General features: G+C 68.5%; 56 protein-coding genes (2 of these 56 only partly in view). 29 read left to right on the top strand and 27 right to left on the bottom strand.

Features of this window, described 5'->3' with window-relative positions; all coding sequences use genetic code 11:
- Both LDL21_RS23075 and LDL21_RS23070 read left to right on the top strand, forming a co-directional pair.
- Positions 1-673, top strand: the 3' portion of a protein-coding gene (locus LDL21_RS23075; RefSeq protein ID WP_225281690.1) for a hypothetical protein. The gene continues 215 nt to the left of window position 1, outside the view; only the last 673 of its 888 coding nucleotides appear in the window; its start codon lies off the left edge, out of view; it ends in the stop codon at positions 671-673.
- Between the two features lie 114 nt (positions 674-787).
- The gene (locus tag LDL21_RS23070; protein ID WP_225281689.1) at positions 788-2,323 is read left to right on the top strand and encodes a Rieske 2Fe-2S domain-containing protein; all 1,536 of its coding nucleotides are present in this window, start codon (positions 788-790) and stop codon (positions 2,321-2,323) included.
- Positions 2,324-2,385: 62 nt separating this feature from the next.
- Here LDL21_RS23070 and LDL21_RS23065 read toward each other — a convergent pair whose 3' ends face one another.
- The 5 genes from LDL21_RS23065 to serS all read right to left on the bottom strand — a co-directional run bounded on the left by LDL21_RS23065 (position 2,386) and on the right by serS (position 9,159).
- Complete coding sequence (locus tag LDL21_RS23065) at positions 2,386-3,432, bottom strand: Gfo/Idh/MocA family protein (protein WP_225281688.1); 1,047 nt, start codon at positions 3,430-3,432, stop codon at positions 2,386-2,388.
- 114 nt (positions 3,433-3,546) lie between these two features.
- Positions 3,547-4,497, bottom strand: a complete 951-nt coding sequence (locus tag LDL21_RS23060) for a DMT family transporter (protein ID WP_225281687.1) — start codon at positions 4,495-4,497, stop codon at positions 3,547-3,549.
- A gap of 82 nt (positions 4,498-4,579) precedes the next feature.
- Positions 4,580-5,848 (bottom strand): MFS transporter, encoded by a 1,269-nt coding sequence (locus LDL21_RS23055; RefSeq protein ID WP_225281686.1) that lies wholly within the window; start codon positions 5,846-5,848, stop codon positions 4,580-4,582.
- A 158-nt stretch (positions 5,849-6,006) separates the two neighbouring features.
- On the bottom strand, positions 6,007-7,824 hold the full coding sequence (locus LDL21_RS23050) for a putative bifunctional diguanylate cyclase/phosphodiesterase (protein ID WP_225281685.1): 1,818 nt from the start codon (positions 7,822-7,824) through the stop codon (positions 6,007-6,009).
- A 78-nt stretch (positions 7,825-7,902) separates the two neighbouring features.
- Complete coding sequence (gene serS / locus LDL21_RS23045; RefSeq protein ID WP_181700185.1) at positions 7,903-9,159, bottom strand: serine--tRNA ligase; 1,257 nt, start codon at positions 9,157-9,159, stop codon at positions 7,903-7,905.
- A gap of 80 nt (positions 9,160-9,239) precedes the next feature.
- Here serS and LDL21_RS23040 point away from each other — a divergent pair, with 80 nt between their 5' ends.
- The 6 genes from LDL21_RS23040 to LDL21_RS23015 all read left to right on the top strand — a co-directional run bounded on the left by LDL21_RS23040 (position 9,240) and on the right by LDL21_RS23015 (position 14,809).
- Positions 9,240-10,937: an aldehyde dehydrogenase family protein gene (locus tag LDL21_RS23040; RefSeq protein ID WP_225281684.1), complete on the top strand. Its 1,698-nt coding sequence runs from the start codon at positions 9,240-9,242 to the stop codon at positions 10,935-10,937.
- Between the two features lie 41 nt (positions 10,938-10,978).
- Complete coding sequence (locus LDL21_RS23035; RefSeq protein ID WP_225281683.1) at positions 10,979-12,043, top strand: septum formation family protein; 1,065 nt, start codon at positions 10,979-10,981, stop codon at positions 12,041-12,043.
- The gene (locus LDL21_RS23030) at positions 12,040-12,390 is read left to right on the top strand and encodes a metallopeptidase family protein (protein WP_067495311.1); all 351 of its coding nucleotides are present in this window, start codon (positions 12,040-12,042) and stop codon (positions 12,388-12,390) included. Before LDL21_RS23035 ends, LDL21_RS23030 begins: the two co-directional genes overlap by 4 nt.
- A 110-nt stretch (positions 12,391-12,500) precedes the next feature.
- Complete coding sequence (locus LDL21_RS23025) at positions 12,501-12,812, top strand: PE family protein (protein WP_225281682.1); 312 nt, start codon at positions 12,501-12,503, stop codon at positions 12,810-12,812.
- Between the two features lie 42 nt (positions 12,813-12,854).
- Positions 12,855-13,982 carry a PPE domain-containing protein gene (locus LDL21_RS23020; protein WP_225281681.1) on the top strand — a complete coding sequence of 376 codons (1,128 nt, stop codon included), beginning with the start codon at positions 12,855-12,857 and terminating at the stop codon, positions 13,980-13,982.
- The gene (locus LDL21_RS23015) at positions 13,979-14,809 is read left to right on the top strand and encodes an ESX secretion-associated protein EspG (RefSeq protein ID WP_181700175.1); all 831 of its coding nucleotides are present in this window, start codon (positions 13,979-13,981) and stop codon (positions 14,807-14,809) included. The genes LDL21_RS23020 and LDL21_RS23015 overlap by 4 nt, the downstream gene beginning before the upstream one ends.
- A gap of 112 nt (positions 14,810-14,921) precedes the next feature.
- Here the strand turns inward: LDL21_RS23015 and LDL21_RS23010 are convergent, their stop codons facing one another.
- Genes LDL21_RS23010 through LDL21_RS23000 form a run of 3 tightly spaced genes read right to left on the bottom strand, consistent with a single transcriptional unit; the run spans position 14,922 to position 16,958 of the window.
- Positions 14,922-15,590, bottom strand: a complete 669-nt coding sequence (locus tag LDL21_RS23010; protein WP_225281680.1) for a histidine phosphatase family protein — start codon at positions 15,588-15,590, stop codon at positions 14,922-14,924.
- Positions 15,587-16,501 (bottom strand): prephenate dehydratase, encoded by a 915-nt coding sequence (gene pheA, locus LDL21_RS23005; protein WP_225281679.1) that lies wholly within the window; start codon positions 16,499-16,501, stop codon positions 15,587-15,589. The genes LDL21_RS23010 and pheA overlap by 4 nt, the downstream gene beginning before the upstream one ends.
- A 40-nt stretch (positions 16,502-16,541) precedes the next feature.
- Complete coding sequence (locus LDL21_RS23000; protein WP_225281678.1) at positions 16,542-16,958, bottom strand: hypothetical protein; 417 nt, start codon at positions 16,956-16,958, stop codon at positions 16,542-16,544.
- A 108-nt stretch (positions 16,959-17,066) separates the two neighbouring features.
- Here LDL21_RS23000 and LDL21_RS22995 point away from each other — a divergent pair, with 108 nt between their 5' ends.
- From LDL21_RS22995 to LDL21_RS22975, 5 genes are all read left to right on the top strand, one after another.
- On the top strand, positions 17,067-17,828 hold the full coding sequence (locus LDL21_RS22995) for a DUF2470 domain-containing protein (RefSeq protein ID WP_181700167.1): 762 nt from the start codon (positions 17,067-17,069) through the stop codon (positions 17,826-17,828).
- Between the two features lie 61 nt (positions 17,829-17,889).
- Entirely contained in the window at positions 17,890-18,666 is a 777-nt protein-coding gene (locus LDL21_RS22990; protein WP_225281677.1) for a CPBP family intramembrane glutamic endopeptidase, read from the top strand.
- 111 nt (positions 18,667-18,777) lie between these two features.
- Positions 18,778-20,232 (top strand): LCP family protein, encoded by a 1,455-nt coding sequence (locus LDL21_RS22985; protein WP_225281676.1) that lies wholly within the window; start codon positions 18,778-18,780, stop codon positions 20,230-20,232.
- A gap of 9 nt (positions 20,233-20,241) precedes the next feature.
- Positions 20,242-20,769, top strand: coding sequence for a ferritin (locus LDL21_RS22980; protein ID WP_225281675.1), 528 nt, complete (start codon positions 20,242-20,244; stop codon positions 20,767-20,769).
- 86 nt (positions 20,770-20,855) lie between these two features.
- Positions 20,856-21,404 (top strand): ferritin, encoded by a 549-nt coding sequence (locus LDL21_RS22975; protein ID WP_181698155.1) that lies wholly within the window; start codon positions 20,856-20,858, stop codon positions 21,402-21,404.
- Between the two features lie 258 nt (positions 21,405-21,662).
- Here the strand turns inward: LDL21_RS22975 and LDL21_RS22970 are convergent, their stop codons facing one another.
- The 4 genes from LDL21_RS22970 to LDL21_RS22955 form a co-directional block, all read right to left on the bottom strand.
- Positions 21,663-22,583: a DUF5926 family protein gene (locus LDL21_RS22970; RefSeq protein WP_067644351.1), complete on the bottom strand. Its 921-nt coding sequence runs from the start codon at positions 22,581-22,583 to the stop codon at positions 21,663-21,665.
- A 99-nt stretch (positions 22,584-22,682) separates the two neighbouring features.
- Positions 22,683-23,450, bottom strand: a complete 768-nt coding sequence (locus LDL21_RS22965) for a glycerophosphodiester phosphodiesterase (protein ID WP_225281674.1) — start codon at positions 23,448-23,450, stop codon at positions 22,683-22,685.
- Positions 23,447-24,394, bottom strand: coding sequence for a DUF4328 domain-containing protein (locus LDL21_RS22960; protein WP_225281673.1), 948 nt, complete (start codon positions 24,392-24,394; stop codon positions 23,447-23,449). The genes LDL21_RS22965 and LDL21_RS22960 overlap by 4 nt, the downstream gene beginning before the upstream one ends.
- A 109-nt stretch (positions 24,395-24,503) precedes the next feature.
- Positions 24,504-24,863, bottom strand: coding sequence for a rhodanese-like domain-containing protein (locus LDL21_RS22955; protein WP_181698157.1), 360 nt, complete (start codon positions 24,861-24,863; stop codon positions 24,504-24,506).
- A 366-nt stretch (positions 24,864-25,229) separates the two neighbouring features.
- On the opposite strand from LDL21_RS22955, the gene LDL21_RS22950 reads away from it, so the two are divergent.
- The 4 genes from LDL21_RS22950 (at position 25,230) to LDL21_RS22935 (ending at position 28,323) form a co-directional block, all read left to right on the top strand.
- A complete protein-coding gene (locus LDL21_RS22950; protein WP_181698158.1) occupies positions 25,230-25,841 on the top strand; it encodes a hypothetical protein in 612 nt (203 codons plus the stop codon).
- A gap of 120 nt (positions 25,842-25,961) precedes the next feature.
- Complete coding sequence (locus tag LDL21_RS22945; protein WP_067495485.1) at positions 25,962-26,585, top strand: superoxide dismutase; 624 nt, start codon at positions 25,962-25,964, stop codon at positions 26,583-26,585.
- Between the two features lie 143 nt (positions 26,586-26,728).
- Positions 26,729-27,256 carry a peptidase gene (locus LDL21_RS22940; protein ID WP_067495270.1) on the top strand — a complete coding sequence of 176 codons (528 nt, stop codon included), beginning with the start codon at positions 26,729-26,731 and terminating at the stop codon, positions 27,254-27,256.
- Positions 27,257-27,615: 359 nt separating this feature from the next.
- Complete coding sequence (locus LDL21_RS22935) at positions 27,616-28,323, top strand: TMEM165/GDT1 family protein (RefSeq protein ID WP_225281672.1); 708 nt, start codon at positions 27,616-27,618, stop codon at positions 28,321-28,323.
- Here LDL21_RS22935 and LDL21_RS22930 read toward each other — a convergent pair.
- Together LDL21_RS22930 and LDL21_RS22925 are read right to left on the bottom strand one after the other, a co-directional pair.
- Positions 28,299-28,946, bottom strand: a complete 648-nt coding sequence (locus LDL21_RS22930) for a TetR/AcrR family transcriptional regulator (RefSeq protein ID WP_181698160.1) — start codon at positions 28,944-28,946, stop codon at positions 28,299-28,301. The genes LDL21_RS22935 and LDL21_RS22930 overlap by 25 nt on opposite strands.
- Positions 28,943-29,818 (bottom strand): SDR family NAD(P)-dependent oxidoreductase, encoded by an 876-nt coding sequence (locus LDL21_RS22925; protein WP_181698161.1) that lies wholly within the window; start codon positions 29,816-29,818, stop codon positions 28,943-28,945. Before LDL21_RS22925 ends, LDL21_RS22930 begins: the two co-directional genes overlap by 4 nt.
- A gap of 263 nt (positions 29,819-30,081) precedes the next feature.
- On the opposite strand from LDL21_RS22925, the gene LDL21_RS22920 reads away from it, so the two are divergent.
- On the top strand, positions 30,082-30,849 hold the full coding sequence (locus LDL21_RS22920; protein WP_181698162.1) for an SDR family NAD(P)-dependent oxidoreductase: 768 nt from the start codon (positions 30,082-30,084) through the stop codon (positions 30,847-30,849).
- A 53-nt stretch (positions 30,850-30,902) separates the two neighbouring features.
- Here LDL21_RS22920 and LDL21_RS22915 read toward each other — a convergent pair whose 3' ends face one another.
- The 4 genes from LDL21_RS22915 to LDL21_RS22900 form a co-directional block, all read right to left on the bottom strand.
- On the bottom strand, positions 30,903-31,352 hold the full coding sequence (locus LDL21_RS22915; protein ID WP_181698163.1) for a GNAT family N-acetyltransferase: 450 nt from the start codon (positions 31,350-31,352) through the stop codon (positions 30,903-30,905).
- Positions 31,353-31,402: 50 nt separating this feature from the next.
- The gene (locus tag LDL21_RS22910; RefSeq protein ID WP_255675326.1) at positions 31,403-33,124 is read right to left on the bottom strand and encodes an FAD-dependent oxidoreductase; all 1,722 of its coding nucleotides are present in this window, start codon (positions 33,122-33,124) and stop codon (positions 31,403-31,405) included.
- A gap of 219 nt (positions 33,125-33,343) precedes the next feature.
- Complete coding sequence (gene htpG / locus LDL21_RS22905; RefSeq protein WP_225281671.1) at positions 33,344-35,302, bottom strand: molecular chaperone HtpG; 1,959 nt, start codon at positions 35,300-35,302, stop codon at positions 33,344-33,346.
- Positions 35,303-35,315: 13 nt separating this feature from the next.
- Complete coding sequence (locus LDL21_RS22900; protein WP_443678053.1) at positions 35,316-36,989, bottom strand: TM0106 family RecB-like putative nuclease; 1,674 nt, start codon at positions 36,987-36,989, stop codon at positions 35,316-35,318.
- Between the two features lie 175 nt (positions 36,990-37,164).
- Here LDL21_RS22900 and LDL21_RS22895 point away from each other — a divergent pair, with 175 nt between their 5' ends.
- From LDL21_RS22895 to rraA, 7 genes are read left to right on the top strand one after another with little or no spacing between them, the layout of a single operon-like run.
- The gene (locus LDL21_RS22895) at positions 37,165-37,836 is read left to right on the top strand and encodes a DUF6474 family protein (protein WP_225281670.1); all 672 of its coding nucleotides are present in this window, start codon (positions 37,165-37,167) and stop codon (positions 37,834-37,836) included.
- 4 nt (positions 37,837-37,840) lie between these two features.
- Positions 37,841-38,386, top strand: a complete 546-nt coding sequence (locus tag LDL21_RS22890) for a hypothetical protein (protein ID WP_225281669.1) — start codon at positions 37,841-37,843, stop codon at positions 38,384-38,386.
- Between the two features lie 40 nt (positions 38,387-38,426).
- A complete protein-coding gene (locus LDL21_RS22885) occupies positions 38,427-39,077 on the top strand; it encodes a YcnI family copper-binding membrane protein (protein WP_067644123.1) in 651 nt (216 codons plus the stop codon).
- A complete protein-coding gene (locus tag LDL21_RS22880; protein ID WP_225281668.1) occupies positions 39,077-39,712 on the top strand; it encodes a copper resistance CopC family protein in 636 nt (211 codons plus the stop codon). Before LDL21_RS22885 ends, LDL21_RS22880 begins: the two co-directional genes overlap by 1 nt.
- A 6-nt stretch (positions 39,713-39,718) precedes the next feature.
- Positions 39,719-40,639 carry a CopD family protein gene (locus LDL21_RS22875; protein WP_225281667.1) on the top strand — a complete coding sequence of 307 codons (921 nt, stop codon included), beginning with the start codon at positions 39,719-39,721 and terminating at the stop codon, positions 40,637-40,639.
- A gap of 30 nt (positions 40,640-40,669) precedes the next feature.
- Positions 40,670-41,125: an SRPBCC family protein gene (locus LDL21_RS22870; protein WP_225281666.1), complete on the top strand. Its 456-nt coding sequence runs from the start codon at positions 40,670-40,672 to the stop codon at positions 41,123-41,125.
- 13 nt (positions 41,126-41,138) lie between these two features.
- Entirely contained in the window at positions 41,139-41,627 is a 489-nt protein-coding gene (gene rraA, locus LDL21_RS22865; protein ID WP_067495230.1) for a ribonuclease E activity regulator RraA, read from the top strand.
- A gap of 20 nt (positions 41,628-41,647) precedes the next feature.
- Here rraA and LDL21_RS22860 read toward each other — a convergent pair whose 3' ends face one another.
- Entirely contained in the window at positions 41,648-41,869 is a 222-nt protein-coding gene (locus LDL21_RS22860; RefSeq protein ID WP_181698170.1) for an RNA-binding S4 domain-containing protein, read from the bottom strand.
- A 112-nt stretch (positions 41,870-41,981) separates the two neighbouring features.
- On the opposite strand from LDL21_RS22860, the gene lysX reads away from it, so the two are divergent.
- From lysX to LDL21_RS22840, 4 genes are all read left to right on the top strand, one after another.
- Entirely contained in the window at positions 41,982-45,266 is a 3,285-nt protein-coding gene (gene lysX / locus LDL21_RS22855) for a bifunctional lysylphosphatidylglycerol synthetase/lysine--tRNA ligase LysX (protein ID WP_225281665.1), read from the top strand.
- Positions 45,267-45,428: 162 nt separating this feature from the next.
- A complete protein-coding gene (locus LDL21_RS22850) occupies positions 45,429-45,737 on the top strand; it encodes a hypothetical protein (protein ID WP_067495222.1) in 309 nt (102 codons plus the stop codon).
- Between the two features lie 35 nt (positions 45,738-45,772).
- Complete coding sequence (locus LDL21_RS22845; RefSeq protein ID WP_225281664.1) at positions 45,773-46,459, top strand: hypothetical protein; 687 nt, start codon at positions 45,773-45,775, stop codon at positions 46,457-46,459.
- Between the two features lie 37 nt (positions 46,460-46,496).
- On the top strand, positions 46,497-47,114 hold the full coding sequence (locus tag LDL21_RS22840) for a histidine phosphatase family protein (protein ID WP_225281663.1): 618 nt from the start codon (positions 46,497-46,499) through the stop codon (positions 47,112-47,114).
- Between the two features lie 48 nt (positions 47,115-47,162).
- Here LDL21_RS22840 and LDL21_RS22835 read toward each other — a convergent pair whose 3' ends face one another.
- The 8 genes from LDL21_RS22835 to gltB form a co-directional block, all read right to left on the bottom strand.
- Positions 47,163-48,062, bottom strand: a complete 900-nt coding sequence (locus LDL21_RS22835) for a cutinase family protein (RefSeq protein WP_181698174.1) — start codon at positions 48,060-48,062, stop codon at positions 47,163-47,165.
- A 190-nt stretch (positions 48,063-48,252) separates the two neighbouring features.
- Positions 48,253-48,624 (bottom strand): hypothetical protein, encoded by a 372-nt coding sequence (locus LDL21_RS22830; RefSeq protein ID WP_225281662.1) that lies wholly within the window; start codon positions 48,622-48,624, stop codon positions 48,253-48,255.
- 10 nt (positions 48,625-48,634) lie between these two features.
- The gene (locus LDL21_RS22825) at positions 48,635-49,147 is read right to left on the bottom strand and encodes a roadblock/LC7 domain-containing protein (protein ID WP_225281661.1); all 513 of its coding nucleotides are present in this window, start codon (positions 49,145-49,147) and stop codon (positions 48,635-48,637) included.
- Positions 49,144-50,196, bottom strand: coding sequence for a hypothetical protein (locus LDL21_RS22820; RefSeq protein ID WP_225281660.1), 1,053 nt, complete (start codon positions 50,194-50,196; stop codon positions 49,144-49,146). Before LDL21_RS22820 ends, LDL21_RS22825 begins: the two co-directional genes overlap by 4 nt.
- Positions 50,193-50,573 (bottom strand): hypothetical protein, encoded by a 381-nt coding sequence (locus tag LDL21_RS22815; RefSeq protein ID WP_181698228.1) that lies wholly within the window; start codon positions 50,571-50,573, stop codon positions 50,193-50,195. Before LDL21_RS22815 ends, LDL21_RS22820 begins: the two co-directional genes overlap by 4 nt.
- A gap of 368 nt (positions 50,574-50,941) precedes the next feature.
- Positions 50,942-51,502, bottom strand: a complete 561-nt coding sequence (locus LDL21_RS22810) for a tetratricopeptide repeat protein (RefSeq protein ID WP_181698177.1) — start codon at positions 51,500-51,502, stop codon at positions 50,942-50,944.
- A 276-nt stretch (positions 51,503-51,778) separates the two neighbouring features.
- Positions 51,779-53,248, bottom strand: a complete 1,470-nt coding sequence (locus tag LDL21_RS22805; protein ID WP_181698180.1) for a glutamate synthase subunit beta — start codon at positions 53,246-53,248, stop codon at positions 51,779-51,781.
- A protein-coding gene (gltB, locus tag LDL21_RS22800) for a glutamate synthase large subunit (protein WP_181698181.1) crosses the window boundary here: on the bottom strand, positions 53,241-57,241 show its 3' portion. It continues 652 nt past the right edge of the window; the window shows 4,001 of its 4,653 coding nt (coding positions 653-4,653); the start codon falls outside the window, past its right edge — the gene reads right to left on this strand; it ends in the stop codon at positions 53,241-53,243. The genes LDL21_RS22805 and gltB overlap by 8 nt, the downstream gene beginning before the upstream one ends.

Genomic DNA, 57,241 nt, shown 5'->3' with positions numbered 1-57,241 from the left:
GCTGCCCGCCGACGCACCGCAGGTCGGCGCGGTGGCGAGCAATCCGGATGCCGTGACCGCCGTGCGCCGCTGGGCCGCCGACCTGCGCTCGTCGACCGTCACCGAGCTACAGGCCAAGTGCTGGACCATCCCGCCACGCACCGTCGCCGACATGTACGTCGACCCGCAGTCGATCCTCGCCGCCCTGAGCAGGCCGGGCACCGCCACCGCCGACACCGTCACCTGGCGCAACGCGACGACGACGATCACCGTGGAGCAGCGCGACATCGCCACGGGCTACGCCTGCGGCCGGGTGTTCGCCGCCGGTGTCGAGCCGGGTTACGACGAGGCCGACGCGCGTCACACCGTTCGCCGTTACCTGGCCCGCGCAACGGGCAAACCTCTCAACCCGGACGACACCGAACAGATCCACCCTCTGACCTGCGCGGCGAGCTCAGCCACCTGGGACCCACAGGGCTCCGGCAACCCCACAGCACCCCCGCTGGCCACCGACTCGGGCAAAGTAGGCAATGTCACCTCCTTCGCCGACCAAGAGCTATCATCCGAACGAGTTCAGGGGGATTACCTGGCGGTTCAGGTCCCGGTGACCACCTCCCCCGGGGGCACCAGGACGCGCACATTCACCGTCGTCTCGACCCCCGAGGGCTACTGCATCGGTGATGTAACGGTTTAGCCACTACCCTTGTTGGCTGGTGCCGCCGCAGTGGTCAGAGCTCGGCGGCGGCTCGCGTCACCAGGTCGAGCCCGGTGCGTCGGCGAATCAGATCCTGGTAGGAGGACATAGCTCGTGCAGATCACCAGTGTCGGACATGCTGGCTTCCACATCCGAACCGAGGCCGGGACCATCCTGTGCGACCCGTGGGTGAACCCCGCCTACTTCGCGTCGTGGTTCCCGTTCCCGGACAACACCGGCCTGGACTGGGCGGCGCTCGGCGACGTCGACTACCTCTATGTCTCGCACCTGCACCGCGACCACTTCGACGCCGCGCTGTTGCGCGAGCACGTCAACAAGGACGCGACGGTCCTGCTGCCCGACTACCCGGTGCCGGATCTGCGCCGCGAGCTCGAGTCGCTCGGCTTCACCAAGTTCTTCGAGACCGAGGATTCGGTCAAGCACACCGTCACCGGGCCCAAGGGTTCGCTCGACATCATGATCGTGGCGCTGCGCGCGCCCGCCGACGGCCCCATCGGTGACTCGGGCATCCTCGTCTCCGACGGCGGGACCACCTGCTTCAACATGAACGACGCCCGTCCCGTCGACATGGACGTGATCCACGACGCGTTCGGGCACATCGACATTCACCTGCTGCAGTACTCGGGTGCCATCTGGTATCCGGCCGTCTACGACATCCCCGCGCGCACCAAGGCCAACTTCGGCAAGCAGAAGCGTCAGCGCGGCATGGACCGGGCCCGCTCCTACATCGAGCAGGTCGGCGCCACCTGGGTGGTGCCCTCGGCCGGCCCCCCGGTGTTCCTCGACGACGAACTGCGCTACCTCAACGACGACCGCGGCGACGAGGGCAACATCTTCCCCGACCAAATCGTGTTTCTCGAGCAGATGGAGATCCACGGCAACAAGGGCGGGATCCTGATGATCCCCGGTTCCGTCGCCGACGTGCGCGGTTCCTCGTTGGATCTCACGCACCCGTTCGACCCGCAGCGCATCTACGGCGACAAGGCCGCCTACATCGCCGACATGGCCGAACGCTTCGCCCCCGTGCTCGCGGCTGAGAAGGCCACCTGGGAGCACGGCGAGGGTTCGCTGCTCGAGCCGCTGCGCGAGCTGTTCGAGCCGATCATGAAGCAGAGCGCGCTCATCAGCGACGGCATCGGTTACCCCGTGGGCCTGGTGCTCGGCGAGGAAACCATCGTCCTGGACTTCCCGCAGCGCACCGTGCGCGAGCCCATCGAGGGCGAAGGCCGCTACCGCTACGGCTTCCGCATCGCCCCCGAACTGGTACGCACCGTGCTGCGCGACGACGAACCGGACTGGGTGAACACGATCTTCCTGTCCACCCGCTTCCAGGCGTGGCGCATCGGCGGCTACAACGAATTCCTCTACACCTTCTTCAAGTGCCTCACCGACGAGCGAATCGCCTACGCCGACGGCTGGTTCGCCGAGGCGCACGACGACTCGGCCACCATCGAACTCGACGGCTGGGAAGTGCAGCGCCGCTGCCCGCACCTCAAGGCCGACCTGTCGAAATTCGGTGTGGTGGAAGGCAACAACCTCACCTGCAACCTGCACGGGTGGCAGTGGGACCTGGAGTCGGGGCGTTGCAAGACGTCCAAGGGGCACGAACTGCGGTCCCAGAAACTCTGAGGTTCGGATTCGGGACGGGCGGTGCGCTGACGGCACCGCCCGTTTCTCGTTTCCGGCGCGGTTCAGTCGTCTTCGGGCGGGGTGGCGACGTGGCGGGCGTATTCCAGGATGCGCAGAGTTTCCACGGCGTCGCGTGGGTCCACCGGGACCGGTGCCTCGGCGAGTAGCGCGGCGGCCATCTGGGCGTAGAAGGCCGGGTAGTCACCGGGGAGGGTGGGGATCGTCTTCAGGTCCTCGCCTGCGCCGAAGGTGCCCCATTTGTCGGGAGTGACTGTGCCCCAAGGTTTTCCGTCGTCCGGGCGGCGGCCGGCACGCAGGTCGTCTTCCTGGGGATCGAGGCCCGAGACCGTGTAGCCGTTGGTGGAACCGAGCACGCGCATGCGTGGACCCAGTTGGGGCGCAACGGCACTCATCCACAGGTGCGAGCGGACGCCGGAGGCGTGGGTGAGGGCGACGAAGGCGTCGTCGTCGGCCTGCACGTCCGGGCGGCGCTGGTCGAGTTCGGCGTACACCTCGGTGACCGGGCCGAAAAGGGCGAGTGCCTGATCCACCAGGTGACTGCCCAGATCGAACAGGATCCCCGCCCCGTCCTCGGCGGAGCCGACCTCACGCCAGCCGCCTTTCGACACCGGCCGCCACCGCTCGAACCGCGACTCGAACCGGCGGACCTCGCCGAATTCGCCCGCCTCCATCAGCGCTTTGACGGTCAGGAAGTCGTTGTCCCAGCGGCGGTTCTGGAAAACACTCAGCGGCAGCCCCGCCCGCTCCGCCACCGAAACCACCTCTTCGGCATCGGCCGACTTCACCGCGAACGGTTTGTCGACCACCACCGGCAACCCCGCGACCAACGCCTTCACCGCCAGCTCCGCATGCGTCCGGTTCGGTGTCGCGATCACCGCCAGATCCACATCGTCGGCCTCGGCGAACATCTCCTCCGCGCTCTCCCACACCCGCACCCCCGGATGCTGCGCCCGCGCCTGCGCCGCCCGCTCCGCCGACGACGTCACCACCGCCGCCACCCGCATCCTCGGCTCCGCCGCGATCAACGGCGCATGAAACACCGCCCCCGCCAACCCGAACCCGACAACCGCAACCCCGAGCTGATCCATCCCGACCCTTCCGTCGACGATCCCCGCCCGAGTATCCCCTCCTTGTTCACCGCTTCGGTAGTTTCTCCACGGCCTGGCGCAGGAATGTACAGCGCTCGTCGTGACAACGGTTGGTCAGCTGCGGCGATTGTCGGCTGACGAGGTGGTGGCGCGGCTCGCCATGACAACCGCGACCAGAACGAGCACGCAGCTCAGGACTGCGAGCGGGGCGAGGCGGCCGTCGGCGGCGTCGAGGAGGAGGGCTGCGACCAGTTGGCCGGCCACCGAGGTGAGGCCGAGGAGGAGGACGCCGATCATGCTGACGGTGATCGCGGCGAGGGCGATGAAGGCTACGCCGATCAGGCCGCCGAGGTAGAGCCATGGGGTGGTGGGGAATTGGGTGGGGAGGCCCTTGGTGAGGAGGGTGTAGGTGTCGAAGAGGCAGAGGGCGATCAGGCCGACGGTGAAGTTGACGAGGGTGGCGGGGAAGGGGCCGCCGACTGCGCCGACGCGGCCGTTGACCGCCTGCTGCCAGGCCAGGCCGATGCCTGCGAGGGCAGGTAGGGCGATGAGCAGGTGGTCGGGGACACCGGTGTCGGCGGGGGCGGGGGCGTCGCGGCCGCTCGCCGCGAGGACGACACCGATGATGCCGAGGCCGGCGGCCAGCACCCGCCACCAGGTGATCGGTGTCCGGCCGTTCGGTGCGAGACCTACCCGGTCGACGACGAGGCTGCTGAGGAGCTGGCCGGCGACGACGGCGACGGTGAATGCCGTGACGCCGATGGCGGCGATGGTGAGGCCCTGACTCGCGACGAAGAACGCACCGCACACACCGCCCAGGAGGTACCACGGGCGCAGGCTGCCGTCGGTTGTGGCGGTGCGGACCGAGCCGAGGCCCGATCGCAGGGTCGGGCTGACCGCGAAGGCGATCAGCAGGGCCAGCAGGCCGATTCCGAAACTGATCGTGGCGGCTGCGACGCCGTCGCCGAGTTCCGCTCCGAGTGCCCCGTTGATCCGTCCCTGCACCGCGACACCGCCGCCGATGCAGAACCCGAAGATCGCTCCGAGACCGTTGCGCCCGACCACTCCGCCCTTTCCGCCGTCGTAGCTTTCGACACTACCGATGCGCGAACCGACAGCGGCTGGGTGACGATCGGGTCGTCCACGATCACTTCCGGCCCGGCAACCAACTCGGTGCGACCAGCCCGGCTGCCAGCAACACCACGCCCAAGCCGGCGATCGCCACAGACATCGAAACCCACTGGGTGGCAGCGGCGACGACACCGAAGACGGCCAGCGCAACCACCTCTGACAGCAAGCCGACGACGGAGGTGACCGTTGCGCGGGCGCGGCCTTCGATCGCGTCCTGCAGGCGCGCGCCCGCGACGACCTCGGCATTGAAGTCGATCCCGTACGCCACGGCGATCCCGACGAATCCGATCCACAGCAGTCCGGCGCCGACAGCCAACGCACCGGCTATGAACAAGATCCCCGCGACGAACAGGGCGACTCCGACCAGCCGGGCGGGCGCGGACTCGGTGCGCCCCGCCAACAGCGAACCGGCCAGCGAACCCGCGACGGTCACGCCGACGAGCAACGCCGAGGTGGCGGGCGAGGCGCCGCCGGAAACAGCGAGCAGGCCGAAGTATTCGTCGAAAGCGGTGACGCCGTAGAGAAGCGCGCCGAGCAACACGCCGCGACGCACTCGCCGCACATGCATCGATTCGGCGATCCCGGTCCGGAGCATCGCCACATACCGCTTGCGCACCGGTCGATCCGCCTCGACAACGCCCGCTGGTGCGGTAACCCCGGGAGGTGGCGTTGCGTCGTCGTCCAGAGCATCGACTTCCGTCGCCGAAATGGCCACCGGCGCACGGGGCAGTGCCAGCGCGGTGACGGTGTGGACGACACCGACGCCGACACTCACCCAGCCGACCAGGCCATACCCACCCCACGCGAAAAGCGGTGCGGCCGCGACGATCGCGACGAGAACGGTCGTCTCCTGCGCAGCCCGAGCCCAGCCCATGATGCGCGCGTACTGAGCGGTTTCCCCACGCGCCACCAGGTCGTCGTAGATCAACGCCTCGAACGTGCCCGATTCCAGCGCACCGGCGATCCCCCACACGACGAATCCCACCGCGAACCCGGCGAACGACGGCGCGACCATCCAGATCGTGAACCCGGCTGCCTGCAGCACCGCGCTGAAAACGAGCAGACCGCGCCGCGACACCGTGTCCGCCCACGCCCCGGAAGGCACCTCGAGCAGGAACGCCGTCACCGACCACAGTGCGAGCAGCAACGAGATCTGCGCGGTTCCGAGACCGTGATCAGCGAAAAGCACACCGTAGAGCGCGTAGATGGGCAGCAGATCCCGCGAGCCCTTGAACAGCACCGCGCGGACCCCGAGCCCACGCACACTGCCGGGCGCACGACTCACCGCCGCCACCAGGCGCCTACACAGCGAGAAAGGTCAACAGGCGTAAACAAGCATCCGCATGCGTCCATCGTTCGCCACCGCCCACCACCCGTCAACCGACTTTTCGTCATGCGGCCGCTCCTGCGCGGCCGCGGACCGGGCACAGCTTCGAAGCCGGCTCAGCCGAGGGGGATCCAGCCGTTGGCGGCGAGGGAATCGTCGTCGTCGGAGTGGGGGGTGTTGAGGTCGTTGATGAGGTCGGCGACCGGGTGGGAGTCGCTGTAGTGGTAGCCCTGGGCCAGGGCGAAGCCGAGTTCGGTGAGGACGGCGGCCTGGTATTCGGTTTCCACGCCCTCGGCGATCACCTGCAGGTCGAGGGATTTGCTGAGGGCGGCGATGACGCCGAGCAGGGGTGGGGCGGGGGAATCGGAGCGGATGGCGGCGACGAAGGACTGGTCGACCTTCAGGATGTCGCTGGGGATGGTGGCCAGGCGGCTCAGCGAGGAGTAGCCGGTGCCGAAGTCGTCGATGGCGATGCGCACGCCTCGGTCGCGCAGGGTGTGCAGGTTGGCGATGGCCGTCTGGGATTCGGCGGCCAGTTCGCTTTCGGTCACCTCGAGCACGAGCTGGTCGGCGGGCCAACCGGTGTCGTTGAGGATGGTGGCGACCCGTTCGGCGTAGTCGGTTTCGGCCAGTTCCAGGCCGGAGACGTTCACGTTCAGCGTGAGGTTCAGGGAGGCGAAGCTCTCCTGCAGGCGGGCGGCGTCGGCGCAGGCGCGGCGCAACACCAGTTCGTCCAGGTCGGAGATGAGGTCGTATTCCTCGGCGACCCGGATGAGGCCCTCGGTGGTGACCTCGGGCTGCGCGTTGGACGACCAGCGCAGCAACGCTTCGACACCGACGGCCTGGCCGCCGTCCTCGGTGAGGCTGACGATCGGCTGGTAGTGCACGTCGAGGGCGCCGCTGTCGATGGCCTCGCGCAGCTCGACTGCGAGCGGCAACTGCCGCGACGATTCGAGCACCGTGCGGTTGCGTCCGGCCTGCTTGGCCCGGTACAGCCCCACATCTGCACGGCTGATCAGCAGCGAGCCCGACTCGCCCGGCTGCCACGACGTGACACCGGCCGAACAACCCATGGTCACCGCCGCACGCAGCTGTTCGGTGAGCAGGATCGCGGCCTGCTCGGTGGTGCCGGGCAGCAGCAGCGCGAACACGTCGCCGCCGAAGCGGGCGAGCACCTGATCGGGGGCGAGCAGGTCGAGCCAGGTGTCGGCCACGCGCTGGAGAACGGCGTCGCCGGCACGGTGGCCGAGGTGGTCGTTGATCTTCTGGAAGCGGTCGAGGTCGACCAGCACCAGCGACAGACCCTGACCACCGCGTCCGGCCGCGTCGATCGCCGGGTTGAGCTGCTTTTCGAAGCCGCGCCGGTTGAGCAGGCCGGTGAGTACGTCGATATCGGCGTCGGACGCCATGCGGGTGAGGATGCCGACCACCACCCCGGCCCCGAAGGTGACCCCGGCGGGGATCAGGCCCGACCACCACGGCAGCCCACGGTCGGGCAGCACCCACAGGCACAGCACCATCGCGAAGCCGATGTGCGCGGCGGCCTGCGGCCAGGCGAAGAACAGTGCCGCGTCGCAGGCGATGAAGACGTAGAACGACGCGAGCGTGATCCCGCCGACGAGGTTCGGGAAGGAGTGCACCGCGATGGTGACCAGCACGGTCGCGGTCGCCAGGTAGAGGTGGTGCAGCGCGTGCGGCATGCGCGGGCCCCAGGCCAGCAGCGTCAGACCGAGCAACAGCGCGACCGCGGCGGCGGTGCCGACCAGCAGTCTGTTGCCGTCGTCGCCCGGTGCGACGGCAGTGATGGTCAGGCCGAGGACACCGCCGAGAACGTAGAACGCCCCCGTTGTCCTGGCCATGACTTTTGCCGTCGCCAACGCCGATGCCGCCCGCACCCGGGTTCGGGTATCGCCGCGCGCCCCGATTCCTCGCACGAGCACCAGCCTAGATGTTGTTCGGTTCCGATGTTTGCCACATCACATAAATGCCTGACCAGCAAACAGTGGAAAGCTCTACGGTGTCAAAACGTCGGTGCCGACGAACGGCACCAGCGCCTCGGGCACCCGGACCGAACCGTCGGCCTGCTGGTGGTTCTCCAGGATCGCCACGATCCAGCGGGTGGTCGCGAGCGTGCCGTTCAAGGTCGCCGCGATCTGGGCTTTGCCGTTCTCGTCGCGGTAGCGGACCGAGAGCCTGCGCGCCTGGAAGGTCGTGCAGTTGGAGGTGGAGGTGAGCTCGCGGTAGGTCTGCTGGGTCGGCACCCACGCCTCGCAGTCGAACTTGCGCGCGGCCGAGCTGCCGAGGTCGCCCGCGGCCACGTCGATCACCCGGTAGGGCACGTCGATCGCCGCGAGCATCTCGCGTTCCCAGGCGAGCAAGCGCTGATGCTCGGCCGAGGCCTGCTCGGGGGTGGTGTAGACGAACATCTCCACCTTGTCGAACTGGTGCACCCGGATGATGCCCCTGGTGTCCTTGCCGTAGCTGCCCGCCTCGCGACGGAAGCACGACGACCAGCCCGCGTACCGCTTCGGGCCCGCGCTCAGGTCGAGGATCTCGTCGGCGTGGAAGCCTGCCAGCGGCACCTCCGAGGTGCCGACCAGGTACAGGTCGTCCTCGGCGAGGTGATAGACCTCGTCCGAGTGCTGACCGAGGAAACCGGTACCGGCCATGATCTCCGGCCGGACGAGCACCGGCGGGATCATCATGGTGAAACCGTTCGCGACCGCCCGCTGCGCGGCCAGCTGCAGCAGCCCGAGCTGCAGCAGCGCGCCGTGCCCGGTGAGGAAGTAGAACCGCGAACCCGACACCTTGGCGCCGCGCTCCATGTCCAGCAGCCCGAGCGACTCGCCGAGCTCCAGATGGTCCTTCGGTTCGAAGTCGAACTGCGGTGGGGTGCCGACGGTTTCGAGCACGACGTAGTCGTCCTCGCCGCCGGCGGGCGCACCCTCCTGGACGACATTGGAAATCGCGCGATGCGCGGCGTCGAGATCGGCGTCGGCCGCGCTCTGGGCGTGCTCGGCCTCTTTGACCTTGGCCGACATGTCGGTAGCGGCGGCCAGCAGCGCGGGACGTTCTTCCTTGCTCGCCTTGCCGATCACCTTGCCCATGGCCTTGTGCTCGGCACGCAGGGAGTCGGCCGTGGCGACGGCGGCGCGGCGGGCCGCGTCGGCTTCTAGCAGGGCGTCGACGAGCGCGGGGTCCTCACCGCGGGCCCGCTGCGAGGCACGGACGGCTTCCGGGTTCTCGCGCAGGAATCGGAGGTCGATCATGAGAAAACAGCCTAGTTGTTTACGCGATCCTCAGAATTTCGGCCTATGCCAACGTGCCCGGGCGGGGGCATAGTTGCGGGGTGAGTACCACTTTCGACACCGCCGTCATCGATACCGCGCTCGACGATCTCACCGAGGGGGCGAAAACCTGGGCCGCGACCGATCTGCGCCGCCGCCGCGAGCTGCTCGACGAGCTGCACGCGCTCACCGCCCGCGACGCCGAGTCGTGGGTGGCTGCGGCCAGGACGATCAAGAAGCTCGACGCCGACAGCCCCCTGCTGGGCGAGGAGTGGATGTCGGGCCCGATGACGCTGCTGGCGGGCGCCAAGGCGCTGAGCGAGTCGATGGCGGCGCTCGAGCGTGGCGCGAGCCCGATCGACGGCGTCGACCTCGGTACCGCGCCCGGCGGCCGGGTGAGCGTGCCCGCGCTGCCACACGGCTTCTACGACTGGCTGCTGCTCAACGGGTTCAGCGCCGAGGTGTGGTTGCGTCCGGGTGTCGACGCGGCTACCGCGCGGCGCAAAGCCGGTCTGGCCCAGCGTGATCCGAAGCAGACCAACGGTGTCGGCGCGGTACTCGGCGCGGGCAACATCATGTCCATCGCGCCGCTGGACACCCTCTACGAGCTCTACGCCAACAACCGGGTGGTCGCGCTCAAGCTCAACCCGATCACCGATCCGCTGCTGCCGGTGTTCCAGGCGGTGTTCGCCCCGTTCATCGAACTCGGCGTGGTACGCATCCTCACCGGCGGCGCCCCCGAGGGCGGGTACCTGGTGAACCATCCGAAGGTCGACCACGTGCACATGACCGGCGGCGCGCCGACCCACGATGCGATCGTGTGGGGTGTCGGTGAGGACGCGCAGCGCCGCAAGCAGGCCGGCGAGCCCGCGTTGAGCAAGCCGATCACCAGCGAACTCGGCGGCGTCGCGCCGTGCATCATCGTGCCGGGCAAGTGGAGCAAGGCCGACCTGAAGTTCCAGGCCGAGCACGTGGCGACGATGCGCCTGCACAACGGCGGCTACAACTGTGTGGCCGCGCAGACGGTCGTGCTCAGCGCCGATTGGGACCAGAAGGAACAGTTCCTCACCGAACTGCGCGCCGCCATCGACAACGCCCCCGTCCGCACCGCCTACTACCCGGGCAGCGACACCCGCGTCGAGGGCGCGCTGACCAGCTACCCCGACGCCGGGCGGGCCAACGGCCGCGTACTGGTCGAGAACCTGCCGATGACCGGCACACCATTGCTGCGTACCGAGTACTTCTCCCCCGTCCTCGGCGTGGTCGAATTGCCCGGCACCGGCGCGGAATTCCTCGACGGAGCGGTCGATTTCGCCAACGACGAGTTGATGGGCACGCTCGGCGCCAATCTGCTCGCCCACCCGGCGACCATCAGCGAACTCGGCGACGCCTTCGACACGGCTGTGGCGAACCTGCGCTACGGCACCGTCGCGATCAACTCGTGGACCGGTCTGGCGTTCCTGACGCCACGTGCGAGCTGGGGCGCTTTCCCCGGGCACACCATCGACGACATCCAGAGCGGCATCGGCGTCGTCCACAACGCCTTCCTGCTCGACGATGTCGAACGCACGGTGGTGCGCGGACCGTTCCGCCCGGCGCCCCGATCGCTGTTCGCGGGCGAATTCGCCACCACCCCGAAACCGCCGTGGTTCGTCGCCAACAAGACCGCCGCGGCCACCGGTCGCAAGCTCACCGGCTTCTACGGTGACGGCAAGCTGCGCAGACTGCCCGGCATCTTCGTCTCGGCTCTGCGCGGCTGAGCCCGCCCGCCGCGTCGATCGGCTCCCATACAATCGCCGTCGTGTCCGATCATCAGAGCGACCCGGCCGAGAAAACCGCTGAACGCGGCGCCGGTCCGCTGCATCTGTCGGCGACGAAACTGCGGTGGGGACTGCTGATCGGCGCGCTCGGCGCGGTGCTCGCGGCGCTGGTCACGATGACGGTGACCGGTTTCGAATCCGACAAGGTGGAGGCACACCAGCCCGGCGCCGCGCCCGTGGTCAGGGACAAGGAGTTCAGCAGCGCCAACGAGGGCGACTGCCTGACCTGGGGCAAGCCCGACCGCAGCGACCTGCTGAAGGTGAACTGCGCCGACCAGCACCTGTTCGAGGTGGCCGGTGTCGTCGACTTGAAGGCCTACCCGGGTCGCGAGTTCGGCGACGGCACCCGGCACCCGGACTCGTTGCGGATGACCGAGCTGCGCGACGAGCACTGCGTGCCCGCGGTGCAGCGCTACCTCGGCGGGCGGTTCGATCCGCGCGGCAAGTTCATGGTGAACGTGATGTCGCCGAGCCCGGCGGGCTGGCAGCACGGTGACCGCACGCTGCGCTGCGGTCTGCAGGTGGCCGCCACGTCGACCAGTCCGGCCTCGACCGGTTCGGCGACCCAGGGCGACCAGTCGAAGGTGCACGCCGTCGGCACCTGCCTCGGCATCAACCAGAACCTGCCGACCGATCCGGTGGACTGCGCGCAACCGCACGCGGTCGAGATCGTCGGCAACGTCGACCTGGGGAAGAACTTCACCGGTGGACCGCCCTCGGAGGCCGATCAGGACAAGTTCGTCGAGGCCGAATGCAATCGGTTGTCCGCCGAGTACCTCGGCAGCCCCGACGCGATCCGCAACAAGACGCTCACGCTGTTCTTCGACTATCTGGAACCGACCAGTTGGCTCGCCGGCAGCCGCCAACTCGACTGCTGGCTCGGAAAGGGCGCCGACCGTGAGGGTTTCGCGCCGATCGTCGGTTCGGCGCGCGGGGAAATCCTGATCGACGGACAGGCTCCGGTCCCGCCGCCCAACACCGGCCGCTCCACACCGGCCCCGCTGCCGGGCGCCGCACCGCTGCCGCCGCAGCCACAACCGCGATGACCGAACGGATGTCGCCCGACCGGTTCGAGGAACTGGTCGGCGACGCGCTCGACCTCATCCCACCCGAGCTCACCGGGGCGATCGACAACGTCGTTGTGCTGGTGGAGGCGCGTAATGACGAGGAGCCCTCGCTGCTCGGGCTCTACCACGGCGTCGCCCTCACCGAACGCGACAGTTACTACGCGGGTTCGCTTCCCGATACCGTAACCATCTATCGGGAGGCTATTCTCGACATCTGTAGCAGTGACGACGAGGTGGTCGAGGAGGTCGCGATCACCGTGATCCACGAAATAGCACACTATTTCGGGATTGACGACGACCGGCTACATGAGCTGGGATGGGGCTAGCGAAGTTGGGTGGGGAAATCGATGGAACCGAACGACCCGCTCTCGCGTCCTATCACTCGTAGGGGGAATTCTCGTGGTTCCCGTTAGTCGCCACTAGAAGGAGTCGGGTCATGGTTGGACACGTTCTCGTCGCACCGGAAATCATCCTCGCCGCGGCCGCCGAGCTGGATCTGCTCGCCGAGCGGCTCGCCGCCGCAGCCGCGCTGGCAGGGCCGACCACGCACGTGCTGCCCTCGGGCGCCGAAGAGGTCTCGCTGCTGGCGGCTGGACACTTCAACCGCGCTGCGGCTACACACGACGGCGCCATCGCCCAGGGCATTCTCGAGCTGCACCACGCGGCCGCAACCCTGCGCTCGCAGTTGGTCACCCACATCGGCGAGGACATTGCCGGCGCGGCAACGATCAACGCCGTCCAGGTGTAACCCGAACCCGCCGACGATCATTCATTCAGGGGAGAAACAAGTATGACCGCAGGGATCACCGGGGTCTTCTGGCTGCCGCGCATGGCCGAAGTCAACTCGACCACACTCAACGCGGGCGCGCATGCCGTCCCGATCTCGGCTGCCGCCACCTCCTGGGGCACCCTTGCTGCCGCCTGGGGCGACGCCGCCTTCACCGTCACCCGCGTGATCGCCGAGGTCGGTGTCGGTCTGCAGGGCCTCAACGGTCTGGCCGTGCTCGGCCGGCTCGCGCCGTTCCTGCACTGGACCGGGCAGCAGAGCGTGATGGCCGCGACCATGAGCGCCAAGGCCGCCGCCAACGCCACCGCCTACACGGTCGCCTCGATCGCCATGCCGAGCCTGCCCGAGATCGCCGCGACCAACGCGGCGGTCGCGGCTTCGGCCAACCCGCCCGGCGTCGTGTCGGGTGCGTTCGAGGTGGCCGAGGTCGCCCGGCACGCGATGGATATTCGCGCAGCGCTGGTGATGGAGACCTACGAGGCCGCCACTACTGCCACCGTCACCACCCCCGGTGAGTTCGCCATGCCGCCCGCCATCGCCAGCGGCGCCGGTTCGGCCGCCCAGGGCGACTTCGGCGGCGGCGATCCGCTGCAGACCGCCGTGGCCGCCGCGCAGGCCTTCGTGTCCAACCCCGGCGTCGTCAGCGCGGCCACCCAGGCCGCGAACGTGGCGGGCAGCGTCGTGTCCGGTGGTGTCGGCACGGTCGGCAACATCGGTGCCACCGCGCTGTCGGCGGCCACCTCGACCGTTCCCGCCGCCGCCGGTGTCGCGCCCGCGATGGCCGCCGGCGCCGGAGCCGCCGCCATGGGTGGCATGTCCACCGCGTCGGCCAGCCTCGGTGGGGTGTCGCTCGGTGGCAACGGGCTGAAGCTGCCCGAAGGCTGGGGTGCCCCGTCGTCGAGCGCTCCCGCGGCCGCGCCGGTCGGCGAGACCGTTGTCACCCGCTCGGAGGCCGCGCCCGTGCGCAACTCCCAGGCCGCCGCGAACCCGCTGCTCGGCAACCGCGCCAAGGGCGAGGACGACGAGGAACACGACGCGAACGACTACGGGCGCACCGACGAGGCGTTCACCGATGGCCGCTATGTCGCCGAGGGAGTGATCGGCGCCGATCTCACCGGATCGGCCAAGTGACAGTGCTCGGCGGGGGCGGCGGCGGATCGCTGCTCGAGGCGGTGGTGCTCTCGCTCGACGAGATGCAGTTCCTGCTCGAGCAGCTGCAGTTCGACGAGATGCCCGTGGTGCTCGACGCCATGGGCCGCTACGACCATGTCTCGGCGCACGACGCGGCCATGGAGGCAGCCGAAAAGCTGCTCACCGAACGGGAATTGCTGTTCGGTGACGTGGTGGTACCCGAACTCGCCGAGCGCTTGCGGGTGCTCTACCGGCCGCAGTGGATCATCGCGCTGCGGTGGGTGGTCGCCGGCCAGGTGAACCGGTTCTGTCTGGCGCAGGGCGACGACCGCGCGGTCGTCGCCCTGCGCGGGCCGGACTCCTATGTCATCGACGACGCGGGTCTCGACCTGCCCGGCGCGGTGCTGCAAGCCCTCGGCACCACCGAGGCACTCGAGCTGTACGGCATGAACGCGCCGACCGAGCAGCTCGCCCCGATCTTCGGCGACACCGGCGATGCCGCCGCAACCGCCGCGCGGCTCAGCGAGGTGGGCAAGCCGGCCACCGACGCGAAAACCCTCGCCTCCGCGCTGGTCGAAATCCATTCCTACGCCGAGATCGTCGGCGTGGCTTACGGTGACGGCACCCGCGAAGTGCAGGACAACCACATCGCCGTGTTCAACACGCGCGCAGGACGTTTCATCATCACCGCCAGTGTCGCCGACGACGGCGTGAAGTGGTCGTCCATCGCCACCGGAACCAACGCCCGCCTCCGCACAGCGGTAGCCGACCTCATCGAATCCCTCCCGCTCCGAGAGGAATTCAAGGCCACCATCCCCGGCTCCTGACCCCACCGCGCAGAGCCGGGTACGCCCCCGCAACCAATCCCCCAGTCGCACCCTCTCCAAGCACCGACGCCCCCACAACTCAGCCGTGAACCGGAGGCGCCAGCCGGAGCGTTCAACCCATCGGGTCGTCCGGGGTGGGGTCGGCCTTCACGGTGAACGGTGGGGTGAATCGGCCCCAGCGCAGGCATTCCCAGCCGCCGTCCTCGGTGGGGAGCAGCTCGATCGTCTCGGTGTTGTCGAGGTGGTTGTTGGTGGTGAACGGCGGCGCGACGCCTGCCAGTTCCTTGCCGACCAAACGCATTGCGGCGCCGTGGTTCACGACCACCACGTCACCGTCCTCGTCGTCCTCCAGGTACTGCGCGCGTAGCTGGGCGAGTACCGGGAGGATGCGGTCGAGTACCTCACGGCCGGATTCGCCACCGGGGGTTCGCGTGTCGAGTTCGCCGTGGTGCCAGCCACGGTAGATCCGCTGGAACAGTTCGTGGGAGTCCCGGTCGGAGCGGCCGTGGAGTTCGCCGACCTGCACTTCGTAGAGATCGGGCAGGACCTGGGTGGTGGTGCCGGTGGCGGCCTCGATGTAGCCCGCGGTCTGGCGGGCGCGCAGGGCCTCCGAGGCCACCAGCACACGGGGCGGGCGGATCAACGTGTCGCCGAATGCTTTCGCCTGTGCCACACCGCGTTCGGTGAGTGGCAGGCCGGGGACCCGAGTGTCGAGGATGCGGGCCACATTGCCCTCGGTCTCGCCGTGGCGGACCAGGATCAGCTTCGCGCGGTTTGTCATAGGTCCGCGACCCCCTTTCGCAATTGCGTCAACCATTCCGCGGCGGGTTCGTCCGACGGTGGCGGGGTGCCGACCGCCGAACAGGCGGGCCACGAGCCGAGGAAACGGATCCGGGCGGTGCGGTGCAGCGCCTTCAAGGTCTCGGCGACGGCCGGGTCGTCGATATGGCCGACGCAGTCGAGGTAGAACCGGTAGGTGCCCATGCCGGTGCGGGTGGGCCGCGATTCGATGCGGGTGAGATCGACACCGCGCGTGGCGAATTCGGCGAAGGCTCGCATGAGTGAGCCCGGTTCGTTGGGCAGTTCGAGGACGACGGAGGTGCGGTCGGCACCGGTCGCCTGCGGGGCGACACCGGGCAGGCGCACCAGCACGAAACGGGTGATGGCCTGCTCGTGGTCGGCCACACCTTGCGCGAGGGCGACGAGGCCGAGCCGTTCACCGGCGAGGGCGGTGGAGACGGCCGCGTCGGCGGTGCCCGCGACCACATCCTCGGCGGCGGCGGCGTTGGAGGCCGAGATGAACGGTGTCGCCTCGGGGATGTTCCTGGCCACCCACTCACGCACCTGCGCGGCCGCCACCGGGTAGGCCGCGAGGGTGCGCACGTCGGCGAGGGCGGTGCCGGGCCGGGCGAGGATCGTGAAGGTGACCTCGAGTTCGGTCTCGGCGACGATCTGCAGGCGCGGACCGACAGCCAGCGAGTCGAGGGTGGCGGGGATGGAGCCTTCGACCGAGCTCTCGATCGGGACGACGGCGCCCGTCACCGCACCGGAGCGGATCAGGTCGAGTGCCGCACCCTGACTGGGCGCGGCGATGCGCTCGACGGGTTCGTCGAACGCCCCCGATTTCTCGAACTGCACCAGCGCCATCTCGGTGAAGGTTCCGGATGGCCCGAAATACGCGATACGCGGCACACAGAAAGATTAGCTGGACCGGCGGTCGGCGCGCCCCGCGTCAGGATGCGAGGACCGACACCGCCGCGCGAACCGACTGCTCATCGCCGGTTTCGATGGCGAGCAGCACGGTTCGGGTCGCCTCGATAGCGGCGGGTTTCAGTGCGGTGAGGAAGGGGAGATCGGGTGCGGCGAGGGCGGTGGGGATGTCCTCACCGCAGAGCGCGGCGACCGTGCCCGCGATGACGGCGAGCGCGCGGGGGCCGCTCTCGGTGCGGGCGACGAAGCCGCCGTCGGCGTGGGCCACCTCGACCAGGACGGCGGCCAGTTCCGGGTCGGGGATGTCGACGTCGACGACGCGCGTGCCGTCGGGTGTGCTGCCGAGCGGGCGGATCAAGCCCGCGACGAGGCTGCGGCGCGGGGCCGACAGGCTGACCAGCACAGGTTCGCCGGGAGAGGTGGTGTCGTCGTGCGCCATCCGACCACGGTAGAGGCACGCTTTCGGCGTGTCGGCGGCGGACCTCTTGCGCGAACCCGCCGCGTAACTTAGCTTAGGGTTACCTTATTCACCGTCGCGGAGGTTGACATGTCGAGCCCCACCACGATTCTCGCGCCCACCACTGCCGAGCGCGTGCGCAGTGCGTGTCTGCGCGCGGAGACCGCGGTGCTCGCACTGCCCGGCATCGACCCCGTGCCGACCACCCTGCATCACCTGCGCCGCTGCGGTGACGCGGTGATCGCCGTTCCCGCCGACTCGCTCGCCGCCGCCCTCGCCGCCACCGCCAACGAGACCTCCGCGGTGCTCGAACTCACCGACCACGCACCCCTGCCGCTGCGCGAGCCCGTGCGCGCGCTGGTGTGGTTGCGCGGCTGGGTGCGTCAGGTGCCGCCGCACGCCCAGCGCGCGCTCGCCGTCGAAATCGCCAAGGACTTCCCGCATCCCGGCCTGCTCGACGTAGGCCACGGCGCGACTCTGCTTCGGGTGGTGGTGAACTCGGCGGTGCTCGCCGACACCTCCGGCGCCGAATCCGTCGACCACGCCGACCTGCGGGCGGCCACCGCCGACCCGTTCTGCGAGATGGAGGGCGCCTGGCTGGCCCACATGGCCGAGGACCACGCCGACCTCATCGCCCAACTCGCACGCCACCTGCCCGCCCGCCTGCAGGGCGGCCGGGTCCACCCGCTGTCGATCGACCGCTACGGCATGACGCTGCGCGTGGAGAGCATCGACGCCGATCACGATGTACGCCTACCCTTCTCGTCGCCCGCCGACGACGTCGAGTCGCTCAGCAAGGCCGTCCGCCTCCTGGCCGGCTGCCCCTTCCTGAACGGCCTGCGCCGTATATAGACCGACCGGACACCCAGGCTGGGCGGCAACGGGTCGACTTTTCCTGCCTACACTGCGCGGCATGCGCGTGGAACATCCCGAGACCCAGCTGAGCGAACGCGAGCGGTTCGGGATCCGGGTCGAGATCGGCGTCGTACTGCTGGTGACGTTCGGGCTCAGCGGGATCAGTGCGGGGCTTTCACTGCTCGATTCCGCGTTGTCACCGGGTGGGGTCGGCGGGCGGACGGTGGCGCTGAACGCGTCGCGCTCGAACAACTCGATCATCGATCTGTTGTTCCAACTCGTCGGCATCACGCGCCTGCTGGCGTGGGCGGCGCTGGGCCTCTACCTGTTGTGGCGCAGCGGAATCGGGCCGCGTCTGATCGGCTTGGCGCGGTTCGGTCGCACCGACGCGGTCGCGGGTGTGGTGCTCGCGGCGGTGATCGGGATACCGGGCCTGGGCCTGTATCTGCTCGCCCATGCGCTCGGAGTGAGCGTGACCATCGTGCCGAATTCGATCGACGAACACTGGTGGCGGCTGCCGGTGCTCATCGCGTCGGCCTGTGCGAATTCGGTCGCCGAGGAGGTGATCGTTGTCGCCTACCTCATCAGCAGGCTGCGCAAACTCGGTTGGTCGGAGAACGGTTCACTGCTCGCCTCGGCGCTGCTGCGTGGTAGTTATCACCTGTACCAGGGCCCCGGGGGTGGGCTGGGCAATATCGTGATGGGTCTCGTCTTCGGCCGATACTGGCAGCGGACGAACCGGCTGTGGCCGCTGATCCTCGCGCACGCCCTCATCGACGCCGTCGCCTATCTCGGCTACAACGTGCTGCGCGGACGCGTCGGTTGGCTACCGTGACGGCGTGTCACCGCGCGGCGCGCTAACGGTCGGGCCGACCATGGGTATGCAGTAGTGACCGCGCACGCAAACCCAGCCCGCGCCCCCGACGATCAGTAGAGTTCGACAGTGATGAACGGCGACAACCCACGCGATGATCCACGCAGGCGCCGGGTGCCGCCGCCGACCGGCCGCCCCGGCCCGCCGCCCGATGCCCGGCGACCTCCGCCCGTCCCGGGCCGGCCCGCGCCCGACGCACGGCGACCCCCGCCCGTTCCCGGCCGCCCCGCACCCGACGCGCGACGCCCTGTGCCGCCCCCTCCCGGCGCGGGCCGACCCGGCTACCCGGCGCCGGACGGCCCGACCGTCCGCCACACCCCGCACGACCGCCGCCCCGCCTCGCACATCGAACCCACCCAGGTCCTGCACCGCGACGGCCGCGACAACCAACCGCTCGCGTACTCACAGGCGTCTCAGCCCGCACAGGCGCCCCCGGCTCCGCGCGAACAGAAACCGCGCCGACGCGAACCGGTGCAGCACGCCCCGACGCAACGACCGGTCCCCCATCACGATGCGGTGCCGCCACGCAGACGCACCCCACCGCCCGTAGGCGGGGGCCGCGCACCACGTCCACCGCGTCCCCGTCGCAAGCGTCACCCGTTCCGCTGGTTCACGGTGGTGGTCGTCGCGCTGATCGCGGGCATGATCGCCGGTGTCATCTACCTGGACAACTCGCTGACCCGCATCCCCGCCCTCGCCTCCTACAGCGACCGGGTGGGCGACACCCCCGGCACGAACTGGCTGCTCGTCGGTTCCGACGGGCGCGGTGACCTGTCCGAGGACCAGGAAGCCGAACTGGCCACCGGCGGTGACACCGGTCCCGAACGCACCGACACGATCATGCTGGTGCACATCCCGTCGTCGGGCCCGACGACGATGGTCAGCCTGCCGCGCGACTCGTATGTGAGCATCCCCGGCCACGGCAAGGACAAGCTCAACGCCTCCTTCGCGCTCGGCGGCGCGCCGCTGCTCGTACAGACCGTCGAGGTGGCCACCGGCGTGCGCATCGACCATTACGCGCAGATCGGTTTCGGTGGTTTCGCCAGTGTCGTCGACGCGCTCGGCGGTATCGAAATGTGTTTGGACCAGCCGATCGTCGACCCGCTGGCCGGCCTCGACCTGCCCGCGGGCTGTCAGGAGCTCAGCGGCCCGCAGGCACTTGGCTTCGTGCGTACCCGGGCGACACCGAACGCCGATGTGGACCGGATGAATCATCAGCGCATGTTCATGTCGGCGCTGCTGAAGAAGGCGACGAGCATGGGCACGCTCGCCAATCCGTTCGCGCTGTGGCCGATGGCGACGGGCGTGGCAGGCTCGCTGAAGGTCGACGACGGCGACCACATCTGGAACCTCGCAGCCCTCGGCTGGGCGATGCGCGGTGACACGGTGACGACCAGCGTGCCGATCGGCGGCTTCACCGATACCGATGTGGGCAATGTGCTGCTCTGGGACAAGGCCAAGGCGCCCGGCTTCTTCGACGCGCTCGCCAAGGATCAGCAGATCCCGGAGGATCTGCTCACCCGGTAACGTCGACTCATGGCCGACTTCACCGAACTCCTGCGTGACCAGATCCGCCACGGACTCACCGCGGCCCAGCAGTACCTGGCCGCCGCCGTCTATTTCGACGCGCAGCGACTCCCCCAGCTCGCCGGACAGACCTACTCACATTCCTCGCGACATCGCGCGCACGCGCTGCGCATGGTGCAGTACCTGCTCGACCGCGATGTCGCCGTGCGCGTCGGCGGGCTCGACGAGGTGCGCCCCGATTTCGATTCCCCGCGCGACGCGATCGCCTTCCTGCTCGCCCGCGAGGAGACCATCACCACCCAGATCAGTACGCTCGCGGCCACCGCCCGCGCGGCGAACGATTATCTGGGCGAACAATTCACCCAGTGGTTCCTGAAGGAGCAGGTCGACGAGATGTCGGCGCTCACCACGCTGCTCGAGGTGCTCGACCGCGACGGGAATTTGTTCGATGTGGAAGAATTCGTCCGCCGCGAACTCGCCGGAGCTGCGAAAACAGCCACAAGGATGCCGAAAATGGCGGGCGAGGGGCACATCTAGTTAGGAAATACTTGGTTAGGGAATACTGCCCTCAATAAGGCTGCACTTGGATGACAAGCCCTCTGACCAGCGCTAATGTTGCCGACATGTCGAGCAATCCGGAAACCCCGCGCAGCAAATTCCACAGCCTGCTCCAAGACCAGATCCGGCATGAGTTCAACGCCGAGCACCAGTACATCGCCATCGCGGTGTGGTTCGACAATGCCGATCTGCCACAGCTGGCCAAGCGCTTCTACGCGCAGTCCGTGGAAGAACGCAATCACGCGATGATGATCGTGCAGTATTTCCTCGACCGCGATATCAGTGTCGAAATCGCGGGTGTCGATGCGGCGAAGTCGCATTTCGACAACCCCCGCGAGCCGATCGCGCTGGCGCTGTCGCAGGAGAAGACTGTCACCGATCAGATCATCCAGCTCGCGAGCACCGCCCGCGAAGAGGGCGACTACCTCGGCGAGCAGTTCATGCAGTGGTTCCTCAAGGAGCAGGTCGAGGAAGTCGCCGCGATGAACACGCTGCTCAATATCGCCGATCGGGCCGGGTCGAACATGTTCGATCTGGAGAACTTCATCGCGCGTGAGATGAGCACTCCGTCGGATGCGTCCGGGGCGCCGTCCGCCGCGGGCGGCAGCCTGTAGGTCAACAGCGAACGGCTTCGGCTCGCGGGCAGCGAGCCGAAGCCGTTTCGTGTGTCACCAGCCGGAGCCGGAACCGCCCGAGCCGGTGTTGGCGAGGATGGTGCCGATCACCATCTGTGCGAGACCGGCAACAGAGCCGAGAAATTCCATGATGTCCTCCGACTTTCACTGACGCCGAGCGTCGGCGTTGGGGTCAACCTAACCGACCGAACAGTGTGAAAGTGGAATGTTTCATTAATTTCATCCGCACGGAAATGTTCAGCGCAGGGTGACCTGACGCGAACGCAGACCGTCGCGCGACCGCCGCTCCTCGCTCGTCATCGGGGCGTCCGAGGCCAGCGCCTCGGCCAGGCGCGCACCGAATTCCCGTGCGGGCGCCTCCCATTCGGTGGGGTGACGCTCCGGATCGAGATCGAACACCGGAACGAGCACACCGTGGGTGCGGAAGGAACCGGCGAACCGCGAACCCTCGCCCATGTGCAGGCCGCCACCCGCGTGCACCCGCGCCAGCGCGAGCATCAGGGCGTCCTCGTCTTCCGGACGCACCCAGCGCACGTGCGCCTTCTCGCCCGCGTCGACCCACCACGCCGCGCCGACACCGTCGGCACCGAGATCCAGGCGGGCCGAGGGCATGATCGCCTGCTTGGCCTGCTCGATGGTCGCGGCGACCTGCGGATCGGGGGTTACGCCCTCGGGCACCCACCAATCGAAGTCCTGGTGCACGGTGAGCTCCAGGTCGGCACCGGGATCGATGACATCCGCCAGGCGCGGACCGCCCTCGACGGCCTCCGGGGCCGTGAGCGACTCGCCCGGTTCGGCCGACTGCGTCCACAGGATCGCGGCGGCGATATCGGCCGACGGGTCGGCACCCCGGAACTGCATCTGCGTGCCGACGAAGCCGACCGGCTCGTCACCGGCGCGCACCAGCGCGGCGACCGCGCCGGGCAGCACCGTCGCCAGGGTGACCTCGCGCTGCGCGGCCACGCCGGGCGCCAGCTTCAAGGTCGCGGTCGCCGACGGCACGAACTCCCGCAGCGCCACCAGATCACATTCGGCAGCAAGACCTTCGAACGGTCGCGTCACGACCGCCGATGCCTGCTCCTGCGCCGCACGCCGCTCGGCGAGACGCTGAGCCCGATTACTGTCGGGCTTAGGACTGTTCCGCTTGCTTTTACCCACGGCACGGAGTTTATGGCCGCCGATCACGTCGCGGCCCCGCGCCCCCGTTCTCGGCGCGCCTCCGCCTCTGGACGAGAACCGCGGCCCCGGCCGCCGATATCACAGCGCGGCGAGCAGCGCTTTGGTGCGGCCGGGGTGGTTGGTCGCCACCCAGCTCACGCCGAGGTCGGCGCACAGCTGCACGTCCTCGGGATCGTCGACCGTCCAGCAGTAGGTGGCCCGGCCCGCCGCGGCGGCCTTGTCGACGAGTTCCGGGTGCTCACGAAGGGTTTTCACCGACGGACCGACCGCCGTCGCGCCGACCGTCGTCGCCGCGCCGCCGCCGAGGAAGCGCGAGGACTCGCCGAGCAGCACCGTCGGCAGCAGCGGTGCCGCGCGACGGATGCGCCAGACGGCGGTGGCGGCGAACGACATCACGACCGCGCGCGAATGATCCGCCGAGGCGGGGGTGGCGATGCCGAAGCGCTGGAGTTCGGCGAGCACCTTGTTCTCCACCAGGGCGCCGTAGCGCACGGGGTGTTTGGTCTCGATGAAGAGTTTGGTCGGGCGGCTGCGCCAGTCGAGGACGAGGCCGATGAGGTCGCTCAGGGCGAGCACGCCCGCCGGTGCGTCCTCGGTGCCGAAGTTCATGTCGCGCAACTCGTCCAGGGTCAGCTCGCTGACCAGGCCCGTCGCGTCGGCGGTGCGGTCGACGGTGCGGTCGTGCACGCACACGAGGTGGCCGTCGCGGGTGAGCCGGACATCGCATTCCACCCCGTCGGCGCCCTCGGTCAGGGCGAGTTCGTAGGCGGCGAGAGTGTGCTCGGGAAGCTCCCCCGACGCACCGCGGTGCGCGACGACGAACGGCGCGCGATTGCCCTGACTCACTTGGCCACAACCTCCTTGTGCGGATTCTCGCCCGGCTCGGCGGATTCCGAACGCTCTGTCTCCTCGGCCGTACTCGTACCGCCCGGTTCCACCGGGGCGATGACCTCCTGCGCCGGGTCGGCGGCGATCAGCAGGCGGTGTGCCGAACGGGGATTCCCACGCAGGTCACGTCCCTCGACCAGGCGAACCGTCCACAGCGTGAGCACCGCGAACCCGGCCGCGCACAGGTCGGTGAACCCGGTGAACGAGACGCCGTCGGCCTCGGCTTGCAGGGTAGAGGCATTGCGCCACAGCGTCGCGGCGATGAACAGCACCCCGCTGCTCGCCCAGGCCGCCCACCAGATCCGCACCGCGCGCAGTGCGCGTGGATCGGGATGCGCCGCGGCGAGTTCGGTGAGGAAGACGCCGGGCCAGACGAGGTTGACACCCGGGATCACACAACCGGCGATCAATGTCCACGATCGGCGCGGGTCGCGGCTGCCGTGTGCCGCGTAGGCGGCACGGCGGGCCTCGATGAGCCACGAGACCAGCGACAGCGCCGTCAGCAGCGCGAGGATCGGCGCGAGCGTCCCGAACAGCCACACGGTGGCGTCGGAGATCCAGAGCAGCCAGCTCGGGATCAGGCGGGTGCGGTTCTGCAGCAGGATCAGGTAGCGGCCGTATTCGGCGAGGCCGGCGAGCACGAACGCCGCCGCGGTCATGACGAGCAGCCGGTCACGCCGGTCGGCGATGCCGCGCAACGGCCTGCGCAGTGTCCGCGGCTGGGCGGGCGGCGGATCGAGCAGACCCCAGCGCGGTACCTCGGTGTAGCGGGGAGTCGGACCGGGGTCGGCGCGCACGGTGCGGGAGCTGACGCGGCGGTCGCGATGATCGGGCCTGCGGGCGACCCAGCGGTAGTTGCGCTTCTCCGGCGGCGCGTCGACCTTGCCCGGGGACAGCAGCACGCCACGACAGCGCGGGCACCAGTGCATCGGCGCGCCCTGCACGGCCCACCGCGCGCCACAGCGTGCACATGGTTGCACCACCGAACTCACCCGCGCACCCCGTTCCGGACTAGTAGATCTTGGCTTCGTGGTCGCCGTCGGCGACCACCGGACGGCCGGTCTGTTGCCAGGCGACCATGCCTCCGGACACATGACAGGCCTCGTACCCGATGTGGGTCAGGTACTTGACCACCTCGATCGAGCGCCCGCCCTGCCTGCACACCACGTAGACCTCGGCGTCGATATCGATGTCGTCGAGGCGGGCAGGGACGTCGACCATCGGGATATGGATGGCGCCCGGTGCGTGCCCGAGCTCCCATTCGTCGGGTTCGCGCACGTCGAGCAGCTGGGCGCCGGGGACCGGTTCCGCGCGGTCGAACCCGGCCGGTACCTCGCCCACCGGCACCGTGGGGACATCGGAGCTCGTCACGCCTCGATCCTGCCATGCCCGAAGCGGTGCCGGGCGCCGTGTGCGTGGTCTGTGGACCGATCACGGTTATCCACAGAATCCACAGCTCGATCCACAGGTCTCAGCAATCGATCAGCACACGATCGGGCGTGTCCGCCCGCCGAGCGGGGTTCGGGCTGGTTCGCGCGGCATGGGAACGACCGATCCGGGACTCCCCTCCTGACATCCCGGAGCGGTCGTTCGCCGCTGACGTCGGGATTTCGCGTCCGCACTGATCCCGACATCTACTTGGACGCACGCCGGGCCGTTTCGGTTCCATAAAAACGACATCACTAGTGAAAATCCCATTTCGTGGGATCTGGGCGGGCGGATCGGTAGCCTGAGCGCATGAACCAGAGCAGGGGGCTACTCGACAGTTTCGACCGCAACGGCCTGAATACCGCTTTGTCCGAATCGACCTGTCTCGGCGTGGAGGTGGACGCCGACGCGGGCAAGCTGCAGCTGTGCCTGGCGGTGCTCACGCAGCCCGCCGACGGCGCCGAACCCGGTGAGCGCAAAGTGCTGCTCACCTTCACCGGTGTCACCCGCGTCGCCGCGTCGCTGCGCATCCAGCGCTGGGACGACATCGACGCCCGCGTTCTTCCCCTCACCCTCGACCAGCTCGACGAGGCCATCGAGAGCTTCGGCGGCGGCGGCCTGCACGGCTGGGAGTTCATCGACGTCGACGACAGCGGCTGGACGCTGTGGAGCGAGCTGCTCAGCTTCGACACGGTGCTCGACCAGCGCATCGCCGCGCATGTCATCGAATTCTCCCAGGAGGAGGGCATCGATCCGCGCGAACTCGACGTCCGAGTATGGTTCGACAAGATCACAATTACCGACCTGGACGGCCGCGAGATCCCGATGGCCGAGTTCGTCGAGGGCGGTCGCCGCTGGTGGGCCGCCCACGACTCGGGCGACACCCGCGCATCGAAGGCGGATGTCGCGCCCCCGCTGTAATCGGCTGGGCCATCAGAAATACAGCCCGCGCGTCGTCGGTTGCACGAATCGGGTGTACGAATGATGGTTGGTGTGCTCGATCGGATGGGCGCACACAGCCCGACACAGGAAAGGGACAACGTGGCCGAGTACACGCTGCCGGATCTGGATTACGACTACAGCGCACTGGAGCCCCACATCTCGGGGCAGATCAACGAGATCCACCACTCCAAGCACCATGCCGCCTACGTCGCCGGCGCGAACACCGCGCTGGAGAAGCTGGAAGCCGCGCGCGAAGCGGGCGATCACAGCGCCATCTTTCTGCACGAGAAGAACCTGGCCTTCCACCTGGGTGGTCACGCCAACCACTCGATCTGGTGGAAGAACCTCTCCCCCAACGGTGGTGACAAGCCGGAAGGCGACCTGGCCGCGGCCATCGACGACCAGTTCGGTTCGTTCGACAAGTTCCGCGCGCAGTTCACCGCGGCCGCCAACGGCCTGCAGGGTTCGGGCTGGGCCGTCCTGGGTTACGACACCCTCGGCCAGAAGCTGCTGACCTTCCAGCTGTACGACCAGCAGGCGAACGTGCCGCTCGGCATCATCCCGCTGCTGCAGGTCGACATGTGGGAGCACGCCTTCTACCTGCAGTACAAGAACGTCAAGGCCGACTACGTGACCGCGTTCTGGAACGTCGTCAACTGGGCCGACGTGCAGGACCGCTTCGCCCGCGCCGTCAACCAGGGCAAGGGCCTCATCTTTGGGTGAGTAGTACTTTCCGTGAAGGGCCTCCCGGCGTTCGCCCGGGGGGCCTTTTGCGCGGAATGACCAGTTCCTGGCACTCAGTGGTACTTGTGTGCCAGTACAGTTCGGGGCTATTCCTGACTTATCTCGTAAGTCGGGAGGTCGTCATGACTGTTCAGGGGCCGATCGGGTTCACGCCGTTTCAGGCGGATGGTCGTCTGCGGGGGTTCGTGGTGTCGGGGCGGTGGCCGGATACCACCAAGGAGTGGGCGCAGGTACTCGTGCTCGCCGTGCGGGTGGCGTCGCTGCCGGGCCTGCTGCTCACCAGCACCGTGTTCGGGGTACGTGAGGAGTTGCCCGATGATCCGGAACCCGACACCGTCGGTCTCGTCCTCGCCGAGGGCCCGGTGGTGGGCGACCAGGCGATCGAGCCGGGGCGTTTCGCCGAGCATGTGCCGCCCGCCCTGCTGATGCTGCATCCGCCGTCGCAGACCCGGCCGTCGCTGCCCGAGTGCGTGGGCGCCGCGTCCGGGTGCGTGCTGCTGCCCGGTGTGCCGCATCTGGGTTTGGAGCATCGGGCCGCCTGGGCCGAGGCCGAACTCGACGGCACCGTCACCTCCCTGGTGAGCCGGGTCGGCATGGATCTCATCAGCGACCCGGATACCGCCGTCCTGGCAATGCTGTTGGCTGCCTGAAACTTTCACGGCACAGGCCTGGCGAACCACTGGCAACAGGGTTTCCCGATCCGGAATTCAGGGGAACCGAACTATCCGGGCCGCTCAGCCAAACTTATTGTGTCCGTTGCCCTTTCGGTGATGCGATGTTGGCATTCCGGGAGCAACCGCGCTATGGTGGACGACAGCGAAGGGGAGTAGCCCGCAATCGCCCAGTCGACATACTGATCGCCGCCACCACCGGGGCGGTCCGGCTGCGCGAACCGGTAGTCACCGGTGGGCGAGACCTTCGGCCACGAAACCGATCATTCGACCGGTGTGGCTGAAGGCACCCCCGTCTCAGCCGCAGGCCGGAAGTTGTTACCTGGGAGCTGAATTCATTGATCGCCACGATCCTGCTGAGCTTCGGCGTGATCTTCCTGGCCGAGCTGGGCGACAAATCGCAGCTGATGGCGCTGACCTTCTCGCTGCGCTACCGCTGGTGGGTCGTCCTGGCCGGTATCAGTGTCGCCAGTGTCGCCGTGAACCTCATCGCCGCCGGTGTCGGCCACTTTCTCGGCACGGCACTGCCCGCTGGTGCCATCGCGGTGGTGACCGCGCTCACCCTGCTCGCGGTCGGCGTGTGGACCCTGCGCGACGCGCTCGGCTCGGCCGACGACACCGAGACCGCTCCCGAACCACCGAGTACCCGCAATGCCTTCCTCGTGGTGATCTCCGCCTTCATGCTCGCCGAACTCGGCGACCGGACCATGTTCGCCGCGGCCGCGCTCGCCTCGAACAACAGCTGGCTCGCAGTGTGGATCGGCTCGGTGGCGGGCATGGTTGCCGCGGGTGGGCTGGCGATTCTGGTCGGCAAGTTCGCGGGCAAGCACCTGCCCGAGCGCGGGATCGCCATCGCCTCGGGTCTGCTGTTCCTGTTCTTCGCCGGGAAAACCCTGCTCGACGCCTTCGTCCCCGGCGTCGACGGCATCGCCGCCGTCGCGCTCGCCCTGCTCGCCCCTGCCCTCACCGGCGCCGGGGTACTGGCCTGGCGGTTCTCCCGGCGCGAGCGCGAGCCGGTGGATCAGCCGGCGAAGGCGTTGCCGTAAACCGTGCCCGAGCGCTGCGCCAACGCGATGAGCTGATCCTTCAGCTCCCACAGGCTGTCGAGGTCGCCGCCGGCGATCTTGCCGGTGACCATCGCGCCGATCGCCGCCGCCAGCGTGGCGCAGGCGAAGCGCTGCTCGTCGGTTTCGGCGCCGAGCATCGCCGCCACCACGGTGACGAACCGGTGCTGCAGGTCCATCCGGGCCGCGATCGCTGCCTGTCCCGCCGCGTACACCTCGACGAGGAACAGCCGTGCCGAGGCGGGATCGTCGATCAGATGCTGGAAGTAGGCGGTGAGGATGCGATCCATCCGGGTGGGCGCGTCGGCGTCGGCGAGTTCGGCGATGGTGTCCTGCAACCGATCCGAGAGCAGCTGGGAGGCGCGGTCGAAGGCGGCGCGGAAACAGTCCTCCTTGGAACGGAACTGCTCGTAGAACGTCTCGCGGGACACCCCGGCGCGTTTGAGCACCGCCGCGACCGGCGTGCCGACATAGCCGCTCTCGCACATCGCCTCCCCCATCGCGACGAGGATGCGTTCGCGCTGGGACGCGACCACTTCCGCCCGCGAGAGGCGGTGGCGTCCGCGTGGCAGCTGACGCAGGGTCGATCCGGGTTCCTCACTCATTGCCGTTCCATTCTGCGCGGCCGGGCCGGTTGGTCGGTGGTGAACGGTGCGTCCTCGTCGCGGGCGATCTCGACGGCGCGCGCCACTCTGTTGCCGTGCAGCCGTTGCACGACCAGCTGGGCGAAGGGTCGAAGCGGCCGGGCCATCGCGACCCACCACGGCGCGTACACCGTGGCCTTGCGGCGGGCCACAGCCCGTTCCATGGCGTCGACGGCCGGGCCGATCGGCGAGATCCCCGCCAGGCTCGTGCCGCCGAGGATGGTGTGCGCGGCGGCGGTGTCGAAGCCGCGCACGGTCATGTCGGTGTCGATCCCCGCGAAGTAGGTGACGCCCACTTTGGCTCCCGTGGAGGACAATTCGAAGCGCAGCGTTTCCGCGAGCGCGGCCACCGCGGCCGCCGACGCACTGTAGGCGCCGCCGAGCGGCAGCTGCACGGCACTCGAGATGGACGACATCATCAGGACGTACCCATCCGCGTGCGCGATATACGGGCCCGCCGCCTGCACCGCGTACGCGACACCGAGCACGTTCACCGCAAGCGTCTCCTCGAGCACCGAGGCGTCACCACCGACCATCGCCATCTGCTTGGCGATCCCCGCGTTGGCCACCAGCACATCCAGCCCACCGAGTTCGGCGACCAGCACCGGAATCACCCGCCCCACCTGGGCCGGGTCGGCCACATCGCAGTAGCGCCACGGCACATCGCCGCATTCGGCGGCCACCTCGGCGAGCAGTTCCGGCTCGATCCCGAGCAGCGCGACCCGCGCCCCCTTCGCCGCCAGCCGCCGCGCCAGCGCAGCACCGATCCCGCGCGCGGCACCCGTGATCAGGACCCTGCGCCCGGCCACGCTCGGACCGGCGAACGATCTCATGACGGCACGCTACCACCGGCAAACACCGCTGTTCGCGACGATTTCGGCTACACCGAGGTAGGGGTGCGCCACACCACACCTCGGAACGTTATGGTGCATTATTGGCAGAAGGCCGATAAGGCCGAAAACCACGACCGGTCTCGGCGCGTCGCCGCCTCTGGACTGACCGAAGGGTGCGACGAAGGAGTGCCCGTAGGGAGGGAAGAGGCGGCGCTCAGCGCCGAGACCCGCGGCGCCAGCCGCCAAATAACACAGGAGAATTTGTGGAGATTTCTGGTTCCGCCGCAATCGTCACCGGAGGCGCGTCCGGCCTCGGTGCCGCTACCGCCAAGCGCCTGGCCGAGGCGGGTGCCACCGTGTTCGGTCTCGACATCCCGCAGTCCATCGAGCGCGCGGGCGGCAACGTGCCCGACGGTGTCACCCTGATCGCCGCCGACGTGACGAGCAACGACGAGGTCGCCGCTGCGGTCGCCCAGGTGGCCGAGGGCCCGGCGCCGCTGCGCATCGTGGTGAACTGTGCCGGTGTCGGCTGGGCGGGTCGCATCCTGTCCAAGAACGGCCCGCACGATCTCGAGCTGTTCCGCACTGTCATCACCGTGAACCTGCTCGGCACCTTCAATGTGATGCGGCTGGCGGCCGACGCCATCGCCAAGACCGAGCCGGTGGACGAGTACGGCCAGCGCGGCGTGGTCGTGAACACCGCGTCGGTGGCGGCGTTCGAGGGTCAGATCGGTCAGATCGCGTACTCGGCGTCCAAGGGTGGCGTGCACGGTATGACCGTGCCCGCCGCGCGTGACCTGGCGCAGTTCGGTATCCGGGTGAACACCATCGCCCCCGGCATCATCGATACCCCGATGCTCGCCGGCGTCACCGAGGACTACCGCAAGAACCTCGAGGCGGGCGTTCCGTTCCCGTCGCGGCTGGGCCGTCCCGACGAGTACGCCCAGCTGGTGGAGTACATCGCCCGCCACGACTACCTCAACGGCGAGACGATCCGCATGGACGGCGCCCTGCGCATGGCGCCCAGGTAAGCAGTTCGAATTCCGCACGGCGCCTTCGTTTTCGGAGGCGCCGTTCGGCGTTTCTACAGGACACGCTCGAAGGTGATGAGGGCCCGGCCCGGGCCGTTGTAGTTCGCGACCGGTCCGGTCACCGTGAAGCCGAGGCTGCGGTGGAAGTCGATCGAGGTGTAGTTCGACGGTGAGGTGATGGCCGACACCAGCTTTCGGCCCTCGGCGCGCACGATCGTGAAGAACTCGTCGTAGAGGGTGCGGCCGAGGCCGGATTTGCGGGCGTCGGGACGCACGGCGACGAAGTGGATGTAGGCGGCGTCGGCGTCGGCGGGTGAGCCGAAACCGATGAGGAATCCGGAGATTCCGGCGTCGTCGGTGGCGATCAGGCTGGTGCGATGGAAGTGGTCGAGGAACATGCGCGGCAGGTTGTGCGTCACGGCCCGCCCCCACCAGTCGTCGACCACCCCGATCAGTTCGTCGTAGTCCTCGGGACGTGCTCGCCGAATCTCGTGCCCACCCATATGTCCATGGTGGACCGAAATCGCTTATTCGGCACGGTGTTCGATCCGGTTCACGCGCCGACGGCCGACCGGTCCACCGGTTCGATGGGCAACCGCAGGGCCGCGGGGGCACCGGCGGGCACAACGGGAGCACGCGGGGGGACCGGCGCGATCCGGCGGTACGGCTCCCCCGTCGGCGGCCGCGGATCGGCCTCACCTCGGTTCGGCCACAGCGCCGCCGCCCGTTCCGCCTGCGCGGCGATGGTCAGCGACGGGTTGACTCCCAGGTTCGCCGAAATGGCCGAGCCGTCGACGATGCTCAGTCCCGGATAACCGTGCACCCGGTGGTAGGGGTCGATCACGCCGGTGGCGGGATCGGCGCCGATGGCGCATCCGCCGATGAAGTGCGCGGTCATCGGAACACCGAAGACATCGGGCCAGGTGGTGCCCGCGGTGGCGCCGAATTTCTCGGCGACCCTTCGGGTCACCTCGTGCCCGGCCGGAATCCAGGACGGATTGGGGTGGCCGTACCCCTGCTTGCTGGTATAGCGGCGGCCGAACAGCCCACGCTTGGTGTAGGTGGTGATGGAGTTGTCCAGGCTCTGCATCACCAGCAGGATCAGGGTCCGCTCGCTCCAGCGTGTGGTGCGCAGCAGGCGCACGGTGCGGATCGGGTGACGACCCGCGATGCCGAGCACCCGCAGCCAGCGCGGTGTGCGCTGGTCGCCGTCGACGAGGTAGGTGTTCAGCAGGCCCATCGCGTTGGAACCCCGGCCGTAGCGCACCGGTTCCACGTGGGTGTCGGGCGTCGGGTGGAACGAGGAGGTGATCGCCACCCCCGTGGTGACCTCGATGTCGGGATTCACGGTGGTTCGGCCCGCGCCGAGGATGGCCTCGGAGTTGGTGCGGGTGAGCACACCGAGGCGCGGCGACAGCGCGGGCAGGACGGCGCGGTCACGCATGCGGAACAGCAGTCGCTGGGTGCCCCAGGTGCCCGCGGCGAGCACCACCCGGTCGGCGGAGAACGTGGTGCGCTGCTTGCGGATCCAGCTGCCGGTGCGCTCGGTGTCGACGAGCCAGGTGCCGTCGGTTTGCGGACGCAGGGCCGTCACGGTGGTCATCGGCAGTACGGTCGCCCCGGCCTGCTCGGCCAGCCCGAGATAGTTTTTGACCAGCGTGTTCTTGGCGCCGTGCCGGCAGCCTGTCATGCATTCGCCGCACTTCACGCAGCCGGTGCGGGCAGGGCCGACACCGCCGAAGTACGGGTCGGCGTCGGTACGGCCCGGCTCGCCGAAGTACACCGCGACGGGAGTCGGCACGAAGGTGTGCCCGACGCCCATCTCCTCGGCCACCGCCTTGATGACCGTGTCGGCCGGGGTGTGCAGCGGATTTCGGACCACCCCGAGCATGCGGGTGGCCTGCTCGTAGTGCGGGGACAGTTCGGCTTCCCAGTCGGTGATGCCCGCCCACTGCTTGTCAGCGAAGAACGCCTTCCCCGGCTTGTACAGCGTGTTGGCGTAGTTGAGCGACCCGCCGCCGACACCGGCTCCGGCCAGGATGAAACAGTCGCGCAGGCGATGCACGCGCTGAATGCCGTAGCAGCCGAGTCGTGGCGCCCACAGGTAGCGGCGCAGGTCCCAGTTGGTCGCGGCGAAATCGGCGTCGGCGAACCGGCGGCCCGCCTCGAGCACGCCGACCCGGTATCCCTTTTCCACCAGCCGCAGCGCCGTGACGCTGCCGCCGAAACCCGATCCGACGATCAGCACGTCGTAATGGGTGTTCACGTCCACCATTGTCGCGAGCCTAGGAGCAGCGCCCCGCTCCCGAACCGGGCTCGTGCGGCATTGCCACAGGACACAGGGCGGCACCCCCGGGACTGGTAACCGTCACAACACCGCCGCGCGGCCGATCGGCACAGCCGAACCGTGACCTCGACCGCGAGCCGCCACCGAACCGACCCCGGCGAGACCCGTTGTGCCGCAGCACAACGGTCCCGCCGAGGCGGCGTCGCGTCACACCGTGCGAGTCAGACGCTCGGTGAGCAGGTGGGCGAAGCGGGCCGGATCCTTCAGTTCGCCGCCCTCGGCGAGAACTGCCGTGCCGTACAGCAATTCGGCCGTCTCGGCGAGCTCGGGCACCTTGCCCTCGTCGGCATCGGACTTGCGCGCGTCGTAGGCGTCGCGCAGACCGGTGACCAGCGGATGGGTGGGGTTGAGCTCGAGGATGCGCTTGGACTCCGGCAGCGCCTGACCCGACGCGCGGTACATGCGCTCGAGCATCGGGGTGAAGTCGAAGACGTCGCCGACCAGGCAGGCCGGTGAGGTGGTGAGCCGGTTGGTGAGGCGCACCTCCTTGGCGACCTCGGACAGGGTCTTGCCGAGCCAGGCGAGCAGGTCGGCGAAGTCCTTGTCCTGCTGTTCGCGCAGGGCCTCGGTCTCCTTCTTCTCCTCCTCGGTCTCCAGGTCGACCTCGCCCTTGGCGATGGACTGGAACTTCTTGCCGTCGAACTCCGGCACCGAGCCGACCCACATCTCGTCGACCGGGTCGGTGAGCACGAGCACCTCGAGCCCCTTGGCCTTGAAGGCCTCCAGGTGCGGCGAATTCTCCACCTGCGCACGGCTTTCGCCGGTCATGTAGTAGATCGCGTCCTGGCCGTCCTTCATCCGCTCCACGTACTGCGCGAGCGTGGTGAGCTCGGACTCGGAGGCCGTGGAGGCGAAAGACGAAACGGTGAGCAGGGTTTCACGGTTGTCGGTGTCGGACAACAAGCCCTCCTTGAGAACCCGGCCGAACTGGGTCCAGAAGGTCTGGTACTTGGTCTGGTCCTCGGCCGACTGCAGATCCTTGACCGTCGAGAGCACCTTCTTCACCAGGCGCTTGCGGATCATCTGGATCTGGCGGTCCTGCTGCAGGATCTCGCGCGACACGTTCAGCGACAGATCCTGCGCGTCGACCACACCCTTGACGAAGCGCAGGTACTCCGGCATCAGCTCTTCGCAGTTGTCCATGATGAACACCCGGCGCACGTACAGCTGCACGCCGCGCTTGTGCTCACGGGTGAACAGGTCGAACGGCGCGGTCGAGGGCAGGAACAGCAGCGCCTGGTATTCGAAGGTGCCCTCCGCCTTCATCGGGATGATCTCGAGCGGGTCGTCCCAGGCGTGGCTGACGTGGTGGTAGAACTCCTTGTACTCCTCGTCGGTGACCTCGCTGCGCGGGCGCGTCCACAGCGCCTTCTGCGAGTTCAGCGTCTGGTCCTCGACGACGGTCTTCTCGACCTTGTCCTCGCCCTCGCCCTCCATCACGGTCCGCTCGACTTGCATGCGGATCGGCCAGGCGATGAAGTCGGAGTACTTGCGGACGATCTCGCGCAGCTTCCATTCCTGCGTGTAATCGAAGAGGTGATCGTCCTCGTCGGGCTTCTTCAGCGCCAGCGTCACCGAGGTGCCCTGCGGTGCGTCGGTGACGGTGTCGATCGTGTAGGTGGAGCTGCCTGCCGCGGCTTCCCAGCGGGTGCCCTCGGCCTCGCCCGCCTTGCGGGTGGTGAGGGTGACCTTGTCGGCGACCATGAAGGTGGAGTAAAAGCCGATGCCGAACTGGCCGATCAGCTCCTCGGCCGCGGCGTCGGACTTGGCTTCGGTGAGTTTGCGGCGCAGCTCGGCGGTGCCGGACTTGGCGAGGGTGCCGATCAGATCGATCACCTCGGCACGGGACATGCCGATGCCGTTGTCGCGCACGGTCAGGACCCGCTCGTCGGAGTCGACATCCAGCTCGATGTGCAGATCGGAGGTGTCGGCGACGAGGTCCTTGTCCTGGAACGTGGCCAGCTTGAGCTTGTCCAGTGCGTCGGAAGCGTTCGAGATCAGCTCCCGCAGGAACGTGTCTTTGTTGGAGTACACCGAGTGGATCATCAGCTCGAGGAGCTGGTGGGTCTCGGCCTGGAACTCGAGTGTTTCGACTGCTTCTGTCACGCCGACAATGGTATTACCGGGCGAAGTCCTTGAGCGAGGGAACCTCAACTACAGCCTTAGTGGTCATCCATTCGCGCAGGACCTGGGTGGCGCGGACATCGTCTTCGTTGTACTCGAGCAGGCGCGTGCGCTGCGACATGTCGCTGTCGGCGTCGTAACCGACCGCGCGGCGGTACCAGCCCATCGACGCCTCACCACCGGCTTCGGGATCGCGCCAGCCGAAACCGGCGACGGGCGCGATCTTCTTGAGTCCCTTGCCGTTCGGGCAGATGAACTGGTCGGTGACGGCCTGGAACATGTCGACCCACTCGGGTGAGTCGACGAAGGCGCGCACCTCCTCGTGGGTGGGGATGCCCGGCCTGCCCGCGAACCGGCGCGCCGACTCGTAGAGCCACTTGTCCTCGGCGGTACGCGAATAGCAGTAGGCGGCAAAGGTTTTGCCCGCCGCATGCGCCTGCGCGCGCTGTGCCATCAGCCAGGTCCAGAACTCGCCGAAGGAACGGCCCTCGTCGTCGGTGGGCAGCGGGTCCCAGGTGACGAACGGGCGGTACACGTCGTCGAGCAGGGTGCCCCAGAGGTAGGCGCCGTCTTCCTGGTAGCTCTCCAGATCGACGTCGATCTCCACGTCGGCCCGGCGCACGCTGACGGTGTCGAAGCGCCGGACCAGCGGTGCGCCGGCGATCCAGGCGCGTGCGGTGACGACGGTCTCGGTGAACGGGCCGTGCTGCCAGTCCTCGGGTTCCTCGCCGATCCAAGCGGCCAGTTCGTCGATGGTCTGTACGCCGTGCACACGCAGCACCTCGGCCCGCGAGCCGGGCGCGACCAGACTCACGTCCCGCATCGCCGCCAGCGTGCCCTCGCACCCCGGCTGATCGGGCTCCGGCCCGCGCACCCACCAGGGGCACTGCCTGCACTCGGGCACCTTCGACGGCTGGGTGGGCAGTTCGCCGCGCACCACCGCGATGCGGTCGGCGTAGCGCAGGTCGTAGTCGGCGAGCACACCGGTGAGGTCGTGCACGAGGATGCGGTCGAACGCGAGACCGATGGCGCCGCCGACCAGCGCGGGACTGGCCAGGCCGTGGCGCTGCAACATCCGGTACAGGTGGGCCAGGCGCTGCTGGTCGCGCGGCTGGGGACGCAGCTTCACGTGCTTGTCGCGGCGCGGCTCCCAGCGGAACAGGTCCGAGGTGAGCGGGTGGAAATCGGCCGGGTCGGGGCGGCGCGGGTCGGTGACCTTGTGGTTGACGACGATGATCGGGATATATCCGCCGCGATCGGCGTCGCGCAGCAGGAACTCGGCGCCACCACGGCGGCCGGTGTCGGGTTCCTGGGGCAGCAGGCCACCCCAGATCCGCGACGCGCCCGCCCGCATCGCGGCCATCGTCGCGGCGGCGCGCGCACCGGCACGCAGCGCCGGATCGATCACAACCCAGTCGTCGGGAGCGGCGCCGACCAGTTCGTCGCGGACCTTGGTGCGATACGCGGTGGCGGCTTCGCGCCGCTGCTGCACGCCCGGGTCTTCCCTGACCTCGGCGAGCATGCCGGGGTTGGCGGCGTCCAGGCGCAGCCGGTGGCGGCAGCCGATGAGCGAGCGCGCGTCGAGGAAGGCTGCCGGGGAGCCGTCGCGACCGGCCGAAGTGGCCGTTGTGGGCTCGGTTTCGAGCGCAGCGGAAGCCGGTGCCGGGATCGTCACCGGCCCGCTGTCGAAGTTCTCCTCGGCTGCACGCACACCAGCAGTATGGTCCTTACCCCCGACACATTGCCCAATCGCTACCCTGATCCCACTACGCTACGAAGTACGGCAGGCCGGTCCGGACGGCGCTGCCTCGTGACTTGGCGAGCATGACGGAGGGCCTGATCTCATGGGGTTGTTCAGCAAGCGTAAGCGGCGGCCAAGTCGTCGCGCGGAGGCGAAGGCGCTCAAGCACAAAGCCGCCGTCGAGGCGAAACTCAGCGCCAAGAACGAGCGCAAGGCGGCCAAGGCGGGCGAGCGGACCACCCGCCGCGCGCTGAAGGCGCAGACCCGCACCGAGGCCAAGGTGGCCAAGGCGCAGATCGCCGCGCTGCAGGCCGAGGAGAAGGCGGCACAGAAGCTGGCCGCCAAGGCCGATCGGGAACTGTTCAGCGCGGCCCAGATCCGAAAGTACATCGGGGTGGCCCGGGTGCTGATCCCCGTGCTCGCGCCGCTGGCCTACCGTGGCGCCACCCTGGTGCGCGGGCAGCTCGACGCGCGCAAGGCACAGCAGCTCGGCATCGGCCTGGACCAGCTCGGCGAGTTCAGCGGCCACGGCGCTCGTCTACAGGCCCGCATCACCAACACCGAGAACGCGCTGGACAAGATCGCGGCCGACTCCCCTGACGGCGACACCAAGAAGTTCGTCGAGGCGGCCCGTTCGCGGCTGACCGACCTCACCGTCGCCGTGCGCACCGCCGAGCAGATGCCCGCCGCGCGCCGCAAGGCCGTGCACACCTCCATCTCCACCGAACTGTCGGTGCTGGAGAACGACGCGCTGGCCCGCCTCGGCGTCCGCTGAACCTGTGACGACGCCGCAGCTCACCTCCCGCCTGCGCGGTGGTGGCTGCGGCGTACTCGTCGGCGCGCTCGCCGTCGCCGCGCACGGTATGGCCGGTGGTGGGGTGCCGCGGTCGGCGGAAGTAGCGCTGTTGCTGCTGGTTTCGCTCGCTACGGGCGCGATCGCCGGGGGCCGGGCTCTTCCCACTTTCGCGCGTCGTGCCGATGCCGGGTGGGTGCGGGCAGTGGGAGCGCTCATCGGCGGTCAATGGGCCGGGCACTACGCCCTGACCGGGACGCTCGATCATCACGGTGGCGTTCTCGATGTGCTGCACCTGCCGAGTGCGCCGATGGTCTTGGCGCACCTGCTGGCCGCGTTCATCTGTGCCGCACTGATTCTCGTCGCCGAACGGTTGTATCTCGTTGCGTCGGGCGTGATCCGGGCGGTACTCACCGTTCCACGACTCGACGTCACCCATCGTGCCGCGCGCTGGACGGAAACCGTCGACATCGCCCTCGGCACCCACCTGGAAGGTGTGCGATGTCCGCGCGCACCGCCGCTGTCCGCCTGATCTCACTCGACATCAGAACTCTTCGGACAGAAGGCATTCCATGCACAACTTCATCACCCGTGGGACGGCGACGGCCGGTCTCGCGGCTGCTCTCGTGCTCGCCGCCTGCGGTTCGGCCGCGGCGCACGTCACCGTCGACGCGCCCGGCGCCGCCAAGGGCAAGTACACCGTTGCCACCTTCAAGGTGCCCAACGAATCCGACACCGCCTCGACCACCTCGGTGAGCGTCACCGTGCCGAACCTGAAAAGCGTTCGCACCGAACCGATGCCGGGCTGGTCCTCGCGCATCGAACGCAACGACAAGGGCGAGGCGGTGGCCGTCGCCTGGACCGCCGAGCCGGGCAACCCCGGTGTCGGACCGGGTCAGTTCCAGCGTTTCGTGCTCTCGCTCGGACCGCTGCCCACCCAGGACGAGGTGACCTTCCCCGCGCGGCAGACCTACAGCGACGGCAAGGTCGTCGCCTGGGATCAGCCGAGCACCGGCGGCGCCGAGCCCGAATACCCGGCGCCCACACTGGCACTCAGCGAGTCGGGTGGTTCCGACGGCGGTGACCACCACGTCGCCACCGACGAGCCCGCCGAAGCGGAGTCCGACTCGGTGGCGCGCTGGACCGGTGGAATCGGCCTGGCACTCGGCCTGTTCGCCGCCGCGCTCGGTCTCGGGCTCGTCGCGCGGTCGAGGAAGTCGTGATGGAACGCTGTCAGACTCCTGCGGTGTCCGGGCGGTCGCGGCAGTCCACGCCCCAGGCCGTCGTGTCGAACGAGATCGTGGCCGAGATCAATCGGTCGGCGCGGCGTCGCCTGGCGCGGCGGTTCGCTGTCACCCTGGTCGCCGGCCTGTTCGCCCTGATCTTCGGTGCGACCGGTATCGCGAACGCGCACTCCGGTGCCGTGAGCAGCGTTCCCGAGGACGGTTCGTCGATCGAGGCGGGACCGGCGCGCGCGAGCATCACCTTCAACGAGGAACTGCAGCAGACGTTCCCCTCGCTGACGGTGGTCGGTCCGGACGGGCGGCTGTGGTCCAAGGGCAAGCCGGTGGTCGAGGGCCGCACGGTGAGTGTGGAAGTGGGTGAACTCGGGCCGGTCGGCGAATACACCATGGCGTTCCGGGTGACCTCCGCCGACGGTCATCCCGTCAGCGGGACGAGGACGTTCACCCTCACCAAGGAAGGCATCGGGGCACCGGGCGCCAAGCCGGGCGAGGACGAGGGCTCCGACGGCGAGGAGTCCGGTGGCGTGCCCGTGTGGGTGTTCGTCGCCGGTGGTGTCGTGCTGTTCGGCGTCGGTCTCGCGGTGGCGCTGCTCGGCACCGGCCGCAAGAAGTAGCCGCCGATGACGACCGGAGGCCGGTGGCGAGTGCTGGTTCCGGTCGTCGTCGCCGCCCTCGCCGGGGTGGCGCTCGCCTGGATACTGCGCCGGACCGGCGGTTTTCCGGCAGCGGCGTGGGCCCGGGTGATCGCCGACGGCGCGGGCGCGACGGTACTCGGGCTGGCTGCGCTGCCCCGCCTCGACCACCGGCTCGTGGTGGCGTGGCGGCCGGTCGCGGTGCTGGCCACGATCTGGCTCGGCGCCGAGTTCGCCGTGCTGGTGTGCGAGGCGGCGGGCATCGTGGGCGTGCCGGTGCACGAACTCGCCGCGGGTGAATTCGGCACGTTCCTCGGCAGGCTCAGCGGCGGGCAGATCGGGATCGCCATCCTGTTCTGCACCGCCGCCGTCGCCTGCTACGCCGCGTGGGCGTTCCGCAGGCCCGACGACGCCTCGGCCGACCTGGTCCTGGTGTTCGCGGCGGTCGCGCTCGCCCTGCGACCCATCACCGGGCACATGTCCCAGCAGGTGCTCGGGTCGGTGCTCGTCGCGGTCCACGCCCTGGCCGCGGCGGCGTGGTTCGGGCTGCTGCTCGCACTGGCACTGGTCGTACGCACGCGCGGCGGCTGGGCGAGCGCGCTACCCCGCTACTCGACCGCCGCCGCGCCGCTGGTCGCGGTGATCGCGGTGACCGGGCTGATCGACGGCCTCGTCCGCATCGGCTCGATACCTGCCCTGGTGACCACCGGCTACGGACGGATCTTGCTGGCCAAGGTGGTCGTGCTCGCCATGCTCGCCGGGCTCGGCTGGTGGTGGCGGCGCACCTGGGTGGGCCGGGCCGCCGAGCATCGCGTCACCGCCGACGTGTCGGTCCGCAACGCGGCGATCGAGGTGACGCTCATGGCGGTGGCGCTCGGCTTGGCCGCCACACTGGCCGTGACCGCTTAGACGCCATACAAACGCATTACAGTTGCCGGTATGAGCGACGTGAGGATTGTCGAAGACTGCGCAGCGCCCGCCGAGACGGCATTCGCCTTTGTCAACGACTATCGCAACCTGCCGAAATTCTGGTACGGCATCGAGTCCTTCACCCCGGTCACCGACCAGACCGAGGGTGTCGGCGCGAAGTTCGACGGGAAGATGAAGCTCGGCCCCGCCTCGCTCACCTCCCGCATCGAAGTGGTGCGCTGGGAGGAGGGCTCGGTGATCGGCACCAAGTCGATCAAGGGCTTCGAGATCCTCTCGACGTTCGTCTTCACGCCCAAGGGCGCCGACACCAGCACCATCGACGCGCACATCCAGTACTTCGTGCCCGGCGGTATCGCGGGCAAGATGCTCGGCCGGACCATCGAGCCGTTCATCAAGATCGCCGTGAAACACACCACCGAGGCGCTCATCAGCGAGATCGAGAAGGCCCACCGCCCGACCACCTGACACAATCGGCGTCATGACCGAATCAGCGAATGTAGTGGCAACCGCCGATCTGGCCGATGAGATCGGCCCCGAGATCCGCAGCTGCGATACCCAGTTCATCCAGTTCGGTGGCCGTCAAGCGTTCGCCGGGCGGATCACCACGATCCGTTGCTTCCAGGACAATCTGCTGGTCAAGCAGACCCTCGGCGAACCGGGCGAGGGCAAGGTGCTGGTCGTGGACGGCGGCGCGAGCGTGCACACCGCGCTGGTCGGCGACATCATCGCGGGCCGCGGCGTGGACAACGGCTGGGCGGGCGTCGTCGTCAACGGCGCCGTGCGCGACTCGGCCATCCTGCGCACCCTCGACATCGGGGTGAAGGCGCTCGGCACCAACCCGCGCAAGAGCACCCAGACCGGTAGCGGCGAACGCGATGTGCCGGTGGAGTTCGGCGGCATCACCTTCGTCCCCGGCGAGATGCTCTACAGCGATCACGACGGCGTAGTCGTCCGCGCCGAGGACTGAGAACTCGCACAGGGTGCGGGTCAGGCCTCGCCGACCCGCACCTTGTGACCGGCCAGCACGACGATGTCGCCGACCTGCAGTTGCCTGCCACGGCGCAGTTCCACCTCGTCGTTGACCCGGACCAGACCCTGGGCGATCACCGACTTGGCCTCCGAACCGGAATCGATCAGATTGGCCAGTTTGAGGAATTGCCCGAGCCGGATGACCTCGTCATCGATCGGCACGTCCACTGGTTCCGACATGCGCTAATACTTACCCCGTCGGGAAATCCGGTCGCCCACCGGGCCCCACGGTGACGAACACGCCGTCGGCGACCCCCTGCGGTTCGCACCCGCGGGCACGCACACTGGATCGGTGACTTCCACGCGGGCCGAGCAACACCCCAGCAGCTCCCTCGACCGGGTTCCCCATCGCGCGCACGGCAGGTTCTCCGAGGTACCGCACATCACCGGGCTGGTGCTCGGTATGTTCGCGGTGCTGTGCGCGCTCTGGAGCCTGTCACCGGGGTTGCGGCAGCTCACGGAGGTGCCGCGCGATTATGTGGACACCCACTATTTCGACGCGCCCGACACGAGTCTGGTGTGGGCGCTGGTCGTCGGATTGCTGGCCGGTGCGGCGGCGAGCCGCAAACGGGTGGCGTGGTGGTTGCTCGTCATCTATCTGACGCTGTACTCGATCACCAACATCGTCGACTACACGAGCACGCGGGAGCTGGATCCGCTGGTGGCGTTCGTCGTGCACGGTGTGGTGCTGGCGATCCTGATCGCCGCCCGCGCGGAGTTCTACACCCGGGTGCGGCCGGGCGCGGTGCGTAAGGCGCTCGCGGTGCTGGTCGGCGGCTGTGCGTTCGGGTGCCTGCTGGGTTGGGGTCTGGTCGAGCTGTTCCCCGGTTCGCTGCCGCGAGGTGCGCAGCGACCGCTGTGGGCGGTGTCGCGGGTGACCGCGGCCGTCCTGGTCGACAACGAGCACTTCGACGGGCACCCGCCGGGCTGGGTGGATTTCGTGCTCGGCCTGCTCGGCGCCCTCGCGCTGATCGCCGCGGTGATCGTGCTGCTGCGGTCGCAACGGGCAGGCAACGCCATGACCGCGCTCGACGAGTCCGCTCTGCGCGGCCTGCTCGCGAGCGGCGATGTGGACGACTCGCTGGGCTATTTCGCCACCCGCCGCGACCGCGCGGTCGTCTTCGCCCCGAACGGCAAGGCGGCCATCACCTATCGCGTGGAGCTCGGCGTCTGCCTGGCGGCCGGTGATCCGATCGGACCGAAACAGGGCTGGCCGCAAGCTGTCCGGGCCTGGCTCGAGCAGGCCGACCGATTCGGCTGGGCACCGGCGGTGATGGGCGCGAGCGAGCAGGGCGCGCTGGTGTATCAGCAGGCGGGCCTGTCGGCGCTGCGCCTCGGCGACGAAGCCGTGCTCGACACCCGCACCTTTTCGCTGGCCGGTCCCGCCATGAAGCCGGTGCGCCAAGCCGCGAACAGATTGCGCAAGAACGGCTTCGGAATCAGGGTCCGCCGGGCCGGCGAGATATCGCCTGCCGAATTCGCCGAGGTGATCGCGCACGCCGACGCCTGGCGCGACACCGAGACCGAACGCGGCTTCTCGATGGCGCTCGGCCGCCTCGGCGACCCACTCGACGGTGACTGCCTGCTGGTCGAGGCGATCGACCACGACGAACGGGTTCACGCGATGCTCTCGTTCGTGCCCTGGGGACGCACGGGGGTGTCACTGGAACTGATGCGCCGCGATCCCGCGAGCCCCAACGGCGTGATGGAGCTGATGATCTCCCAACTCGCCCTCAACGCCGATCAGTACGGCATCACCAGGATCTCGCTGAACTTCGCGGTGTTCCGCTCGGTCTTCGCCGAGGGCGGACGCATCGGTGCCGGCCCGGTGCTGCGGGCGTGGCGCGGTGTGCTGCTGTTCTTCTCGCGCTGGTGGCAGCTCGAGGCGCTGTACCGCTCGAACGTGAAGTACCACCCGCGCTGGGTGCCACGGTTCTTCCTGTACGAAGACCGCAGGCAGCTGCCTCGGGTGGCGATGGCGAGCGGCCTGGCCGAGGGGTTCCTGCCGCGGCTCGGCCCACAACCCGACCCCGCCGTCCACACCGGGACCACGCCAGCCGTTCCGGCGACGGTCACCGGCCTGCACGCCGACGGCAGCGCCCCCGACATCGACGCCGACGAGGAGTCCGGCCCCCGCCGCCCCGAACAGGTCCGCGTGCGGATGACCACCCTCGACCGCCTCACGGCGAGCGGCGTCGACCCCTACCCCGCCGCCTATCCGCCCACCCACACCATCGCCGACGCACGCCGCTGCCCGCACGGGACAACCGTGCGGGTAGCCGGTCGGATCACCCGCATCCGCGACTACGGCGGGGTGATCTTCGCGGTGGTCCGCGACTGGACCGGTGATATCCAGCTGCTCATCGACCGCGAACGGGTCGGCACCCGCGCGGGCGAATTCAGCGCCGACTTCGACCTCGGTGACCTCATCGAGGCGAGCGGCCGGATCGGCACGAGCCGACGCGGCGAACTGTCGCTGCTGGCCCAGGACTGGCGGATGAACGGCAAGTGCCTGCACCCGCTTCCCGACAAATGGCGTGGCCTCACCGATCCGGAGGCCAAGGTCCGGCGCCGCTACGTCGACATGGCGATCAACGCCGACAGCCGCGAACTGCTCGCCAAACGCAGCGCCGTCCTGCACTCGCTGCGCGAGTCACTGCACGACTGGGGTTTCCTCGAGGTGGAGACGCCGATCCTGCAGCAGGTACACGGCGGCGCCAACGCCACCCCGTTCCGCACCCACATCAACGCCTACGACCTGGACCTCTACCTGCGCATCGCCCCCGAGCTGTACCTCAAACGGCTGTGCGTCGGCGGCATCGAGAAGGTGTTCGAGATCGGGCGGACCTTCCGCAACGAAGGCGTGGACTACAGCCACAATCCGGAATTCACCATGCTCGAGGCGTACGAGGCGCACAGCGACTACCTGCGGATGATGCAGCTGTGCCGCCGGTTGATCCAGGACGCGGCGGTCGCGGCCAACGGCGCCGAGGTGGTGCTGCGCCCCGACGGCACCGAGGTCGACATCTCCGGCGAATGGCGGGTACGCACGGTGCACGGCGCGCTGTCCGAGGCGCTGGGCACCGAGGTGACCGCGGCGACCGATCTCCCCCGCCTGCGCGAATTGTGCGACGGCGCCGGTATCACCTATCAGCGCGGGTGGGACGCGGGCCAGGTCGTGCTGGAGATGTATGAGCATCTGGTCGAGTCCGAAACCACGGAACCGACTTTCTACCTGGACTTTCCCACCTCGGTCTCACCCCTGACCCGGTCCCACCGCAGTACCGCCGGCGTCACCGAACGCTGGGATCTGGTGGCCTGGGGAGTCGAACTCGGCACCGCCTACAGCGAGCTCACCGACCCCGTCGAACAGCGGCGCCGCCTCACCGAACAGTCCATGCTCGCCGCCGGTGGCGACCCCGAGGCGATGGAGCTCGACGAGGACTTCCTGCAGGCGCTCGAACACGCCATGCCACCGACCGGCGGTCTCGGCATCGGGGTCGACCGGGTGGTCATGTTCATCACCGGACGCGGCATCCGCGAGACGCTGCCGTTTCCGTTGGTGAAACCGCGCTGAAATCGGGTACACCGACCTCGGCTGTAAACGATCTTGCGCGACACAGCGATGAACCACTGCGTCCCGCGAGTTTCCGGACGAAACTCGCAGCGACAGCAGTACTCTCGGATGTTCCGGCACCGGGAGGATGCCGGCACAACACACCATCGGATGGGGAAAAATATGTACCTTGACCTGCTGACATCGGCCGCACTGGTCGACCCACAGGTGCTCGCGGGCAGCATCGACACGCTCGCCGGCTCGGACCTGGTCACCGAACTGGCCGCGAAGAAGAAGGGGAAGAAGAGCAGCAAGGGTCTCATCATCGGCGGCGTGTGCTGCCTGCTGGTCGTCCTCGCCATCGTTGGCCTGGTCTTCATGCTCAAGAACAAGAAGAAGAACGACCAGCCGCCGAACCAGCCGCCCTACGGCGGCGGCCCGGGTCAGGGTGGTCAGCCGCCTTACGGCCAGCCGCCGTACGGCCAGCCATGACGTGAACCGGGGGCTCGCGGCACTATCCTCGCCTCATGGCGAGGCCCCCCCGCGAGTCCTCGGATCAGCACCTGGTCGCCAAGGGTCTGTCGGCGACCAGTGTGGCTGCGCTGTTTCTGCTGCTGCGGGTCTTCGCGGTGACCGACTACGACTGGAACGCCGCGTTCTCGCTGGCAGGCACCCTCGGTCTCGACGACGTCGTCATCATGGTGCTCGGCACGTTGATGGCCAGTCCGGTGCTAGGTGGGATCGCCCTGGCGATCCTGCTGCCCGAGGCGCTGATTCATCAGATCCGGCTCGGCCGCCCGCGCTGGACCAACGCGGGCAACCTGATCTGGTTGCTGATCGTCGCCCTTTTCACCGCCGCGCTCCTGTGGACCTATCGGATGTGGTGGGTGCTGGTGGCGTCCGCGCTGCTGGCGGTCGTCCTCTACATCTTGTTGCGCGCCGGTAAGCGCGATCCCGAAGGGTCGCGGATGGCGCACTGGTTCGTGTCCAGTTCGGCTCTGATCGTCACGCTCGCCGCACTCGTGCTCGCCGCGACGGTGCAGGTGCCGTGGGTGTCGCTCGAGGAGATCGCGACGAAGAACGGCGTCGTCCGGGGATATGTGGTCGAGAATCCACCCGGATATCTGAAGGTGCTGCTCGAACGGGAGCGCGAGATCGTAATCGTCGACACCGCCGACGTCACCGGTCGCACGGAGATCCAGCCCGACCTCTAGGCGACACAATGCCCGGTCATGGGGCACAGTGGTTGACGTGCAGCTGATTCTCGTGCGTCATGCCCAGCCCGACAAGGTCGTCGCAAGTACCTCCGCCGCCGATCCGGGTCTCACCGATATCGGCCGCCGTCAGGCCGAGCGGGTGCCCGCCGCGCTGGCCGCCCACGAGATCACCCGCATCGTGTCGAGCCCCCAGCGCCGGGCCCGTGATACCGCCGCACCGACCGCGCTCGCCCGCGACCTGCCCGTCGACATCATCGACGACCTCGCCGAATACGACCGTGATCTGCCCGCCTACATCCCCATCGAAGACGCCAAGACCGAATTCGCCGACGCCTACACCCGGATCAAGGCCGGTCTGCTGCCCGAGCAGATCGACGGCGCCGCCTTCACCCGCCGTGTGCTGAGCGCCGTCGAACAACTCGTGGCCGCCACCCCGCACACCGAGACGGTCGTCGCCTTCGCTCACGGCGGGGTCGTCAATGTGCTGCTGGCCGACATCCTCGGCCTGGCCCGCCCGCTCACCTTCCCCGTCGACTACTGCTCGATCACCCGGATCCTGTACTCGCGCAGCGGAACGCGCACGGCGGCGACGATCAACGAGTCCGGTCACGTGTGGGACCTGCTGCCACGCAACCTCGCCCGAACGACATAGAAAAGCCGGGTGCGAGAAACTCCCGCACCCGGCTTCACCTGCGAAAACTCAGGCGTGCGAGGCGATCCAGTCGCGCATCCAGGTGATGGCGGTGTGTCCGCCACCCACCGAGTAGCTGCCGTACAGGTGGTGCGCCTGCGACTTGTAGAACTGCTCGAGATCCTTGGCCCGCTTCTGGTTCGCCGCGTCCGAGAGCTGCGCCTGCAGCACCGGCACACCGCCGTGGGCCATCAGATCCTGCATGATCGCGCCCGCCTCGATCTGGTAGCGCCACATGTTCGCCGGGTTGGCATCCGAGCTCTGCGCCAGGAAGCCGGCGAACCGGGTGACGAAATCGTCGGTCGCCGTGGCGCAGTACAGGTCGTCGACCGCGCAGATGGTGCGGGTGCGGTCGCTGAGCCAGCCGAAGCCGCCGGGCCGCGCGCCACCGGCGCCCGCGCCCTGGGCATGCGGGCCGACCTGCACGTCACCGGGTGCGCGACGCGGATCGGAGATCAGGCCGACCGCGGCCACCCGATCGGCCGGAATGGTGCTGAGCCCGGTGCCGATCTCGGCCGCGAGATCACCCGCGGCGTCGGCGCCCTGGCTGTAGCCGACGAGGGCGGCCTTGGTGTTACCGCACTGCGCGAGCTTGGCAGAGATGAGGCCGCGCGCCGAATTCACCGCCTGCTTCTTGGAATTGCCGTAGACATCGCCCTCCCACGGGAAGGCGGTCGCCGCGTAGGTCACGTAGTCGACGTCGACATTGCGCGGCAACCCGTTGGTGACGCCGGACAGCATGCCGGGCCCCGGCGGCTTGTCGATGCCGGTCTCCCAAGTGCCGGGAATGGCGACGACATAGAGACTCGGGCAGGCAGGCGCCGCGGACGCACTCCCGCTGCCGACAACGATTCCGGACAACATCGCCGCGGACGCACCGAGTGCCGCGACAATCTTCTTCACCTGCATACCGCTCCAGTTCCACCTTGCTCGCCGCTGGAGAGCAAACCCCGTTTACGTGTGGCTCCCAGACCTCGCCGCGAATCACAATAGAGGTACCACCACGCCTGTGCCACATGAGTATGACGAGCTTGTCCGATCGTTGTGACAGAATTCATTTCGGCCGAGTGAGCCCCGCGCTCACCCGGCCCGCGCCGGCCTAGACCTCGAGCTCCTCCTCGATGCCCTTGAGCCGGTGGCGGGCAAGGGCGAGGTTGGCGCGGGTGCGGTCCAGTGCCAGGTAGAGGAAAAGGCCCTTGGACTTGCGGCCGGTCATCGGCCGGATCACGTGGTACTGGCCCGAGAGGGTGATGAGCATGTCCTCGATCTCCTCGTTGAGGCCGAGCTGCTCGATGGTCCGCAGCTTCGCGCGCACCACCTCGGTGTTGCCCGCCGCCGCGATCTGCAGGTCCAACGACTTGCTGCTGCTGAGCATTCCGAGGGCCATGCCGCTGCTGTAGTCGACGACCGCGGCGCCGATCGCGCCGTCGATCACCATCATGTCCTTGAGCGCCAGATCCATATTCGACATGTCGTACCTTTCAATCGTGCGCCGCCGCCAGATGAGCGGCGATGGCGCGAGCTACCGGACGCGACTCCAGGTGGAGCCGGCCGACGTTCACATCCGGGCCCGCGAGCACGGTGAGCGCGGTGTACCCGGCGGCGTAGATCACCACCTGCCCGTCGCTGCCGTGCACGACGACCTCGTTGAAACCACCGCCGTGCGCGGTGCTCGCCAACCGGTACGACAGCGACAGCTGCGCGGCGGCCAGGGCCGCCATCCCGGCCGGTTCGATATGGGCGGGTAGGTCGTGTTCGATGAGCAGGCCGTCGCTGGAGGCGACGACTGTGCCGGTGAGGTGGGGGACGCGGTCGCGCAGGGCGGTGAGCTCGGCCTGGACGGCCGGGTAGCTCTGCGGCAGCGGTCGCGTGGTCTGGTCCTGGCCGTACGGGGTGGGCCCCGTGAGCTCCGAACCGGTGGTCTTACGTTCGGGCAGCGGCATTTTGGTCAACTTTCCCCTCCACTCGCCGAGCAGCTTCCTGCGCCCGGTCATGCCAGCTCCGCCAACGCCGTCCTGATGCGGATCAGGAGGGCGCGATCCACCTGCTGCCAGGGTTGGTCGACCGGGGGTGTCCAGGAGTAGGTGTCCGCGCCGCGGGTGTTCCGGTCCGCGGTCCGGGCGGTCGTGCCCGGAGTCGGAGTTGTCGCGGCGGGGGTCCGGGCGGCCGCGCTCGCTTCCTCGACGAGCGCGTGCCTGCCCGAAGTCGGTGGGGTTACCGGCGACGGAACGCGGCGCGGAAGAGGCGGTATCGGTTTCCCGGCCGACGCAACCCGGGCAGACGCGATCGGGGTCGCGGCGTCGGTGCCCGAATTCTCTTGTGCTGCGGCGTAACCGGCGCCGCCCCGGGTTGCCGCGTGGCGTCCGTGCTCGGGCCGGGGTGCCACGGTGAGGTGGCGGGTGCGAGGTTCGGCGTCGGCCGATTCCGGTGCCTCGATCAGCCCGGCTCTGGTCAGGTCGCGGACGGCGACGAGGCAGCCGTAGGTGGTGCGACCGAGCTCGCGGGCGATGTCGGCGATGGTGCGGTGGTTGTCGGCGGCGGCGAGCACGTCGGCCTGGCCGACCGTGAGGACCGTGCGTTTGCGGCGTGCCCGGTGCGTGGGCGAGACGGGGACCGTGGACACCATCTCGGCCGTCCAGGGACCGGCGTCGGGGCGTCGGCGTCGTGCGCATTCGCTCACCAGAGCGTGCGGCGCGATCCGGCACACCGGAGCGAGCCAGTGCTCCTCCGTCGGAACGAATTCCGCTTCGGCTTCGGTTTCGAGCAGAAAGTAGGCCGCGTCGTAGGCCGAGAGTCTCGCGAGGGTCTCCAGGCGTGGGCGGCGCAGCAACGCACCCGGCTCGCCCGCGCGGGCACGGCGCAGGTCCTCGTCGGTCGCGACACCGGCCTCGACGGCGAGCCGGTCGAGACCGATGGTGCGCCGGCAACCGACCGAGGCGATAGCCCCACGGGCCAAATGGAATTCGCCGTCGCCCGCCCGCAATATCCCGGTGGAGCCTTGTTCTTCGAGCCGCTGGAGTTCTTCGGCGAGGGCGGCGCTCATCGGCCCGCCATTTCTTCCAGCGCGGCCTTGAGCTGATAGCGCGCCATTCCCAGATTGGCGGCGGCGCCGTCGAATACCGCGTGGACGAAAAGTCTTCCCTCGAAATCGCCGTCGAGCAGGTGCAGCAGGTGAAAGCCCTTGTCGCGGCAGACGATCAGCTCACGGACATCGTCGTCGGCGGAGCTGCTCGAGAGCGCGGTGCACGCGAGGACCGTCCGCATGACGTCGGTGGTTCCCGCGGCGTCCTCGTGCTCGTCGACGATGTCGTGCGCGCCGACGGCGGCCACCGCCAGCCCGCTGGCACCGTCCACCAGCGTCACGCCGCACGCACCGGGAATCTCCATGATGCGTTTCAGGCAGCCGTCGAGAGAATTCACCCGCGCCCCCGGTCTGTCCTCGAAAATGTTCGACAGCACGAGACGCTATACCCGCCCGCAAATTTCCGCATCCCGAACGCGGGAAAATTACTGTGCCACCGAAGTTTGCTGGTAGTTGCTGGAAAACCGCTCGGTATCAATACTTTTCGGTAACCAACGGACTCGTTCGCCGACACCACTCGAAGCCGGTGGTCAATCCCGGTTTCCGCCGTGCAGCGACCCGGTGGCGAACTTCCGTTTTAATAGTCTTCGCAGAACTCGCCATAGTGCGAATGCACGTCAGCGCCACTCAGCGGGTGCCCCCACTTCGGTGGTAGTCGATGAAAGGACAGAACCCAGTCGAGCGGCTGCGTTCGAGGCAGGCTGGATCAGCCGGCCGCGCGGCGATACCAGGACTCGGCCTCCCGGTGCGCCCCTTCGGATTCGAGCAGGGCCGCGAGATTGGCCATCGCTTTCGGATGACCGAGATCGGCGGCGCGCCGGAAGCAGCGCCGGGCCGCCGTGATCGCGCCCCGGCGACGCAGCAGCAGACCGAGATTGTTGATCGAGTCGATGTCGCCCGCCGCGGCCGCTTCGTCGTACCACGCTTCGGCGTCGTCGAGCCGGTTGTCGTCCTCGAGCAACCGCGCGAGGTTGTACATCGCGTCCACGTGCCCCGCGAGTGCCGCGTGGTGGTACCAGGTCTCGGCCTCGGCGATATCGCCGCTCTGATACAGCATGGTGGCCAGGTTGTACATGGCGTTGCCGTTGCCGCCCGCCGCCGCCCGCCGATACCAGATCTCGGCCTCGGCCAGCTCCCCGAACTGATCGAGCAACACCGCGAGATTGTTCATCGAGCGCGTATGCCCCGCCGCCGCCGCCCGCCGGAACCAGTACTCCGCACCTTCGTAATCGCTGTGATCGTGGTAGAAGTGGGCGAGGTTGTGCATAGCGGTACCGTCACCGCGCTCTGCTGCGCGGCGCAGATACGCCAACGTTCCCGGCGGCAACGGCACAGCTCCCCCTCGGATCTCCCGTACACCTCGTCACGGAAAGTCTATGTGCTGCAAGGAAGATCGGCCACGTCCATTATCGGCACCCCTAAGTCTTTGAGCGCCATAAGGATTCATACCCGACGCATATCCCTGGCAAACTCCGGCGCCACCTGCGGTGCAACGACGAAGGCGCCCACGGACTCGAGTCCGTGGGCGCCTTCGAGGTACTGATTACCGCTGGGCGACAGCGGTCGGGGGGATCGGCGCGGGGAGCGCGGTTTCGCCCTCGAGGTACTTGTCGACGGCGGCCGCGGCGGCGCGGCCCTCGGCGATGGCCCAGACGATGAGGGACTGGCCGCGGCCCATGTCACCGGCGACGAAGACGCCGGGGATGTTCGTTGCCCAGTTCTTGTCGCGCTGGACGTTGCCCCGGCCGTCGTAGCCGACGCCCAGGTCGGTCAGCAGGCCCGGCTTCTGCGGGCCGACGAAGCCCATGGCCAGCAGCACCAGGTCGGCTTCGAGGGTGAAGTCGGTGCCTTCGACCTTCTCGAAACGGCCGTTGACCATCGTGACCTCGTGCGCCTCGAGGCCGGTGACCTTGCCGTCCTTGCCGACGAAACGCTCGGTGTTCACGGAGAACACGCGCTCGCCGCCCTCCTCGTGCGCCGAGGAGACCCGGTACATGAGGGGGTAGGTCGGCCACGGGGTGGAGCCTGCGCGCTCCTCCGGCGGACGGGGCATGATCTCGAACTGGTGCACCGACTCGGCACCGTGGCGGTGCGAGGTGCCGAGGCAGTCGGCGCCGGTGTCGCCACCACCGATGATGACGACCTTCTTGCCCTTCGCGTGGATGGGCGGCAGGCCTTCTTCGTCGGTGATGTCGTCGCCGAGCTGCACGCGGTTGGCCAGCGGCAGGAACTCCATCGCCTGGTGGATGCCGTCGAGCTCGCGGCCCGGGATCGGCAGGTCGCGGGCGATGGTGGCGCCACCGGCGAGCACGATCGCGTCGAAACGCTCACGCAGCTGCTCGGCGGTGATGTCGACGCCCACGTTCACGCCGGTCTTGAAGATGGTGCCTTCGGCTTCCATCTGCGCCAGACGGCGGTCGATGACCGACTTCTCCATCTTGAATTCCGGGATGCCGTAGCGCATCAGGCCGCCGATGCGGTCGTCGCGCTCGAACACGGTGACGGTGTGACCGGCACGCGTGAGCTGCTGGGCGGCGGCCAGACCCGCCGGGCCCGAACCGACGACGGCGATCTTCTTGCCGGTCAGGCGGGTGGGGTACACGGGGGTGACCCAGCCCTCGTCGAAGGCGTTCTCGATGAGTTCGACCTCGACCTGCTTGATGGTCACCGGCTGCTGGTTGATGCCGAGCACGCACGACGCCTCACACGGCGCCGGGCACAGCCGCCCGGTGAACTCCGGGAAGTTGTTGGTGGCGTGCAGCCGGTCGATGCCCTCGCGCCACGAGTCCTTGTACACCAGGTCGTTCCACTCGGGGATCAGGTTCCCGAGCGGACAACCGTTGTGACAGAAGGGGATACCGCAGTCCATGCAGCGGCTGGCCTGCTTCTGCAGGGTCTCGTGAGAGAACTTGTCCTCGTAGACCTCTTTCCAGTCGAGCAGACGCAGCTCGACCGGTCGACGCGCCGGGAGTTCCCGCGAGGTGTGCTTCAGAAATCCTTGTGGGTCAGCCACGAGCCGCCTCCATAATCGCCTCGTCAACGTCCTTGCCGCTCTTCTCGGCTTCGGAGATGGCGAGCAGAACCTTCTTGTATTCGCGGGGCATGACCTTCACGAAGTGGTTCACCTGCTGGGACCAGTCGCTCAGGATGCGTTCGGCCACAGCCGAACCCGTCTCGTCGCGGTGGGTGCTGATGATGTCGCGCAGCCAGGTGAAGTCGTCGCCGGAGAGCTGCTCGATCGCATCGGCCTGATCCGGGTTGACGCGCTCGGCGAGCGTGCCCTCCGGGTCGTAGACGAACGCCACACCACCCGACATTCCTGCGCCGAGGTTGCGGCCGGTGCCACCGAGGATGACCACGCGGCCACCGGTCATGTACTCGAGCGCGTGGTCGCCCACACCCTCCACGACCGCGGTGGCGCCGGAGTTGCGCACGCCGAAGCGCTCGCCCGCGACACCGTTGATCAGGATGCGGCCGCTGGTGGCGCCGAACATGATCACGTTGCCCGCGATGATGTTGTCCTCGGCGACGAAGCCGGCGGGTGCGTTGAGCGACGGGCGGACCACGATGTGACCACCCGAAAGGCCCTTGCCGACATAGTCGTTGGCGTCACCCTGCACGCGCAGCGTGATACCGGCCGGGACGAACGCGCCGAAGCTGTTGCCCGCCGAACCGTTGAAGGTGATGTCGATGGTGTTGTCGGGCAGGCCCGCGCCACCGTAGAGCTTGGTCACCTCGTGGCCGAGCATGGTGCCGACCGTGCGGTTCACGTTGGTGATCTTGGTTTCGATCTTCACGGCCTTGCCCCGCTCGAGCGCGGGCGCGGCCTGGGCGATCAGCTCGTTGTCCAGCGCCTTGTCCAGACCGTGGTCCTGGGTGCCGGTGCAACGGGTGTCCTGGTTCATGAACGCCGTCTCCGGCATGTCGAGAATCGGGGACAGGTCGAGCTTGGCGGCCTTGAAGTGCTCCTTGGCCTTGGCGGTGTCGAGCAGGTCGACCCGGCCGATGGCCTCGTCGAGCGTGCGGAAGCCCAGCTCGGCGAGCAGCTCACGCACCTCCTCGGCGATGAAGAGCATGAAGTTCTCGACGAACTCCGGCTTGCCGGTGAAACGCTCACGCAGCACCGGGTTCTGGGTGGCGATACCCACCGGGCAGGTGTCGAGGTGGCACACGCGCATCATCACGCAGCCCGAGACGACCAGCGGAGCGGTCGCGAAACCGAACTCCTCGGCGCCGAGCAGCGCGGCGATCATCACGTCGCGGCCGGTCTTCATCTGACCGTCGACCTGGACCACGATGCGGTCGCGCAGGCCGTTGAGCAGCAGGGTCTGCTGGGTCTCGGCCAGGCCGAGTTCCCAGGGTCCGCCCGCGTGCTTGAGCGAGGTGAGCGGCGAAGCACCGGTACCGCCGTCGTGGCCCGAGATGAGCACGACGTCGGCGTGCGCCTTGGACACACCGGTGGCGACGGTGCCGACACCCGGCTCCGCGACAAGTTTCACGTGAATCCGAGCCTGCGGGTTCGCGTTCTTCAGGTCGTGGATCAGCTGGGCCAGATCCTCGATCGAGTAGATGTCGTGGTGCGGCGGCGGCGAGATCAGGCCGACGCCCGGCGTGGAGTGACGCACCTCGGCGACCCACGGGTACACCTTGTGCGCGGGCAGCTGACCGCCCTCACCCGGCTTGGCACCCTGGGCCATCTTGATCTGGATGTCGGTGGCGTTGGTCAGGTAGTGCGCGGTGACACCGAAGCGACCCGACGCGACCTGCTTGATCGCCGAACGACGCCAGTCGCCGTTCTCCTCCACCTCGAAGCGAGCGGGGCTCTCGCCGCCCTCACCGGAGTTGGAGCGGGCACCGAGACGGTTCATCGCGATCGCGAGGGTCTCGTGCGACTCGGCCGAGATCGAGCCGTAGCTCATCGCGCCGGTCGAGAACCGCTTCACGATCTCGCGGGCGGACTCGACCTCGTCGATCGAGATCGGCGCACGCACGCCCTTCTTGAACTTGAACAGACCACGCAGCGCGGCGAGGCGCTCGGACTGATCGTCGACCAGCTTGGTGTACTCCTTGAAGATCGAGTACTGGCCGGTGCGGGTGGCGTGCTGCAGCTTGAACACCGTGTCCGGGTTGAACAGGTGGTACTCGCCCTCACGACGCCACTGGTACTCACCGCCCACCTCGAGCTCGCGGTGGGCGCGCTCGTTGCGGTTCTCCAGGAACGCGGTGCGGTGGCGGATGGCCACCTCTTCGGCGATCTCGTCGAGACCGATACCGCCCAGCGGCGAGCGCAGACCGGTGAAGTACTCGTCGACCAGGTCCTGGGCCAGGCCGATGACCTGGAAAAGCTGGGCGCCGTTGTAGGAGGCGAGGGTGGAGATGCCCATCTTCGACATCACCTTGAGCACGCCGTTGCTGGCCGCGGTGCAGTAGTTCGCGACGGCCTTGCGGTAGTCGGCGGCCAGGTCGCCGGTGCTGGCGGGCAGCGAAAGCGAACCGCGCTCGAGCATGTCCTCGATGGACTCGAAGGCCATGTACGGGTTGATCGCGGCCGCGCCGAAGCCGACGAGGGCGGCCATGTGGTGCACCTCGCGGGCGTCACCGGCCTCCACGACCAGGCCGACCATGGTGCGGGTGCGTTCGCGCACCAGGTGGTGGTGCACCGAGGAGGTGAGCAGCAGCGACGGGATCGGCGCCAGCTTCTCGTTGGACTCGCGGTCCGACAGCACGATGATACGCGCGCCGCCGTCGATCGCGGCCGAGACCTGGGTGTTGATGGCCTCGAGTGCCCGGCGCAGACCCTCGCCGCCCTCGGCGACCGGGTACAGACCACGGACCACGACCGAACGCAGCTCGGGGTGGCTGCCGTCGTCGTTGATGTGGACCAACTTGGCCAGCTCGTCGTTGTCGAGGATCGGCTGCTCGAGCGCGATCTGCTTACACGACTCCGGGCCGGGGTGCAGCAGGTCGGCCTCGGGACCGATGTTGCGCTTGAGGCTGGTGACGACCTTCTCGCGGATGGCGTCCAGCGGCGGGTTGGTGACCTGCGCGAACAGCTGCGAGAAGTAGTCGAACAGCAGGCGCGACCGGTTCGACAGCACCGCGATCGGGGTATCGGTGCCCATCGAGCCGAGCGCCTCACCACCGGTCTTGGCCATCGGGGTGATGAGCAGGCTCAGGTCCTCGGTGGTGTACCCGAAGATCTGCTGACGGATGAGCACGCGGTCGTGCGACATGTGCACGTGCGGGCGGTCGGGCAGGTCGGCCAGGCGGCTCACGCCCGCGTCCAGCCATTCCTGGTACGGCTCGGCGGCGGCCAGTTCCGACTTGATCTCGGCGTCGGTGACGATGCGGCCCTGCTCGGTGTCGACCAGGAACATCTTGCCCGGCTGCAGGCGGATCTTCTGGACGACGGTCGAGGGGTCGATATCGAGCACGCCGACCTCGGACGCCAGCACGACCAGGCCGTCCTCGGTGACCCAGATGCGGCCCGGGCGCAGACCGTTGCGGTCGAGCACGGCGCCGATCTTCTTTCCGTCGGAGAAGCAGACCGAGGCCGGTCCGTCCCACGGCTCCATCAGCATCGAGTGGTACTCGTAGAACGCCCGCAGCGCGGGGTCCATGTTCTCGTTGCGCTCCCACGCCTCGGGGATCATCATCATGATCGCGTGGTGCAGGTCGCGCCCGCCCAGGTGCAGCAGTTCGAGCACCTCGTCGAAGCGGGCGGTGTCGCTCGCGCCGGGGGTACAGACGGGGAAGATCTTGTTCAGGCGGTTGTTGCCCGCCTCGTCCTTGCCGAACACGTCCGAACGCAGCAGCGCCTCACGCGCGCGCATCCAGTTCTCGTTACCGGTGACGGTGTTGATCTCACCGTTGTGGGCGACCCGGCGGAACGGGTGCGCCAGCGGCCACGAGGGGAAGGTGTTGGTGGAGAAGCGCGAGTGCACGATGCCGATGGCCGACTCGACGCGCTCGTCCTGTAAGTCCAGGTAGAACGCGCGTAGCTGCG

Origin of the sequence: Nocardia rosealba (genome assembly GCF_020216065.1) — a bacterium.
GTDB classification, from domain to species: Bacteria; Actinomycetota; Actinomycetes; order Mycobacteriales; family Mycobacteriaceae; genus Nocardia; species Nocardia rosealba.
Note: the sequence above shows the minus strand (reverse complement) of the source record. Positions and strands in the feature narration are given on the sequence as shown.

Coding starts and splice junctions, on each gene's coding strand:
- LDL21_RS23065 (WP_225281688.1), bottom strand. CDS start 3,432: ATGGATCAGCTCGGGGTTGCGGTTGTCGGGTTCGGGTTGGCGGGGGCG.
- serS (WP_181700185.1), bottom strand. CDS start 9,159: ATGATCGACCTCCGATTCCTGCGCGAGAACCCGGAAGCCGTCCGTGCC.
- LDL21_RS23030 (WP_067495311.1), top strand. CDS start 12,040: ATGACCGAACGGATGTCGCCCGACCGGTTCGAGGAACTGGTCGGCGAC.
- LDL21_RS23025 (WP_225281682.1), top strand. CDS start 12,501: ATGGTTGGACACGTTCTCGTCGCACCGGAAATCATCCTCGCCGCGGCC.
- LDL21_RS23020 (WP_225281681.1), top strand. CDS start 12,855: ATGACCGCAGGGATCACCGGGGTCTTCTGGCTGCCGCGCATGGCCGAA.
- LDL21_RS23010 (WP_225281680.1), bottom strand. CDS start 15,590: ATGACAAACCGCGCGAAGCTGATCCTGGTCCGCCACGGCGAGACCGAG.
- LDL21_RS23000 (WP_225281678.1), bottom strand. CDS start 16,958: ATGGCGCACGACGACACCACCTCTCCCGGCGAACCTGTGCTGGTCAGC.
- LDL21_RS22995 (WP_181700167.1), top strand. CDS start 17,067: ATGTCGAGCCCCACCACGATTCTCGCGCCCACCACTGCCGAGCGCGTG.
- LDL21_RS22990 (WP_225281677.1), top strand. CDS start 17,890: ATGCGCGTGGAACATCCCGAGACCCAGCTGAGCGAACGCGAGCGGTTC.
- LDL21_RS22985 (WP_225281676.1), top strand. CDS start 18,778: ATGAACGGCGACAACCCACGCGATGATCCACGCAGGCGCCGGGTGCCG.
- LDL21_RS22980 (WP_225281675.1), top strand. CDS start 20,242: ATGGCCGACTTCACCGAACTCCTGCGTGACCAGATCCGCCACGGACTC.
- LDL21_RS22975 (WP_181698155.1), top strand. CDS start 20,856: ATGTCGAGCAATCCGGAAACCCCGCGCAGCAAATTCCACAGCCTGCTC.
- LDL21_RS22950 (WP_181698158.1), top strand. CDS start 25,230: ATGAACCAGAGCAGGGGGCTACTCGACAGTTTCGACCGCAACGGCCTG.
- LDL21_RS22940 (WP_067495270.1), top strand. CDS start 26,729: ATGACTGTTCAGGGGCCGATCGGGTTCACGCCGTTTCAGGCGGATGGT.
- LDL21_RS22930 (WP_181698160.1), bottom strand. CDS start 28,946: ATGAGTGAGGAACCCGGATCGACCCTGCGTCAGCTGCCACGCGGACGC.
- LDL21_RS22925 (WP_181698161.1), bottom strand. CDS start 29,818: ATGAGATCGTTCGCCGGTCCGAGCGTGGCCGGGCGCAGGGTCCTGATC.
- LDL21_RS22915 (WP_181698163.1), bottom strand. CDS start 31,352: ATGGGTGGGCACGAGATTCGGCGAGCACGTCCCGAGGACTACGACGAA.
- LDL21_RS22910 (WP_255675326.1), bottom strand. CDS start 33,124: ATGGTGGACGTGAACACCCATTACGACGTGCTGATCGTCGGATCGGGT.
- LDL21_RS22895 (WP_225281670.1), top strand. CDS start 37,165: ATGGGGTTGTTCAGCAAGCGTAAGCGGCGGCCAAGTCGTCGCGCGGAG.
- LDL21_RS22885 (WP_067644123.1), top strand. CDS start 38,427: ATGCACAACTTCATCACCCGTGGGACGGCGACGGCCGGTCTCGCGGCT.
- LDL21_RS22880 (WP_225281668.1), top strand. CDS start 39,077: ATGGAACGCTGTCAGACTCCTGCGGTGTCCGGGCGGTCGCGGCAGTCC.
- LDL21_RS22875 (WP_225281667.1), top strand. CDS start 39,719: ATGACGACCGGAGGCCGGTGGCGAGTGCTGGTTCCGGTCGTCGTCGCC.
- LDL21_RS22870 (WP_225281666.1), top strand. CDS start 40,670: ATGAGCGACGTGAGGATTGTCGAAGACTGCGCAGCGCCCGCCGAGACG.
- rraA (WP_067495230.1), top strand. CDS start 41,139: ATGACCGAATCAGCGAATGTAGTGGCAACCGCCGATCTGGCCGATGAG.
- LDL21_RS22860 (WP_181698170.1), bottom strand. CDS start 41,869: ATGTCGGAACCAGTGGACGTGCCGATCGATGACGAGGTCATCCGGCTC.
- LDL21_RS22850 (WP_067495222.1), top strand. CDS start 45,429: ATGTACCTTGACCTGCTGACATCGGCCGCACTGGTCGACCCACAGGTG.
- LDL21_RS22845 (WP_225281664.1), top strand. CDS start 45,773: ATGGCGAGGCCCCCCCGCGAGTCCTCGGATCAGCACCTGGTCGCCAAG.
- LDL21_RS22835 (WP_181698174.1), bottom strand. CDS start 48,062: ATGCAGGTGAAGAAGATTGTCGCGGCACTCGGTGCGTCCGCGGCGATG.
- LDL21_RS22830 (WP_225281662.1), bottom strand. CDS start 48,624: ATGTCGAATATGGATCTGGCGCTCAAGGACATGATGGTGATCGACGGC.
- LDL21_RS22825 (WP_225281661.1), bottom strand. CDS start 49,147: ATGACCGGGCGCAGGAAGCTGCTCGGCGAGTGGAGGGGAAAGTTGACC.
- LDL21_RS22820 (WP_225281660.1), bottom strand. CDS start 50,196: ATGAGCGCCGCCCTCGCCGAAGAACTCCAGCGGCTCGAAGAACAAGGC.
- LDL21_RS22810 (WP_181698177.1), bottom strand. CDS start 51,502: ATGCACAACCTCGCCCACTTCTACCACGATCACAGCGATTACGAAGGT.